Annotated in this window: 44 protein-coding genes, 2 tRNA genes and 1 pseudogene (2 of these 47 cut by a window edge); 16 read left to right on the top strand and 31 right to left on the bottom strand. The window is 38.5% G+C overall.

Going from position 1 to position 57,671, the window contains the following annotated elements; genetic code table 11:
- The 5 genes from GQO80_RS07855 to GQO80_RS07835 all read right to left on the bottom strand — a co-directional run.
- A protein-coding gene (locus tag GQO80_RS07855) for an alginate lyase family protein (RefSeq protein WP_157207797.1) crosses the window boundary here: on the bottom strand, positions 1 to 983 show its 5' portion. 178 nt of this gene lie to the left of the window's left edge; 983 of the gene's 1,161 nt are visible here — the first part of the coding sequence; it begins with the start codon at positions 981 to 983; the stop codon falls past the left edge of the window.
- Between the two features lie 54 nt (positions 984 to 1,037).
- Positions 1,038 to 3,473, bottom strand: coding sequence for a glycoside hydrolase family 2 protein (locus GQO80_RS07850; RefSeq protein WP_232333134.1), 2,436 nt, complete (start codon positions 3,471 to 3,473; stop codon positions 1,038 to 1,040).
- A 4-nt stretch (positions 3,474 to 3,477) separates the two neighbouring features.
- Positions 3,478 to 4,659 (bottom strand): glycoside hydrolase family 88 protein, encoded by a 1,182-nt coding sequence (locus GQO80_RS07845; RefSeq protein ID WP_157207796.1) that lies wholly within the window; start codon positions 4,657 to 4,659, stop codon positions 3,478 to 3,480.
- 225 nt (positions 4,660 to 4,884) lie between these two features.
- Positions 4,885 to 8,982: a hybrid sensor histidine kinase/response regulator transcription factor gene (locus GQO80_RS07840; RefSeq protein WP_157207795.1), complete on the bottom strand. Its 4,098-nt coding sequence runs from the start codon at positions 8,980 to 8,982 to the stop codon at positions 4,885 to 4,887.
- A gap of 225 nt (positions 8,983 to 9,207) precedes the next feature.
- A complete protein-coding gene (locus GQO80_RS07835) occupies positions 9,208 to 10,857 on the bottom strand; it encodes a right-handed parallel beta-helix repeat-containing protein (protein WP_157207794.1) in 1,650 nt (549 codons plus the stop codon).
- A 208-nt stretch (positions 10,858 to 11,065) separates the two neighbouring features.
- Between GQO80_RS07835 and GQO80_RS07830 the strand changes: the two genes are divergently transcribed.
- Positions 11,066 to 11,872, top strand: coding sequence for a heparin lyase I family protein (locus GQO80_RS07830; protein WP_157207793.1), 807 nt, complete (start codon positions 11,066 to 11,068; stop codon positions 11,870 to 11,872).
- Here the strand turns inward: GQO80_RS07830 and GQO80_RS07825 are convergent.
- A complete protein-coding gene (locus GQO80_RS07825) occupies positions 11,869 to 12,714 on the bottom strand; it encodes a universal stress protein (RefSeq protein WP_157207792.1) in 846 nt (281 codons plus the stop codon). The two genes, GQO80_RS07830 and GQO80_RS07825, sit on opposite strands and share 4 nt — an antisense overlap.
- Before the next feature lie 256 nt (positions 12,715 to 12,970).
- Between GQO80_RS07825 and GQO80_RS07820 the strand changes: the two genes are divergently transcribed.
- The 4 genes from GQO80_RS07820 to GQO80_RS07805 all read left to right on the top strand — a co-directional run bounded on the left by GQO80_RS07820 (position 12,971) and on the right by GQO80_RS07805 (position 16,347).
- On the top strand, positions 12,971 to 13,738 hold the full coding sequence (locus tag GQO80_RS07820; protein ID WP_157207791.1) for a DUF3108 domain-containing protein: 768 nt from the start codon (positions 12,971 to 12,973) through the stop codon (positions 13,736 to 13,738).
- Positions 13,739 to 13,750: 12 nt separating this feature from the next.
- Positions 13,751 to 14,110, top strand: a complete 360-nt coding sequence (locus GQO80_RS07815; protein ID WP_157207790.1) for an FUSC family protein — start codon at positions 13,751 to 13,753, stop codon at positions 14,108 to 14,110.
- A gap of 117 nt (positions 14,111 to 14,227) precedes the next feature.
- Positions 14,228 to 15,280 (top strand): M28 family peptidase, encoded by a 1,053-nt coding sequence (locus GQO80_RS07810; protein ID WP_157207789.1) that lies wholly within the window; start codon positions 14,228 to 14,230, stop codon positions 15,278 to 15,280.
- Positions 15,281 to 15,342: 62 nt separating this feature from the next.
- Positions 15,343 to 16,347 carry a M28 family metallopeptidase gene (locus GQO80_RS07805; RefSeq protein ID WP_157207788.1) on the top strand — a complete coding sequence of 335 codons (1,005 nt, stop codon included), beginning with the start codon at positions 15,343 to 15,345 and terminating at the stop codon, positions 16,345 to 16,347.
- A gap of 161 nt (positions 16,348 to 16,508) precedes the next feature.
- Here GQO80_RS07805 and rpsT read toward each other — a convergent pair whose 3' ends face one another.
- The 3 genes from rpsT to proS form a co-directional block, all read right to left on the bottom strand.
- Complete coding sequence (gene rpsT, locus GQO80_RS07800) at positions 16,509 to 16,760, bottom strand: 30S ribosomal protein S20 (RefSeq protein WP_157207787.1); 252 nt, start codon at positions 16,758 to 16,760, stop codon at positions 16,509 to 16,511.
- 27 nt (positions 16,761 to 16,787) lie between these two features.
- A tRNA-Glu gene (locus GQO80_RS07795) sits at positions 16,788 to 16,859 on the bottom strand.
- Between the two features lie 168 nt (positions 16,860 to 17,027).
- Complete coding sequence (proS, locus tag GQO80_RS07790) at positions 17,028 to 18,506, bottom strand: proline--tRNA ligase (protein ID WP_157207786.1); 1,479 nt, start codon at positions 18,504 to 18,506, stop codon at positions 17,028 to 17,030.
- Between the two features lie 99 nt (positions 18,507 to 18,605).
- On the opposite strand from proS, the gene GQO80_RS07785 reads away from it, so the two are divergent.
- The 6 genes from GQO80_RS07785 to yidD all read left to right on the top strand — a co-directional run bounded on the left by GQO80_RS07785 (position 18,606) and on the right by yidD (position 25,062).
- Positions 18,606 to 19,733, top strand: a complete 1,128-nt coding sequence (locus GQO80_RS07785; RefSeq protein WP_157207785.1) for a hypothetical protein — start codon at positions 18,606 to 18,608, stop codon at positions 19,731 to 19,733.
- A gap of 114 nt (positions 19,734 to 19,847) precedes the next feature.
- Positions 19,848 to 21,371 carry an OmpP1/FadL family transporter gene (locus GQO80_RS07780; RefSeq protein WP_157207784.1) on the top strand — a complete coding sequence of 508 codons (1,524 nt, stop codon included), beginning with the start codon at positions 19,848 to 19,850 and terminating at the stop codon, positions 21,369 to 21,371.
- A gap of 189 nt (positions 21,372 to 21,560) precedes the next feature.
- Entirely contained in the window at positions 21,561 to 22,238 is a 678-nt protein-coding gene (folE, locus tag GQO80_RS07775; RefSeq protein WP_157207783.1) for a GTP cyclohydrolase I FolE, read from the top strand.
- 193 nt (positions 22,239 to 22,431) lie between these two features.
- Complete coding sequence (locus GQO80_RS07770; protein ID WP_157207782.1) at positions 22,432 to 22,794, top strand: four helix bundle protein; 363 nt, start codon at positions 22,432 to 22,434, stop codon at positions 22,792 to 22,794.
- 90 nt (positions 22,795 to 22,884) lie between these two features.
- Entirely contained in the window at positions 22,885 to 24,366 is a 1,482-nt protein-coding gene (cysS, locus tag GQO80_RS07765; RefSeq protein WP_157207781.1) for a cysteine--tRNA ligase, read from the top strand.
- A gap of 477 nt (positions 24,367 to 24,843) precedes the next feature.
- Positions 24,844 to 25,062 carry a membrane protein insertion efficiency factor YidD gene (gene yidD / locus GQO80_RS07760; protein WP_157207780.1) on the top strand — a complete coding sequence of 73 codons (219 nt, stop codon included), beginning with the start codon at positions 24,844 to 24,846 and terminating at the stop codon, positions 25,060 to 25,062.
- Between the two features lie 268 nt (positions 25,063 to 25,330).
- On the opposite strand, the gene rhaT is transcribed toward yidD, so the two are convergent.
- Positions 25,331 to 26,383: an L-rhamnose/proton symporter RhaT gene (gene rhaT, locus GQO80_RS07755; protein ID WP_157207779.1), complete on the bottom strand. Its 1,053-nt coding sequence runs from the start codon at positions 26,381 to 26,383 to the stop codon at positions 25,331 to 25,333.
- 118 nt (positions 26,384 to 26,501) lie between these two features.
- On the bottom strand, positions 26,502 to 27,914 hold the full coding sequence (locus GQO80_RS07750) for an arabinose isomerase (RefSeq protein ID WP_157207778.1): 1,413 nt from the start codon (positions 27,912 to 27,914) through the stop codon (positions 26,502 to 26,504).
- Between the two features lie 323 nt (positions 27,915 to 28,237).
- Between GQO80_RS07750 and GQO80_RS07745 the strand changes: the two genes are divergently transcribed.
- Positions 28,238 to 29,122: an AraC family transcriptional regulator gene (locus GQO80_RS07745; RefSeq protein WP_157207777.1), complete on the top strand. Its 885-nt coding sequence runs from the start codon at positions 28,238 to 28,240 to the stop codon at positions 29,120 to 29,122.
- Positions 29,123 to 29,442: 320 nt separating this feature from the next.
- Here the strand turns inward: GQO80_RS07745 and GQO80_RS07740 are convergent, their stop codons facing one another.
- A complete protein-coding gene (locus GQO80_RS07740; RefSeq protein WP_157207776.1) occupies positions 29,443 to 29,667 on the bottom strand; it encodes a hypothetical protein in 225 nt (74 codons plus the stop codon).
- A gap of 141 nt (positions 29,668 to 29,808) precedes the next feature.
- The gene (locus GQO80_RS07735; protein WP_157207775.1) at positions 29,809 to 29,955 is read right to left on the bottom strand and encodes a helix-turn-helix domain-containing protein; all 147 of its coding nucleotides are present in this window, start codon (positions 29,953 to 29,955) and stop codon (positions 29,809 to 29,811) included.
- A gap of 135 nt (positions 29,956 to 30,090) precedes the next feature.
- On the opposite strand from GQO80_RS07735, the gene GQO80_RS07730 reads away from it, so the two are divergent.
- Together GQO80_RS07730 and GQO80_RS15920 are read left to right on the top strand one after the other, a co-directional pair.
- On the top strand, positions 30,091 to 30,309 hold the full coding sequence (locus GQO80_RS07730; protein ID WP_157207774.1) for a hypothetical protein: 219 nt from the start codon (positions 30,091 to 30,093) through the stop codon (positions 30,307 to 30,309).
- 18 nt (positions 30,310 to 30,327) lie between these two features.
- A pseudogene (locus GQO80_RS15920) lies at positions 30,328 to 30,645 on the top strand (SH3 beta-barrel fold-containing protein).
- Positions 30,646 to 30,690: 45 nt separating this feature from the next.
- On the opposite strand, the gene GQO80_RS07720 reads toward GQO80_RS15920, so the two are convergent.
- The 3 genes from GQO80_RS07720 to trxB all read right to left on the bottom strand — a co-directional run bounded on the left by GQO80_RS07720 (position 30,691) and on the right by trxB (position 32,481).
- The gene (locus GQO80_RS07720) at positions 30,691 to 31,050 is read right to left on the bottom strand and encodes an Arm DNA-binding domain-containing protein (protein ID WP_157207773.1); all 360 of its coding nucleotides are present in this window, start codon (positions 31,048 to 31,050) and stop codon (positions 30,691 to 30,693) included.
- Positions 31,051 to 31,310: 260 nt separating this feature from the next.
- Positions 31,311 to 31,384 (bottom strand) — tRNA-Pro (locus GQO80_RS07715).
- Positions 31,385 to 31,500: 116 nt separating this feature from the next.
- Positions 31,501 to 32,481: a thioredoxin-disulfide reductase gene (gene trxB / locus GQO80_RS07710; RefSeq protein ID WP_157207772.1), complete on the bottom strand. Its 981-nt coding sequence runs from the start codon at positions 32,479 to 32,481 to the stop codon at positions 31,501 to 31,503.
- 158 nt (positions 32,482 to 32,639) lie between these two features.
- On the opposite strand from trxB, the gene GQO80_RS07705 reads away from it, so the two are divergent.
- A complete protein-coding gene (locus tag GQO80_RS07705) occupies positions 32,640 to 33,095 on the top strand; it encodes a hypothetical protein (protein ID WP_157207771.1) in 456 nt (151 codons plus the stop codon).
- 60 nt (positions 33,096 to 33,155) lie between these two features.
- Here the strand turns inward: GQO80_RS07705 and GQO80_RS07700 are convergent, their stop codons facing one another.
- The 3 genes from GQO80_RS07700 to GQO80_RS07690 all read right to left on the bottom strand — a co-directional run bounded on the left by GQO80_RS07700 (position 33,156) and on the right by GQO80_RS07690 (position 36,326).
- Entirely contained in the window at positions 33,156 to 33,824 is a 669-nt protein-coding gene (locus GQO80_RS07700; RefSeq protein WP_157207770.1) for a bifunctional 4-hydroxy-2-oxoglutarate aldolase/2-dehydro-3-deoxy-phosphogluconate aldolase, read from the bottom strand.
- A gap of 71 nt (positions 33,825 to 33,895) precedes the next feature.
- Positions 33,896 to 35,113 carry a 6-phosphofructokinase gene (locus GQO80_RS07695; RefSeq protein WP_157207769.1) on the bottom strand — a complete coding sequence of 406 codons (1,218 nt, stop codon included), beginning with the start codon at positions 35,111 to 35,113 and terminating at the stop codon, positions 33,896 to 33,898.
- Positions 35,114 to 35,279: 166 nt separating this feature from the next.
- The gene (locus GQO80_RS07690) at positions 35,280 to 36,326 is read right to left on the bottom strand and encodes a sugar kinase (RefSeq protein WP_157207768.1); all 1,047 of its coding nucleotides are present in this window, start codon (positions 36,324 to 36,326) and stop codon (positions 35,280 to 35,282) included.
- 205 nt (positions 36,327 to 36,531) lie between these two features.
- On the opposite strand from GQO80_RS07690, the gene GQO80_RS07685 reads away from it, so the two are divergent.
- Positions 36,532 to 37,563, top strand: coding sequence for a LacI family DNA-binding transcriptional regulator (locus GQO80_RS07685; RefSeq protein ID WP_157207767.1), 1,032 nt, complete (start codon positions 36,532 to 36,534; stop codon positions 37,561 to 37,563).
- A gap of 53 nt (positions 37,564 to 37,616) precedes the next feature.
- Here GQO80_RS07685 and GQO80_RS07680 read toward each other — a convergent pair whose 3' ends face one another.
- The 12 genes from GQO80_RS07680 to GQO80_RS07625 all read right to left on the bottom strand — a co-directional run.
- Positions 37,617 to 39,308: a sulfatase family protein gene (locus GQO80_RS07680; protein ID WP_157207766.1), complete on the bottom strand. Its 1,692-nt coding sequence runs from the start codon at positions 39,306 to 39,308 to the stop codon at positions 37,617 to 37,619.
- Positions 39,305 to 40,192: an alpha/beta hydrolase gene (locus GQO80_RS07675; protein WP_157207765.1), complete on the bottom strand. Its 888-nt coding sequence runs from the start codon at positions 40,190 to 40,192 to the stop codon at positions 39,305 to 39,307. The genes GQO80_RS07680 and GQO80_RS07675 overlap by 4 nt, the downstream gene beginning before the upstream one ends.
- A 99-nt stretch (positions 40,193 to 40,291) precedes the next feature.
- The gene (locus GQO80_RS07670; RefSeq protein WP_157207764.1) at positions 40,292 to 42,049 is read right to left on the bottom strand and encodes a discoidin domain-containing protein; all 1,758 of its coding nucleotides are present in this window, start codon (positions 42,047 to 42,049) and stop codon (positions 40,292 to 40,294) included.
- 6 nt (positions 42,050 to 42,055) lie between these two features.
- Positions 42,056 to 44,374: a beta-glucosidase BglX gene (gene bglX, locus GQO80_RS07665; RefSeq protein ID WP_157207763.1), complete on the bottom strand. Its 2,319-nt coding sequence runs from the start codon at positions 44,372 to 44,374 to the stop codon at positions 42,056 to 42,058.
- A 3-nt stretch (positions 44,375 to 44,377) separates the two neighbouring features.
- Positions 44,378 to 45,181, bottom strand: coding sequence for a carboxylesterase family protein (locus tag GQO80_RS07660; RefSeq protein ID WP_157207762.1), 804 nt, complete (start codon positions 45,179 to 45,181; stop codon positions 44,378 to 44,380).
- Between the two features lie 9 nt (positions 45,182 to 45,190).
- Positions 45,191 to 46,558, bottom strand: coding sequence for a glucoamylase family protein (locus GQO80_RS07655; protein ID WP_157207761.1), 1,368 nt, complete (start codon positions 46,556 to 46,558; stop codon positions 45,191 to 45,193).
- Between the two features lie 4 nt (positions 46,559 to 46,562).
- Positions 46,563 to 47,834, bottom strand: coding sequence for a glucoamylase family protein (locus GQO80_RS07650; protein WP_232333133.1), 1,272 nt, complete (start codon positions 47,832 to 47,834; stop codon positions 46,563 to 46,565).
- Positions 47,835 to 48,059: 225 nt separating this feature from the next.
- A complete protein-coding gene (locus GQO80_RS07645) occupies positions 48,060 to 49,817 on the bottom strand; it encodes a LamG-like jellyroll fold domain-containing protein (RefSeq protein WP_157207759.1) in 1,758 nt (585 codons plus the stop codon).
- A gap of 19 nt (positions 49,818 to 49,836) precedes the next feature.
- Positions 49,837 to 51,372 (bottom strand): RagB/SusD family nutrient uptake outer membrane protein, encoded by a 1,536-nt coding sequence (locus GQO80_RS07640; protein ID WP_157207758.1) that lies wholly within the window; start codon positions 51,370 to 51,372, stop codon positions 49,837 to 49,839.
- A 13-nt stretch (positions 51,373 to 51,385) separates the two neighbouring features.
- The gene (locus GQO80_RS07635) at positions 51,386 to 54,412 is read right to left on the bottom strand and encodes a SusC/RagA family TonB-linked outer membrane protein (RefSeq protein WP_157207757.1); all 3,027 of its coding nucleotides are present in this window, start codon (positions 54,410 to 54,412) and stop codon (positions 51,386 to 51,388) included.
- A 225-nt stretch (positions 54,413 to 54,637) separates the two neighbouring features.
- Positions 54,638 to 57,337, bottom strand: coding sequence for a helix-turn-helix and ligand-binding sensor domain-containing protein (locus GQO80_RS07630; RefSeq protein WP_232333132.1), 2,700 nt, complete (start codon positions 57,335 to 57,337; stop codon positions 54,638 to 54,640).
- Positions 57,338 to 57,597: 260 nt separating this feature from the next.
- A protein-coding gene (locus tag GQO80_RS07625) for a bifunctional 5,10-methylenetetrahydrofolate dehydrogenase/5,10-methenyltetrahydrofolate cyclohydrolase (RefSeq protein WP_157207755.1) crosses the window boundary here: on the bottom strand, positions 57,598 to 57,671 show its 3' end. Its footprint extends 802 nt past the window's final position; only the last 74 of its 876 coding nucleotides appear in the window; the start codon falls outside the window, past its right edge; its stop codon occupies positions 57,598 to 57,600.

The raw sequence follows: 57,671 nt of genomic DNA, 5'->3' as shown, positions 1-57,671 counted from the left end.
TGATAAGGCCACTCGTTTTTGTTTTTCAAATATGGAAACAAAAATGCCAAACCCAAAGCGAGACTTCTACCATCACTTGTTTGAAAAGCAAACATGTTTTCTTCTTTTGATGACAGTATTTGGCAAAGTGTTGCCATAGCATCTAAATTGAATATGGAATAACCATAGGGTTTGGTGCGTGCCAGTTCCAACGGAAACGAACCATTGGCAGCCATTTGATTGGGCAACAAAGTGTTTTTATAAAACGTGCTACAATACGCCAATAACTCTTGGTTGTTGACCAGTTTTGCAAAAACGGCGACTTGCATAGCCCAACAAACGCTGTGGTTATTGCCGTTATCCCGTTCGGCAATACCAAAAGGATGCGTGGTTAACCATTCCAAATAACTACTGAACCAACTTTTAATGGCCGCGATATCGGTTTGCGATACCGATTTGGATGTTTCAATGGTTTTTACAGCCAAAGCCACTTCCATTAGATGAATGGTGTCTATAATACCAATACCCCTTCCCGTTGCCACCCCTTTTATGGCTTGGGCATACAACAGGTTTTGGTTCATTCTGGTTTTAGGATTTACAAACCATGCCTTTAAATGGGGCATTAATTGTTTTACATAGCGTTCGTTTTTTGTAATGACATATGCCGAAGCCATGGCTCCTGAAATTTGGCTGAAACGTACCATGAGCTCGCGATGCTTCGTGAAATTTTCAGGATTGGTTAATCCGTCTTTCCGAAGGTATGGCCCCGATGGATTTTCAGGATCGGGCCACCAATAATCGCCTTCGGAGTAAAAATCGTGAGCAGTTCCCGCGCTTCTTTCGCACAAAAAACGGGTTATGGTTATGGGTTTTTCGTTTTTATAGTGAAGCGCATCGTTTAAAACACGTTCCTTTTCAATTGAAACAAGGTTAAAACTAATTTGAGCGTTTGCACTGAAACCCTGAAAAACGATGTAAAAAAATAGGCTAATGGCGAATTTCATCTGATTACCTTATTTTTTTTAGAATACATGTGCAAACTATGGTTTCCAAGATTGTTATTTTTCAATGGTTAAATAAGTACCCTTAAAACTTTGGTTTAGCACCATCATGGTTATTTTTTTGCTGTTAGCATCAGGTATCACTTCTATACTTGCTTTACCGTTTGCCATGGCTATCACTTCACTTCCTGTTGGTGTACCTTGGTTTTTTAAGGTTTTTCCGCCTTCCAAACATTGAAAATAAACTTTCTTTTCATAATCCAAACAACGTAAACCGCTATCATCAACTGCCGTAGCGGTAACCAAATAATGACCATTCTCTAATTTTTCGTAGGACAGGTTTAGGGCTGAAGCCGTATTGTTTTTTTCAAATCTATAATTAACAACCAAGGTATCGGACACTTTTTTACCATCTTTTCCAAAACCTATGGCGACTAATTTGTTGCTTCCAGCCTTAAAATTAACATCCCAAGTTAAGCCACTTGCGGGAAATTTAGTGATGTCTTTTTTCTTTTCGCCCAAAAGTACGTTATCGTGATAGAATGCCACTTTTTCGCAATTGCTATAAACACTTATGGTTCTGGGCGTATTTTCAGGGCCTTGACGCTCTGTCCAGGTATGCGATTCTATATAGGTAAACGGGGTATCGCTCCAGTAACTTTTAAAAACATAATAGGCATCTTTAGGCTTTCCGTTTCTGTCGGTAAGTCCTTTTTGGTTCATGTAAGGAATATCGTTTTCAGGACGCAAAGGCGTAGCGAAATCTTTGTAGGCCCACTGTGCGTTTCCAACAAAATTGGGGTCGCTTTCAGAAATACGCAAGTGCCAATCGAATAAATCGACAATGTAATTTTCGCTCCAATCGCCTATTTGGGCTATGTTTGCCACATTGGTTTGCACAATGGCTTCTTCCCAACCTTCAGATTGAATCTGTCCATCGCCAGTTATAGGATTTTCTGAATGACGCCCAATATGGCTCGATCCGCCGTATTCGGTATGCAAAAAATGCTTGTATTCTTTTATGTAAGTATCGAGGGCTTTTTGATAGCTTTTATAGCTGCCCGAATACCAACCCGACCAAATGGAGGGCGAAAACACATCAACAATATCCGAACCTTCATAGTATTTGCGCATGGCGGTTTTTCTTCCCGGATCCAGTTCATGGGCCATAGTGTTCAATTCTTTGAGGAACACGTTTATTTTTTCGGTATTACCACCATCCTCAAAATCGGGCAACCAATACAACTCATTCCCTAACGACCATAAGATGATGCTTGGGTGGTTGTAATTCTGTAAAATCATTTCCTTCAACAGGTTTTTGGTGTTGGTTTTCCACACCTCATTCCCTAGGCCGCCACGGCACCAAGGCAATTCATCCCAAACCAAAATACCAAGCTCATCGCAGGCCCTGTAAATTTCCGGATCCTGCGGATAATGCGCCAAACGCACAAAGTTGGCACCCATTTCCTTAATATCCTCCATATCTTTTCGGTGTTGTGCATTGCTCATCGCTGGCCCTACCCCAGCTTGTTCTTCATGGCGATGCGTACCCCGTAAAAGCAATCGTTTGCCGTTTAGGTAAAACGGGCCGTGGTCTTTAAATTCAAACCAACGAAAACCAATTTTATCTGAAACCACATCAACTTCAACTTTGTTATGGATTAAATAGATGTTGGCAGTGTATAAATTGGGCGTTTGGGTATCCCATAATTCCGGATTTTTTATGGTTTCAAAATTCAGTTCCGTGTCGTTATTGGTTATTAAAACGGTTTTGCTAGCCACTTTTTTCCCGGAAGGATTAAAAATATCTGCCCTTAACTTCAATCCGGAAATATTATCTGGATTTGCAACAGCCGTTTTAATTTTTAAGGTTGCTGCTTTTTGCGACACGCTAGGTGTTGACATTTGAAAAGCAGCGATATGGTTTTTAGGAACGGTGAGCAACCATACATCGCGGGTTATACCACCATAGATGAAAAAATCGCTTTGTTGTGATGGGATTACTTCTGGGTTGAAACTATTGTCCACACGCACCAACACTTCGTTGGTTCCTGTTTTTACAAAATTGGTAATATCTATTTCAAACCCAATATAACCCCCTATATGTTTACCTGCTTCTTTCCCATTTACATATACATTTGTAGTAATATTGGCAGCTTCAAAATACAGTATATAATTTTTATTTTCATCAACGGTTTGCATTGGTATGGTTTTTTTGTACCAACTGGCACTTCGCCGATACCCGGGCTCTGAATCTGTTACATCCTCAATGTTCCAAGAATGTGGCAGGTTAATCTGTGTCCAGTTATTAAAACCTTTTAAATCGTTAACAGCATTCACATTGGTTTCAGCATACATCCAGTTAGCGTTGATATTTACTTTGGTGCGCAGTGTTTTTTCATTTTGAAAATTGGATGCAGAAACCGATTGTAAAAACAATAATACCAAGGAGGCAAGTAAAACATACTGTTTTTTTAGGAAAGAAGTCATCATAATATTAAAGTGCTTTTTTGCGGAGTGTAGCTTCTAGGAAATAATAATCGGCATACACAATGGGTTCATCAATCTCGTCGTTTTTTGGCCAATTGCCGGTACTATGGTCTAAAATAAACGGCCCTTGAACGGTTTCGGGCAGTATATATTTTTCTGAATTCAAGGAAGCCAATACCTTATTTGCATAGTTTAAATACGCTTTGTTTTTGGTAAAACCATAGAGTTCAAATAATGCAGAGGCCGTAACGGTGGCAGCCGATGCATCCCTAGGTGCGTTTGGAATTTTTGGGTCGTTAAAATCCCAATACGGAATACCATCATCGGGCAAATTTTTATGGTTGATAAAGAAATTTGCGGTTGCTTCGGCTTGAGCTAAATAGGCTTTATCTTTTGTGTAACGGTACATTAAGGTGTAACCGTAAATAGCCCATGATTGGCCCCGTGCCCACGACGATTGGTCGTTAAACCCTTGGTGCGTTACTTTGCTTTTTGGGAGACCGGTAATAGTGTCGTAAACCACGACGTGATAAGTACTATGGTCGCTTCTAAAATGGTTTTTTAAAGTAGTATTGGCATGTTTTACCGCCATGTTGTAATAAGTGCTGTCGCCAGAAATTTTGGTAGCCTCAAAAAGCAGTTCCAAATTAAGCATATTATCAATAATTACGGGAAATTCCCAAATATCGCTATTGAAATCCCACGACCTTATAGCACCTACTTTTGCATTGAATCGGGTACTTAGTGTTTGGGCACTTTGTAGGATGACCGCTTTATAATGCTGATTCCCCTCAACTTCCAAACCTTTCCCAAAACTGCAAAACACCTTAAAGCCCATATCGTGGGTTTTACCGTTGTATTTTTCCTTTTCAATAAAAGCCGTCCATTTTTGGGCGCGTTGCTTGTAGGCCTCATTTCCTGTAAGTTGGTACAAAAGCCATAGGTTTCCTGCAAAAAAGCCACTTGTCCAATCTTTTGAAGGCACTTTATTTATGGCACCCGTTTTAACAGACATACTTCGCGGAAACCCCACAGAATCAATAGGATACTCCAACAATTTGGCATATCGAAATTCTAAAAGGGAACTGACACGAGCCGTGTCAGTTCCTTTCGTTTTATCATTGGGCTTACAAGCGCTTAAAAGCACCGCAAGCCCGATGAATACATAACTACTACTAAACTTAATCATATGATTTTTTAATAACCGGGATTATTGGGTTTTAAATTGGTTTATAGACCCAGATAAATTAAATACAAACTTAGGATGACAATAAAGGTCATTAAGAAAATTTGAATGGATTTTATCTTGAATCTGTTTAGTTTCATACTCCAAATTTAGAGGGAATGAAGCAGATAAAAATCCATAATGAGGTGTCCAATTATCCAACCGGCCCCAACTTAACGTGAATATTTGCTAGTCGTTTGAGAATTTATTGGCGTATTGCGTGGGCGTGATGCCGTATTTTTTTTGAAAACACTTGCTAAAGTATTTGGGGTTTTTAAAACCTACCTTATAACTAACTTGCGAAATGTTTATTTTGTGCTGTTCCAAAAGCTGCGCAGCACACTTTAAACGGATTTCATGGATGAATTCATTGGGCGTGAAATTGGTCCATGCCTTTATTTTAGTGAACAATAAGGAACGGCTTACGCCCAACTCTGAACAGAAATAGGGAATATCGAAAAGTTCGTTGGAGATGTTTGCCTCTACAATCTCAAAAGCTTTTTTTAACAATACCTCATCTAGTGAGGAAACTGCAATTTCACTTGCAACAATGGCGTTTTCGTTTGAGAATTTGGTTTTCAAACGGTCTTTTGATTCTAGCAGGTTTTTAATTCTTAGCTTAAACTCCTTTAAATTGAACGGTTTGCTTATATAATCATCGGCACCGCTTTCCAAACCTTCAAATTTATAGATAAGTGAGGTTCTTGATGTCAGCAATATAACGGGAATGTGACTGGTTTTTAAATTCCCTTTTATTAATGAACAAAGTTCGGTACCAACCATTTCGGGCATAATAACATCGCTAATAATTAAATCGGGCAGGTGTTTTAAGGCTTTCTTCATGGCCACCTTGCCATTTTCAGCTTGTAGAATGTTATATTCTTTCTTTAATAAATCCTTCATAAAAGATCGCAACACCTTGTTATCCTCAACCAACAGTATGGTATGGGGTTTTTCTTCCTTAACCAAATCGTCTAAACCCTCATCGAAGGTTTCTGGGTAACTACTAAGCTGTGACACATATTGCGAAACATCATCACTAAGCACAAAATCCTTTAATATTTCCTTTTCCGAAAGGTGGGCGCTACCCAATGGCAATGCTACCTTAAAAATAACCCCTTGGTTGGTTTTGTTTTCAACATGTATGGCGCCGTGGTGCAGTTTTACAATGTTTTTAGCTATGGAAAGTCCGATGCCGGTACCTTTATTGTAGTTTTGTTGGGATTGTTTGTGAATGGAAATCTCGAAAAAACGATCGAAAATCTTATCCATATAAGCTTCGTCAATACCCACGCCGGTATCTTCCACCTCCATAAAAATTTGATGCTCTGTTTTACTTACATTCAATGCAATAGTGCCTCCTTTTGGTGTATATCGGAAAGCGTTGGAAATCAAATTATAAAAAACCCGTTCCAGTTTATAGCGATCGTAATACACCAATATTTCTTCGTGAGTTGTGTTGAAGGTATAGGTGTAACCGCCATCTTTGGCAAACTCGGTAAACGACAAAAATATCTCTCTTAAAAACTTAACAATATTGCCTTCGGCCGCTTCTAGGTTAAATTGGTTGTCTTCTAGTTTTCTAAAATCCATCAACCTATTGATGAGCTGCAAAAGGTGGTTGGCGCTACTTTCAATAACCAACAGTTTTTTGTAGAGGATATTGCTGCCGTTATAACTGGAAAGAATTTGTTGCAACGGGCCTAAAATAAGGGTTAACGGTGTTCTGAACTCGTGGGAAATGTTGGTAAAAAATTGCAATTTGGCCGCATTTATTTCTTTGGTTCGTTGGGCTTCTATATATTCCATTTCAAGCTCGTGCTTTAATTTGGCCTTCGATTTCATGATCCAAACCAGCCCATAAAGTGCCAAACCAATTAACAGCGCGTAAATGGCAAATGCCCAGGCACTTTTCCAGGGTGCGGGTTTTACGACAATTTTCAAGGTGGTTGGGGCAGGGTTCCAAACCCCATCATTATTGGCGCCCTTTACCTCAAATATGTAAGTGCCCGCATTTTGAATGGTGTATGATACCTCGGTGTTTTTTGTGGTGGTCCATTCGTTGTTTAAACCTACCAACCTGTATTTGTATTGGTTATTGCTTGAATTTATAAAGTTTGGAATGGCAAATCCTATTGAGAAATTGGCCCTATCATAACTTAATGTGAGGGCTTGGGTATAGGTGATGGTTTGGTTTAAAATACCTTCATCTGCATTCACTTTAACCGCGTTGTTTTTAATTTTGAAATCGGTTAAAAGCACTTGTGGCGCATAGGTATTGATATCGATATTAAAAGGGTTGAAATAGGATACGCCCGAAGGCCCACCAAAATAAAATTGGTTATCGTTAAATTTTAAACTGGAGTTATCGTTAAATTCATTGCTAACAAGTCCGTCGGTTTGACTATATAAAATGGCTTTTTTAGTGATGGGGCTATAGTTTACGATGCCCGAATTGGAACTTAGCCACAAATTTCCTGTTTTGTCTTCAATAATGGCATGTACCGAGGTAATTTCAGAAATGCCACTATTTATTTTTATTTTTTCAAACTGGCTTCCATTTAAAAAAAACAGCCCCTTGGCTTTTATGCCTACCCAAATGCGCTTTTTACTATCTTCGAAAATGGTTAAAATATCATCGCCCGAGAGGATTTCGCCATCAAAGAAAAAACGTTTGATTCGCGCGCTATTTCCATTGAAGTTAATGAGGCTCAAGCCGCTTTGCGTACCTACCCAAACCTGTTTTTTACTATCGATTAAAAGCGAACGGATTCTATTATTTGAAATTGAATTTGGGTTGCTTTCTTCGTGTTTGAAAACTTTTAAGGTTTTGGCGTTTTGGTTGTACCGAACAAGGCCTTTACCAAAAGTTCCAATCCAAAAAATACTATCATCTTCCTTTTTTATAACGTAAACCCCGCTTTCATCCAACAAATCATGCAAGGCACTGCTTAATTTATTGGTGTTTACCTTGTTTTGTTTCAAATTGTAAACTAAAACCCCATTTGCGAAAGTTCCTATCCATAAATCGGTATCATCTGCCAAAAAAAGTGTTTTTATATTGTCTGTTGGCAATTCTTTAGTGTTATCGGTGGTGATGTAACTTGTTGTATTGGTTTTTTTGTTCAGTACCGTAACACCGCCACCTTCGGTACCAAAATAGATTTGGTCTTTATTATTGGACACAATGGCACCAACAACATTAAAGCTTAGGCCATTTTTGGTATCGGTTAGGTTTGTAAAATTGGTGTTGGTTTCATCCCAAAGGTTTACCCCGTTATAATAAGTACCCACCCAAACAGAGCCTTTTCTATCCGAATAAATAGATTTTATCTTGCTCAAGTTTTTATCGTCAATAATAGTATGCGATTTATTTGACAATGTTTTTTTGGGGTCTTTCAAAACATAAACGCCGTTGTAGGTTCCCAACCATAAACGCCCTGTTTTGTCGATACTTATGGCCCGTATATCGGTATCAAAACCAGGGTGGTTTTTTTTGTTTATATATGAAACCAAGGCATCCGTTTTGGGTTGATACGTGTAAAGACCGCTGGTTTTAGTGGCTATCCAAATGGTATTTGAAGCATCTTCCAACATATCCTGAACATATAGGTTGTGGGCCTTTTTGTGTGATTCATCAAAAAATGTATAGTTTTTAAACGAGAATTGATTACCATGCCGTTTGGTAAGCTTACATAAACCGTTGGAGGTGCCAATCCAGATAGCGCCCGATTTTGATTCTAAAATTTTAAGTATAAAATTATCGGGCAAACTTTCGGGGTTGTTCTTATTGGCAAAAACAGATATAAACTTTTTTGTTTTTTTATTGAATATGGAAAGTCCATTGGCCGTACCAACCCAAATTTCATCCTTTATTTCTTTGATGCACCAAACCGTGTTGTTATTTAACGAATACGAATTATTGGCATGGAAAAAACTTTGGAACGTGTTTGTTTTTGGATTGTAACAATTTAAGCCGTTGTAGGTACCTACCCAAATGTTTCCGGAAGCGTCTTCTTCAATAGCAAGGATATCGTTATTGCTTATCGATAACGAATCGGAAGGGTTGTTTTTGAAAATGGTAAAGTTAGTGCCATCGTATTTATTAAGACCGTCGCGCGTACCAAACCACATGTGCCCCAAAGCATCCTGATGGATGGCTATTACCGTACTTTGCGACAGCCCATTTGTTGTTGAGAGCTTCCTGAATTTATAGTCGGTATCTTGAGCGTTTAAAGAAGCCGAAAAGATGACCAACAAAAAAAACACAAATACGGTACGGTTCATAAAAGAGCTTAAACAGTTTTTTTAATTAGGTATTAAAAATATAACTAATATTTCAATATGCAACTACACGTTTTAGTTACATAACAAATTTAAAAAGCATAGTGGTTTACTTCTAGACTTTGTTAAAGATAAACCAAAAAAAGGCAAAATAGATGCTTCCATGGCTTTATAAAACACTATACGGTTTAAAATTGAAGTGTTTTTTCGATATAAATCATTTAGCCTCTATTTTTTAATCTTGTAATTCAAACGTTTTTTTAACTGATAATCATATAATGACGGTATATTATCAAGGGAAGTATTTACAAGCTCAATGTAAGCGTTTGGTTGATAGTTCACTTCATAATTTCCGTTTCCGTGCACACCTATTATACGGGCATAAGGCCCATCGTTCATACCGTCCAGCTTCAATGGTTTTGGCACATCCAATTTGCTTTCAACCTGTACGTTTAAGTTCCAAAACGTGCTGTAGGCACCATGGCTAGGTTTCCAATAAGGTGCGCCTCCGCCCGCAAACAAAGGATAACTATGGTCTTGTAAAGGATTGAGATGCACTGTAATATTATCGAATAAATTTTGATGGTTGGCTCCCGAATGTTGGTCTAAAACAGGGTTTAGGAACACTTCGCAGTTTTGGTACACATTTTTAGTTGAAAATGTATTAAAACTTAAAGGATGCACCACATTGTTATATACTTTAAGATTGTTGACCAGCACATGGTGTACCGCAGCCATGGCTACCGTATAATGCGCCATATTGTTGCCTTTGGTTACAATATCCTTAATGGTTACGTTTGCAATTTCCTCGGTTAAAATGCCACTTTCAGCATTGTTTATTACCACATCCTGCACCCAACTGTTAAAAACCCGAGTTAAAAAAATACCGTTATAACCTTGTTCTACGTGGTGCGCTACACGAGGAGTATCGGGAAAACGGATACTTAAATGTTCGATACCCACTTCCTTTAAATGCTTCCACGCTACTAATTGCGCCTCATAACTTGGTTTAATACCAATGGTTAGGGGCGTTTTTATGGTTACTTTATTGTTGGTTATGGCCGTAATTTCAACTTGCTGCCTTACTAATGGCAAGTTTGGGAATTGCCAATGGTGGGAACCTGGTTTTACGGGTGTTCCTTTATATAATTCGTTAATGATGTCGCCACGTTCCCCATTTTTGTTAAACAATTGCAACTCGACAACATCTCCTACTTGCAATCCGTTTAAATTGGAAACCTGTAGCACATGTTCACCTCTATTTCCATGCGAAACTTTGGCTAAAACCATTGGCGGCGTGTCGTATTTCCCCAGATACGATTTTACGCGTTCACCCGGAACCTGTGTCCAGATATAGCCACCAGACCAAGCATATTGTGAAAACGGCAAATCGATGTTGTTCTCTTCTTCTATTTGGCGTTTATCAAATTCCAGCAAATACTCCCGAAGTTCGGTTAAAGATTCCGGATTCTCCAAGTACATCATGGGTCGGGGATAAAACAGTTCGGTACCACCTTCTCCTGCACCTGTGCCCCTTAGCACAAAATGCCCGCGTTCTATGTAAAGGATGTCGCTCAATACCAGTTGGCCTGCGGGCAATTGCAAAATAACATCGCCATTTACTTCATTTGCGGCCATCATCGCTTTTTTTAAGGCTTTGGAATCGTCCAGACCATCATTGGGCACAACGCCATAATCTGTGGCCAAAATAATGTTTTTGGTTGTTTTTGGGAGCGGCACTTCCCCGTTATGATACCCTGCATAACTGAAATCGGGCATATAATGTTGCGTCATCGTTTTAGCGTTGCCAATTATTTTCGGTAAATTTTGGGCTTCACCATTCATAAATGGCAACAAAATAAGCCCCCAACAAGCCATAGTTCGATTTATAACATAACAATCCATAAAAAATAATCAATTAATTTTAAAAAAATAAATTTAGGCAGAAACGATGGATTGATTATCCGAATTAGGATATACAATTGTCCAAAACTTAAAAGCTTTTTAGGACAATACACTACCCGATTTTGTATTTTTAGTGCGCAAGACTTTTTTAAATTTGGAAAAAATAAAGTCAACAATTCCTATGAAAAAACTAAACAAAGCCGCCTATCTTTTTGGCACTCTATTTTTTACAACTGCCTTTTTTTGCAATGCACAAACCTTGTTACAGGCAGATGGCCCTGGAAACACCTACGAATTGATAAACACCGTGCTGGCTGTCGGAAAAGAAGCCGTTGAAACGCCCGACTGCGCCCACGACACCTTTGGTAGGCATATTACCGAAGTAATGGATGCCGATTTAAACAAATACGTTTTTGCTTTTTCCATACATGTAATACCCGATAACGATCGCTGCCAGAAAGAAGATAGGCAACGCTTGGAAATTAAGACCTATGAGCCATCGCCCGACCATTTAAAAGGCAGCAACGGTGAGATTGTTACCTACCAATGGAAGTTTAAACTACCTAAAGGATTTCAACCTTCAACCAGTTTTACACACCTGCACCAAATAAAAGCTGTTGGTGGCGATGATGGCATGCCCATTATAACACTTTCGGCAAAAAAAGGAAAAGTAAACAAATTGAACCTCGTTCACGACAACACCAACATAGTGGCAAGTGCCGATTTGGCCGATTTTGAAAACACCTGGGTTGAAGCAACCGAAACCATAAAAGTTGGCGCCCAAGGCAGCTATTCCATGAGCATAAAAAAATTAAGCAATGGCAAGGAACTGCTTTCGTACAGCAACCCCAATATTATGACCATTAGGGCCGATAACACTTTTATAAGACCGAAATGGGGCATTTACAGAAGCCTGAAAAAAATGGAAGACTTACGGGACGAAACCGTATTGTTTGCCGATTTTTCCATTACTGAAGAAACCAATTAAACCATCGTATTTTTCATTACCAAAAACGGTATGTTGATACTAAAGGCAATATCCTCAAAAGTGTGCCTATTAAACAATCTTTCAAAAAAGGAATGTTTGCATACGCACAAGGCAATCATTTTAATATCATTTTTGGTTGAATATTGGTAAATGGTTTTGTAAACATCTTTATCGGCTACATGCAAGTATTGAAACGTTGACTCTTTAAAATTTGATTTGAAAAAATCAATGTTTCGGTTCATTTCTTCGGCAAAATTATTTTCGCCCACGGCATGTAAAATATATAGTTTGCTATTATACTTGTTTAAAAGTTGTGTTAATGGCAGTAAATCCTTGGTTTTGTACAAAGAATCAAAACTCGTGGTAAAGCCAATTTTATCTAAATTTGAAAACACGCAGTTCTCCGGAATTGCCAATACGGGTACATGGCAGCGTTGTATTACCTTTACGGTGTTACTGCCAAAAAACACCTTGGCAAAACCCGATGCGCCTTTGGTGCCCATCACAATTAAATCGATATGGTATTTGGTAGTTACTTCGTTAATGGCATCGATAAAATTATCATAATCTACTATCGATTCAAATTCATGCTTATCGTTATGGTACTGCTTTTTAATTCTTGCCGTGATGTTGTTAATAGATTTTTTTGCAGCATCCACAATGGTAGTGTAAATAGTTGCAGATGAATTGACCACCATCAAATCGGCAGAAATAAATGATGACGCTTTTTGAACGTTCAGCACATAAAAATGGCATGGTTCGTCCTTAAACATTTCCATGGCATAATCAATGGCATTGATAGAATTCTTGGAAAAATCTGTTGGTAATAATATCCTTTTCATGGGTTTGAAATTTTACACTTTACCTTAATACAATCGTTATAATAAGCAACCAATGGCCCAATAGGCTTCCGCACTAACTTTTACATGTACAGCCGAGTAAATGTAACTTTTACATTAAAAACAAACTATGACAATTATCAGCTAAACGTTTAAGCTCTGTACGGTATAAAAAAAATTAGCATAATTTACCAAAGCGTTGTACTTTCGGCACAATAAATGCTAATAGAAGCGTTATACAAAATAATCTTATAGTTATATGTTGCGAACTTCATTTCCTTTCATACTTTCAATCCTATTTAGCCTTGGTATGTTGGCACAGAACAATGCCATTTCAAAAGCTGAAAAACTCACTTATACGGCTTCTTATAATATGTCGGGCATTCTTACCGATATTGCACAAGTAACCATGGAAACCAACGAGGTAAAAACCTCAAAATCGACCCTTTTAAGACTTAAATGTACTGCGGTAACTTACAGCAAATGGGATAATTTCTTTAAAATCAGGGATTTGTATGAGAGTTATGTAAACCCAAACACGCTAACCCCCTACCTGTACAACCGCGATGTTAATGAAGGCAGCTATTTTAAAAACATGAAATATACTTTTAGCAATAACACGGTAAAATCGGTTATGAAAAAAAAGAAAGATTATATTGAAAACAAAACCTTGACCATCCATACCGGTACCAAAGATATTGTATCAACCCTGTATTATATGCGGCTAACGGATTTCAAGAAAATATCTGTTGGCACCCAAAAAACATTTACCATATTGTTTGATAATGAAGAAATTAAAGGCTCATTTACCTATTTGGGCAAAGAAACCATTACAACGGCCATTGGCAAAAAAGAGTGCTATAAATTGGCCATCGGCACCAGTGAAGCCAATGTTTTACAAGGAAAAAACAATAATTTATTATGGCTTACCGCCGATGAGAACAAAATTATTGTGTACGGCAAGTTTAAAATACCGGTAGGCACTGGTGAGTTGAAAATAAAATCGGCCTCCGGACTAAAAAATTAAAGTTTAAAAAAAATGAAAAAGGCACTTACCATTCTAGCCATAATAGCCTCGGTGTTAGCAATTATTTTTGCGGTTTTACCAATTTCAAATTTTGCTGTTTTTCCTGCGGTAATCGCCATTATTTTTGGGTTGGCAGCGTATTACCTTTCAAAAAGAACGGGCGAGGTAAAAAAAATCATCCAATTTTCATTTATACTTACAAGTTTAGCCTTGGCCATTAGTACTTATAAAGCTTATTTCACCAAGACCGAAGTTGCAAATACCGAAGTTTTGGATGCCAAAGAAACCCAATTTGAGGAGGAAGCCATCGATGAATTGGAAAATTTGGACATAGATACTAATGAAAATACCGATGTAAACATTGAACAGTAAGTAATTTCGAGCGTTTTTTTTATATATTTACAAATTAAATAACGTAATTCGCTTTTGAATTTTTTACGATTTAAAAATTAATTGTTGGAATTTACTTTATAAACCGGCAAAATATATATGAAAACCTTTTGCATTCTCTCGGCATTCGCATTAGTGGGCACCTGCGCTACACCAAAATACACCACCAGAATCGAAAATATAAAAAACAGCATCCAATTAATAGATAGCAGTTTGGTGGTACATTATGCCAATACCATTACCGCCAACGAATTAAAAACACACTTATACACTATTGCCTCGAAAAAATTTGAAGGCCGCGGCACGGGCGAAAAAGGCTGTAAACTGGCCGCCGAATTTTTAAAATCCTACTACCAAAATGAAAATATTGCCTCACCTTATGGCCTTTCCAATTACTACCAGCATATTCCAGAAACTTTTTTTTCAAACGGCACCAAAGCCACACAAAATGTTATCGCCTACATAAAAGGCAGTGAAAAACCAGAGGAAATTGTTATTGTATCCTCACATTTCGACCATCTTGGAATTAATGCTAACGGCGAAATAAATTATGGTGCCGATGATAATGGCTCCGGAACGGTGGCCTTAATGGAAATGGCCCAAGCCTTCAATATCGCAAAAAAAGAAGGTTATCCGCCCAAACGCAGCATTCTTTTTCTTCATTTAACCGCGGAAGAAATTGGCAAAAGAGGGTCTGAATTTTATAACCTCCACCCTGTTTTTCCTTTAAAAAACACCTTAATCGACCTAAATATGGACATGATAGGCCGTGTGGATGCCATTCATAAAAACAACAAAAATTATATCTATCTGCTCGGATCCGACCGGTTGAGTAAAGAGCTTCACTTTCTTTCAGAAAAAGTAAATAATGCCTATGCCAATTTGGAGTTGGACTACCGCTATAATGCGGAAAATGACAAAAACGATTTTTATTCCCGATCGGACCATTATAATTTTGCGAACAATAACATTCCCGTTATTTTTTATTTTACTGGCGAACATCCCGATTACCACAAGCCTACCGATACCCCCGATAAAATTGACTACCAACTCTTGGAAAAACGAAGCAAGCTCATATTTGCTACGGCATGGCAAATTGCCAACCAAAAGCACAAACTTGTTTTAGATACTGAAAACGAGTTGTTAAAATAGCCGAAAAGTTGATTTACAAAATCCTTTTTTGTAATATCGTAATATAATTAATGCCTTATTTAATGAAAAAAACAATCCTCATTCTTTGCGCTTCTTTCCTCTCGGTTGTAAGCTGCACATCACAACCTAAAAACACTTCAAAAAAAAATCCTTTAGATTTTGCTTCACTTATTACCGCGGCCAACCTAAAAGAAGCCCTTTACACGTATGCATCCGATGCGTTTGAAGGCCGAAAAACGGGCGAACCAGGGCAAAAAAAAGCTGTTGAATTTATTAAGAACCACTATGTTAATTTAGAAATTCCATCGCCCATGGCAGATGGCGACTATTTTCAAGAGATTCCCGCAAGTTTTTTTAAAGACGGCATCAAAGCTTCTGAAAACGTTTTGGCCTACATAAAAGGCTCTGAAAAACCCGATGAAGTTATCATTATTTCAGCACATCTCGATCATATTGGCATTTCCAAAACCGGTGAAATAAATAACGGTGCCGATGATGATGGTTCAGGAACGGTTGCCATTTTAGAAATAGCAAAAGCCTTTAAAGCCGCAGCCGATAAAGGGCAAGGCCCGAAACGGAGCATTCTGTTTTTACATGTAACTGGAGAAGAAATAGGCCTTTATGGGTCGCGGTATTATACCGATGTTGACCCTGTTTTTCCTTTAAAAAATACCGTTGCCAATTTGAATATTGATATGATAGGGCGCGTTGACGCAAAACACGAAGGCAAAGGAAATTATTTGTATTTAATAGGCTCGGATAAACTTAGCAAAGAATTGCACGCTATTTCTGAAGCCGTTAACACAAAATATTTTAACATGGAGTTTGATTATACCTATAATGACGATAACGACCCCAACCGCTTTTATTACCGGTCGGACCATTATAATTTTGCCAAAAACAACATTCCTGTTATTTTTTACTTTAATGGCACCCACGACGATTACCACAGACCAACCGACACACCTGACAAAATAAACTACGAATATCTGGAAACTCGCGCCCGATTAATATTTTGTACCGCCTGGGAACTTGCCAACAACGCAGAGCGCATTAAACATGATTAGCCAAAGGTTGGTTAAAAACTGTAATGCTAAAAACCCTCAACAAACAAATGTATGTTGAGGGTTTTAAATTTAATCTAAATGAATACGCTTGCCCAACATCATATAAAAAAAAGCCTCCCAAAAAATGAGAGGCTTTCATATATTTTATAAGAATAGTATTTTTACAATGCTGCAATATGTTTAGCCAAACCAGATTTAAGGTTAGCTGCCTTGTTTGCATGAATAACATTTTTCTTCGCCAATCTATCCAACATGGAAACAACAGAAGGAAATAAGGTCTCAGCTTCTTTCTTATCAGTTAACTCACGTAATTTCTTGATAGCATTACGGGTTGTTTTGTGTTGGTATCTGTTAACCAAACGCTTAGCCTCGTTACTTCTAATTCTCTTTAATGCTGACTTATGATTTGCCATTTTGTACTTTTATTTTTTTAAAAATTGTAGCCCGTAGGGGAATCGAACCCCTCTTACCAGGATGAAAACCTGGCGTCCTAACCGATAGACGAACGGGCCATTGGTTTTGAGTGCGCAAAGATAAATTTAATTTTTAAAACTGCAACTTAAATTTACATACTTGCTTCACTTTTTTCAAAAAACTTGCAACGTTTCCAATGCGGATGCAAAAATACAACTATTTTTAAATGTCGCAAGAGCTAAATAGACTTTTTTGAAAAAAATATTTTAATATGCTTTGGCAAACAATACCCTGTTTTTTGAGGGTTTTCCCGAATAGACACAAACGCCTTCTTCTGCCTTCATTTCCAATGGAATACACCTAATTGTTGCTTTTGTAAGTTCTTTAATTTTTGCCTCCGTTTCCATAGTACCGTCCCAATGGGCTGAAATAAAGCCGGTTTTTGTTTCTAAAACATGTTTAAATTCTTCAAACGTATGTACCTCGGTGATGTGGCTATCCCTAAAATCCAACGCTTTTTTAAACAAGGATTCTTGAATTTCCTTTAATAAATGCCGAATGGTTTCTGTTAAACTGTCCATAGCGACTATTTGTTTTGTTAGTGTGTCGCGTCTGGCCAATTCTACCGTAACATTTTCTAGATCTTTGGGGCCAATTGCTATGCGCAAGGGCACGCCTTGCAATTCGTAATGCGCAAATTTGGCTCCAGGACGCAGTGTGTCTCTATCATCAAACTTAACCGATATTCCGTTGGCTCTTAAATCGCTTAAAATGGTATGGGCCACTTTGGTAACAGCGTTTAATTCGTCCTCACCTTTGTAAATAGGTACAATTACTACTTGGTTTGGAGCCAAACTAGGTGGCAATACCAAGCCATTATCATCGGAATGTGTCATAATTAAGGCCCCCATCAAACGGGTAGAAACACCCCAGGATGTTGCCCAAACATAGTCTTGTTTTCCTTCTTTATTGGCAAATTTCACATCGAACGCTTTGGCAAAATTCTGCCCAAGAAAATGCGAGGTTCCTGCTTGCAGTGCCTTTCCGTCTTGCATTAAGGCTTCAATGCAAAACGTTTCCTCGGCACCTGCAAAACGCTCGCTTTCCGTTTTAACACCTTGAATAACAGGTATTGCCATAAATTTTTCCGCAAAGGTAGCATACACGTTGTTCATTAATTTGGCTTCGGCAATGGCTTCGGCTTTGGTTTCGTGGGCTGTATGGCCTTCTTGCCATAAAAACTCGGCGGTACGCAAAAACAATCGGGTACGCATTTCCCAACGCACCACATTGGCCCATTGGTTGATTAAAATTGGTAAATCGCGGTACGATTGTATCCAGTTTCTATATGTATTCCAAATAATCGCTTCGCTGGTTGGGCGTACTATCAATTCTTCCTCCAATTTGGCATCTGGATCAACACGCAACTTCCCGGGGCGGTCAGGATCTGTTTGTAAGCGATAATGGGTTACAATAGCGCACTCTTTGGCAAATCCTTCGGCATTTTTTTCTTCAGCTTCAAATAAACTTTTGGGCACAAATAAAGGAAAATAGGCGTTTTGATGTCCTGTTTCCTTAAACATGCTATCTAATTCTGCCTGCATTTTTTCCCAAATGGCATAGCCATAGGGTTTAATTACCATGCAACCCCTTACTGCCGAATTCTCTGCAAGGTCTGCTTTCACTACCAGTTCATTATACCATTTGGAATAATCTTCTGCTCTATTAGTAAGTTTTTTACTCATCTGTATGTTTTGGCACAAATATTGCGACTATGTTAAATATAAAAATAGTTCAGCAAAACTAACTATTTTTGTTATGTTCAACAATAAAAAACAAGAGATATGCAACTAAAAACCTACTTAACTGAAAAATTGCCATACTTAGCTATTTTTAGCTTGGTACTTGGCTTGTACTCATGTGGTTCTTATCAATATGTTGGCGTGGAAACCGATGGTATTTATAGCGATGCACCACGAACCGTTCAGTATGAAGACGCTGTTGTGGATGCACCCAATAATGCAGCGAGCAACAATTATTATAAAAATTACTTCAAGAATAAAGCATTGGAATCGGAATATATGATGTCGAATAACGATATTTTTACAGATATCGATGCTTATGAAAGCGACAATTATAATGAAAACGATGCCCAGGCCAACGATTACCAAGGTTATGGGGGTTGGGGACAAGATAATAGCAATGTAACCATAAACATTCATTCTGGTTTTGGTTTCGGCTTTAACAATTATTGGTGGAGCCGCCCTTATTATAACCGATGGGGCTATGGTTATGGCTGGAACGATTGGGGTTATGATCCTTTTTGGAATGCGCCTTTTTATGGTGGCATTTACAATAGTTGGTCGTTTTACAGCCCTTGGGGCTATGGGTATTATGGTAATCCTTACGGATACCACGGTTATTATGGCCATAATAATTGGTATTATGGCAACAATGGCTATTATAATAGGCAAAATGTGTCTTACAGCGCTAGCCGAAGAGGCAGTAATTATGGCAGCAACAGTTTAAGCGCTAACAATTACAGCACTTCCAGACGTGGCAATACGGTAAGTAGCGAAAATATATCCAAATACAATGCTTCAAGAAGAAGCAGTGTTGGCACAACATCGCCCACGTACAATGCGCGACAATATAATTCAAGTGTTTCAAGAGACAATAACGCCAACGGCACCTCTGTTTATAGCAATACACCACGAAGAACAACCACCAGTGTAACGCCATCAACGAATTCTACCACACGTTCTTCTTCAACCGTACGAAGAAGTTCAGGAAGCACCTATACGCCCTCAAGAAGCAGCGATAGCAACTCCGGCAACTATTCAAGATCGTCGTCTTCATCAAGCAACTCTACCTATACCCCAAGTAGAAGTTCAAGTTCGTCAAGTAGCGGTTCCAGTTCTGGAAGCAGCAGAAGTTCTGGTTCTTCAAGTGGCGGTGGCAGACGCGGATAAAAAATATGAAAAACGCATGACCGTGCCAACGAGGTGGCATTTAAACCCAATGGAAAGCACCAATAAACACACGCGAATTGCAAATAATTTTTTAAAAACAAATTTTATTTACCTATGAAAAAGATAAACCTACTAATTATAAGCGCCCTCGCTACCTTTGCCGTGCAAGCACAAGACATAACGGATGCTTTGCGCTATTCGCAAGATGAAATTCAAGGTACCGCGCGTTTTAGGGCCTTAAGTGGCGCCTTTGGTGCACTGGGAGGCGATATGAGTGCCGTTAATATTAATCCTGCAAGTTCGGCGGTGTTTAGCCAAAGCCATGCATCGTTTACATTATCGAACGTAGCCACCTCTAATGACACCCAATATTTTAACGGTTTTGCCTCTAGTAGCGATTCAAATTTTGACGTTAACCAAGGAGGCGCCTCTTTTGTATTTGCCAGCAGAAACGATTCGCCTTGGCGGAAATTTTCGGTGGGAGTTGCTTACGACAGAACCAATAATTATGATGATAATTGGAATGCAAGAGGCGTTAATACCAACAATCAATCCATCGACCTTTATTTTCTAAATTACGCTGATGGCAAAAGATTGGATCAAATTTCGGCCTTACCGGGTGAATCGTTAGCAGATGCCTATCAAGATATAGGAAATGTTTACGGATTTGCAAACCAACAAGCATTTTTGGGCTTTGAATCATTTATAGTTGAAGCAGACGACATTAACAATGATGCCAATACTACTTATTTTTCAAATTTAGCCGATGGTACGTTTAACCATAATTATTCGTATGCTTCCACAGGTTACAACGGAAAAATAGCATTCAACTTGGCCACACAATACGAAGATAATTTGTATTTGGGCATGAACTTGAATTCCCACTTTATTAATTACGACCGCTCTACCCTTTTATTTGAAAATAATAACAATGCAGGTTCCATAGTGAAAAGCATCGAGTTTGAAAACATACTTTCTACAACGGGCAGCGGATTTTCATTTCAATTAGGAGGCATCTTAAAGTTGAGTCCAGAGTTTAGGCTGGGTGTTGCTTTCGATTCCCCTACATGGTACACAATAAAAGAAGAAACCTCACAATATTTATCAACCGTAAGAGATGATGGCGGCTCCAATGCTACACAAGTTATCAATCCGCAAACGGTAAATGTATATCCCGATTACAAACTGCAAACGCCATCAAAAATAACAGGTAGTTTAGCTTATATATTTGGAACACAAGGCTTATTGAGTTTCGATTATTCCAGAAAAGATTACAGCAAAACCAAATTCAAACCTACCACGGATGCCTTTTTTGCCGACCAAAACGACATTATTGGCAATACGCTTACTGCAGCCTCGACTTACCGGCTTGGTGGCGAGTACAAAGTAAAACAGTTTAGCTTTAGGGGCGGTTACCGTTTTGAGGAAAGCCCTTATAAAAATGGTGTAACCGTTGGCGATTTGAACGGATACTCGTTAGGCATAGGCTATAACTTTGGAAACACCAAACTAGATGTAACCTTCGACCAATTTAACCGCACCAACGAAACACCACTATACAACGTGGGTTTAACCGATGCTGCCATTATAGACAAAACAAATTCAAATGTAACGCTTTCATTAAGTTTCAATATTTAAACAGCCTATCTTTAATAACACAAAAAGCTTGAACCTTCACGTTCAGGCTTTTGTTTTATAGAAAACTTTTATCCAAATACGTTACACTTAGTTTTATAAATCAAAAAAATACAATTCATAAATCAAAAAAGCGTAAAACGTAAATCAAAAACGTATCTTTGCAGCCTAAAATCGCGACTTAATTGACAGATGAAAATTGAAAATAACATAGAAGAATTCGATTCTTTAGGAGACGACCACATAGGCACCTCTTCAGACACCCCATTAAGAAATGATGCCTTTAAGCTTTCCGTAGAAGAAAAAATGGACATTATCAAGGATGATGTGCGCCATATTATGGAAACCTTAGGGCTCGATTTAACCGATGATAGTTTAAGAGGCACCCCAAACCGTGTGGCGAAAATGTTTGTTAAGGAAATTTTTAGCGGTCTCGACCCTAAAAGAAAACCAAGCGCTTCTACTTTTGAGAACAAATATAAATATGGCGAAATGCTGGTTGAAAAAAACATTACGGTTTACTCAACCTGCGAGCACCATTTACTGCCCATTGTGGGAAAAGCCCATGTGGCATACATTTCAAACGGCTCGGTGATTGGTTTATCAAAAATGAACCGTATTGTCGATTATTTTGCAAAACGCCCACAAGTTCAAGAGCGTTTAACCATCCAAATTGTTAGAGAATTGCAGCAGGCGCTCAACACCCAAGATGTGGCATGCGTTATAGATGCGAAACATTTATGCGTAAATTCCAGAGGCATCCGCGATATTGAAAGCAGCACCGTAACCTCAGAATTTGGGGGGAAATTCAAAGAAGAATCTACTAGAAGGGAATTTTTAGATTATATCAAACTAGATACTAAGTTCTGAATTTGGCGAGTTGTTTAGTCGTGAGCTGTTAAGTCGAAACACATCATCAACTTTACAACTCAACAACCAAATTATGATATAGGTGTTTGGAAATTAAGTTGTTTAGTCGTGAGCTGTTAAGTCGAAACACATTATCAACTTTACAACTCAACAACACACGACTTAAAAACATACAAATCAACAACATACAACCATGCATGCATATTCATTTGAAAAGTTAGATGTTTGGAAAGAAGCTATAAAACTTAGTGTAGATATTTACAAAATCACTCAAACATTTCCTGATAATGAAAAATTTGGGTTAATTTCCCAGATGCGTCGATGCTCTGTTTCTATTTCATCAAATGTTGCTGAAGGTACAGCTAGACTAACCAATAAAGATAAAGCACACTTTATGACTTTATCTTATAGTTCTGCCCTAGAGCATTTAAACCAAGCTATTATTGCAAAAGAACTTGAATTTATTTCAGAAGAAAACTATAAAATCATTAGATTTGATATTGAATCTATATCAAACAAAATTAACGCTTTACGAAATCATTTTCTCAAATCATAGCATCAAAAACCTAACAACCAACGACTTAACAACATACAACTCAACAACAAACGACTTAACAACTCAACAACAAAAAACGCACCATTTAACATGCAGTTATTTAAACACCAACCCATAAAAATATACAATTCGCTTTCCGGCACCAAAGAAACATTCAAACCAATTAACGAAGGTTATGTGGGCATGTATGTTTGTGGACCAACCGTTTACAGCAATGTGCATTTAGGCAATGTGAGAACGTTTATGTCGTTTGATATGATTTTTCGTTACCTAAAACATGTAGGCTACAAAGTGCGCTATGTGAGGAATATTACCGATGCAGGCCATTTGGAAAATGATGCCGATGCAGGCGAAGATAAAATAACCAAAAAAGCACGATTGGAACAAATTGAACCCATGGAAATCGTGCAACGCTATACCGTAGATTTTCATAATATACTAAACACGTTCAACTTTTTACCACCTAGCATCGAACCAACCGCTACGGGCCATATTATTGAACAAATTGAACTTATTAAAGACATTTTAAACAACGGATTTGCTTACCAAGTAAACGGCTCGGTGTATTTTGATGTCCATAAATTTAACGAAACCCACGATTACGGCATTTTAAGCAAGCGTAAATTGGAAGATTTAATCCATAACACCCGTGAGTTGGACGGACAAGGCGACAAGAAAAACCCGCAAGATTTTGCCCTTTGGAAAAAAGCCGAACCCCAACACATTATGCGTTGGCCATCGCCTTGGGGCGATGGGTTTCCTGGTTGGCACTTAGAGTGTACCGCCATGAGCACCAAATATTTGGGCGATCAATTTGACATTCACGGTGGTGGTATGGATTTAAAATTTCCGCACCACGAATGTGAAATTGCACAAAATGAAGCCGCCAAAGGCCAATCGCCCGTAAATTATTGGATGCACGCCAACATGTTGGAATTGAACGGACAACGCATGTCCAAATCTACCGGAAACACGGTAAATCCCGATGAGTTGCTATCTGGTAACAACAAATTTTTCAGTAAAGCGTTTGCGCCAAGCGTTATTCGGTTTTTTATGGCACAAGCCCATTACCGAAGTGTTCTCGATTTAACAGATGATGGCCTAATTGCTAGTGAAAAAGGCTTCTTTAGGCTCATGGATGCCATCAACTTATTGGATGGTTTGAAAGCATCGGAGACGTCGTCTGTTGATATAAACACATGGAAACAGAAATGTTACGATGCCATGAACGACGATTTTAATTCCCCTATTTTAATTGCAAATTTATTTGAAGCGGCCAAATACATCAACCAAGTTAAAGAAGGTTCTGAAACCTTAACCAAAGAAGATGCGGCTCTTTTAAAAACCACCTTACACGCGTTTTTGTTCGATGTTTTAGGATTGGAAAACGTTACCAAAAAAGAATCAGGACAAGATAAATTATCGGGAGCTGTGAATGTTTTAATTAAATTAAGACAAGAAGCTAGGGCGAACAAAGATTTCGCCATGTCTGATAAAATCCGTGATGAATTGGCTGAAGCTGGTATTTTGTTGAAAGACGGAAAAGAGGGCACAACTTTTAGTTTGTTGTAAAGTCGTAGGTTGTTAAGTCGTAGGTCGTTAAGCTGATTGGTTTACCTCGACTTAACAACTAAACGACTAAACAACTAAACAACTAACATACAAATAGATGTCCGTCGTAAAGTCGTAGGTCGTTAAGCTGATTGGTTTACCTCGACTTAACAACTAAACGACTTAACAACTAAACAACTAACATACAAATAGATGTCCGTCGTAAAGTCGTAGGTCGTTAAGCTGATTGTTTTACCTCGACTTAACGACTTAACAACTAAACAACTAACATACAAATAGATGTCCGTCGTAAAGTCGTAGGTCGTTAAGCTGATTGGTTTACCTCGACTTAACGACTTAACAACTAAACAACTAACATACAAATAGATGTCCGTCGTAAAGTCGTAGGTCGTTAAGTTGATTGGTTTACTTCGACTTAACAACTTAACAACTCACAACTAAACAACTCACGACTAAACAACTAAACAACTAACAACAATGAAGCTACTCATAGCACCATTCATATTCCTGATAAAAGTATATCAAACACTTATATCGCCATTAACGCCTGCAACCTGTAGATACCAACCCACTTGCTCGCATTACACCAAGGAAGCTTTACAAAAACATGGCTTATTTAAAGGTGGCTGGTTGGCCCTAAAGCGAATTTTTAGTTGCCATCCATGGGGTGGCTCTGGGTACGACCCGGTACCTTAATTTGCACTGCATTTTAATATTTCATGTTATTTGTCTAAATATTCCACTTAATTTAAAAGAGTGGCGAATAAATGTGCCCTAAACACAAGTTTGTTTAATTTGAAAAAGTAAACTTGAAGAATTATATGGTTTTTATATGATATACCGATTGCGATTTATTAAAACCTTTGGCATTTATAAATACACATTAAATAAATTTTAGTACATTAAATAATTACCCTGCTTTGTCAGGCACATGGAAATTTTAAAAAAACAACAAACCAAACGATTAAATTGAATTTCCTATACCAACCAAAACCACCGAAAACAAAATAACGGCAATACCCGTGGCAATAGTCCATTTTGTTTTTTTGGCAACACCATGCCATTCTTTGCGGTAAACACCCCAAAAATTGGCAGTAAGAATAATTGTTGACATGTGCAAAATCCATGAACTGGCGCCATTGCCCAATTTGCTTTCGCCCATGCCATAAAAAAAGAATTGCAAAAACCAGATGGTGCCAGCCAATGCGGAAAACATGATGTTTTTTGAGATTGGCGTGTTTTTATTTGTTATATCATTATAAGACTTATTTTTGATACTCAAGATGGTAGTCCACACTAAATTAGTTACTAAACCACCCCAAAGAATCACCACAAACGTTACATTATTTGAAAACAAATGATCGTAACCGGCACTAACAGCAGCATCGGCCAAGGGTTTTCCTGCTTCAATTCCAAAGTTGAAAAAAGAACTTAAAATACCTGAAAGAATGGCAACAATCAATCCTTTGGTTAAATCAAATTCTGTCACACTCTTTTTCTTGTCTTCATCGGATAACTCAGCTTCTTTCATCATACCTGCCTTACCAGAAATACCAATCCCTAATAAGCAAACAGCTACTCCTAGAAACACAATTTGACCACCTGTTGAAGAAATCATCTCTGTAAACGACACTTTTCCTTCGGTTGGAACCATATCATAATACACTGAAGGCACAATCGCTCCAAAAGCCGCACAAAAACCCAGCACCACCGAATTGCCCAACGACATACCTAAGTAACGAACACCAAGACCATAAGAGAGTCCGCCAACGCCCCAAAGCAAGCCCATTAAAAAAGTGAAAAATAAAATAGTACTTGAACTTTCAAAAATAATATCCAAAAACCCAGGTATCGTTAACCACGCAGCTATTGGTGGCACAATAAGCCAAGACATAAGACCGCCAATCATCCAATACGTTTCCCAAGACCAGCCTTTTACCTTGTTAAATGGCATGTAAAAACTTCCCGAAGCAACACCCCCAAGGGAATGAAACAAAACACCTAATATTGCTTGCATATATGTTTTTATTATAATTAATTGATTAAAATATCTTTAAAACCTGAAATTTACTTCATGGATTCTTAATCGTTATCCTGCTCTGTGCGCTTATTTAAAAACAACCGATCAGTATTAATTAACAGATTTTAACCACTTTTAAATTTAATAATTTACCTAACTTTTCAATTTTATTGGCAATATGCCCAACACCAATAGCGCAGTGGTGTGCGGGCCCTTGTTTAGACCACTCGTTTATAAAAGCACGCGCACCAATTGAAAAACGGTAACGGCTATTTGTATTCCCAATTTGAAGTGTTGGCCCAACGACCGATTCGCCCTCGGCTACCAGTAAAAACACCTCATCTTTACCTTCTACAACAGACAGTAAAGTTACCGGGCCGTGTTTTACGGTCATTTGTATGGACAAGCCCTTACCGGGTTTTCCGTGGTAAACTGGCAATGGTACTAGTTGCACTTTTCCTTGTGCAATGGCAAAATGGGCAGGTCCATCATGGCCTAACATCACAATATCATCGTTAAAATCCATGGCGTAAAACTCAGAGAAAGAACCACCTACGCCAAAAGCGTCCATGATTTTCATGGCTTGGGCGTTTTTAACTTCGTATTCGCCCGCCACGGGTACGTTTTTGCCTGTAAGCAAGGTATTTCCCGCGATGACCGAAGTAACTATATTTTCGTATTCGTTGCCCGATTCACCTTCATAATAATAGGCTAAAGACCCTAAATTATGCACTTCAACTAATTTATCCAAGGCAACAGAAGTTTTGGCTGCACGTTTAAGTTCATCATCTTCACAGGCATCGAGAACATCAAAAGTTGTATGAAATTCTTTAATTTTTTCTTCTATGGCTTCAAATGAAGCTTCATCCCTATATTTTTTAAATTCGCACATTTCAACAATTTCAATATGCGTTCCAAAAGCAGCCGATTGTTTTGTTAAATCGGAATACACATCGAGCATACCACAGTAATAATGGCCTAAAACACCCAATCTGTTTTTGTTCATAACCGATGCAACGTGGGCCGCATCAATCCATGCTTGCATTTCATCCCAAACCCATTGTTCGCCCAAATAACCCGTAATAAATTCATGACCGATGCCCGAACGGTTAAACACGTTGGCCAACTCGGGCACTGAACAGGCTTGACAATGTGCCAACCATTCGCCCGTCATCAAACCCCTGTCGCCCAAGTTGTTGAATTTTTCATAGTCAATAGCCGCTACCGGTTGAATGTTCAAAATAATCATTGGGCATTTTAACTTTTGAACCACGGGCAATACAGTAGAAGAAAGCGCGTATGTTGAAACATACAGAAACACCATATCTACATCGTTTTTTTTCAATTCATCGGCCGCTTCTCGTGCTTTTACGGGCGAATCTATCAAACCAACGTTAATAACCTCTGCACCAAATGTTTGCATTTTATCGGCAATTTGTTTTTGATAGCCTTCCAAACGTTGTAATAAGCCATCAAACTGGCTCCAATAGGTATCTAAACCAATACCAAATAGTCCTACTTTTATCATATTTTATAATTCAAAAATGTTCTTGATTAGCTTGGGTGAAATTGCATTACATTTTGAAACCGTTAGCATGGAGAACAGTAGCGTCCATTGTATATCCAGCCCTAACTTATGGGAATGTTTTTGTTGGTGCTTCATATCAAAAAAAAATATTTTTATTGTTTCACCCATGAACAATTCCGCATATAACGATACACCTTTTAACCACATCTTTATTGCCTAATTTGCCATTCATTTTTTAAGTCATCTAAAACTTAAAAGTAAATTTGCATAATTAAAATGAAATAATCAATTAACATTTTGATATATTAGTTGCACAAAATGACATGAAAAATAGATATCGAAATTACCTTATTATTACAGAACAGGACAAGGCCTGGGGCTTCTACATTAATAATTTAGGGCGAACTGTAATCGAGAAAAATACAGATTACCCATCGAGCGACCATCCCGATAATTATGTCTTTACATGGAAGAAGGGGCGTGTTTTAGATGAATTCCATTTGGTATTGATTACCAAGGGGGAAGGTGTTTTTGAGAGTAAAGAAACGGGCGAAATAAAGATCACCGACGGCGATGTGTTTTTACTGTTTCCGGGCATGTGGCACCGTTATAAACCTTTAAAAAAAACAGGATGGACAGAACGATGGGTAGGTTTTTCGGGCAAAATCGCCAATCAATTTCTGTTAAATGGATTTTTCACCCCCAATGCTCCCATAATATCAAACTGTAATAAGGAGCCTATTTTAAACTATTTCAATAGCCTATTTCGGCTATATGATGAAGAACCTTTTGGTTTCCAACGCATAGCTTCGGGACTATGTATCCAACTTATGGGAGAACTTTATAACATAAACCATGGAGGCACCCATTTGGACTATTTGAATTCGATGGTTTCGCGAGCCAAGAAATTGATGTATGAGAGCATTAACAAATCTATTAATTTAAAAGCAATCGCCTCAACGCTGGATGTAAGCTATTCAAAATTTAGAATGGATTTTAAAAAGCAAACAGGCCTATCGCCCTTGCAATATTATTTATTGCTGAAAATTGAAAAATCGAAAGAATTGCTATTAAGCTCACAAAAGAACCAAAAAGAAATTGCTTTTGAGCTTGGTTTCGAGTCCGATTATTATTTTAATAGGCTATTTAAGCAAAAAACAGGTTTATCGCCAGGGAAGTTTAGAAATTTTAATAAAAAGAAGTTATAATAACCCGTTGGGTGTAATTATTTGAAGTAAAAAATATTGGCCAGATATTGGTCAAGATACTGAAAATCAGTATTTTGAAGTCGTCAAACAAACCAATATCCATGTCAAATATGGTAAAAATTATTTTAAAATTTTAGAAGTTATAAGTTCTTTGAATTGTGTTTCAGAATTAAAGAAGGGAGCTGGAATAAAGAGTAAAATACCTGATTTAGAGGTTGTTGCTTTAAGTTTGACGGCTGAATTCATGTCAATTCAAATTGGAAACGCCAAAACGAACAAATAAAAAGAATTATAAACCACAGGCTTATGCTATTAGGAAATCAAAACTTTTTATTCACTTCCTTGTCCTGGCCTGTCTTTTTTAACCACTCGTTATATTCTTGATAAGCCTTGTCATTTGCTTTTTTATTTAGATGCTCGCGTATGTAAGGATTTTGTAATTCGGTTTTAGGCTTCTTGAAAAGCAACCGAAAAGCAAAAAGAACGATAGCACCAATTATAAAGCAGATGAACAGCAAAAACAATATAACTAAAATTGTATCCATAACTAAAAGTTTATTGTTTGAGTTTTAACTTACCAAAAGGCACAAACTCGTTAGAAGCCGTTTTAAAATAAAGTTCAAACTCCTTGTCTGTGTTCTTGGTTGGGTTAAATAAATCCCTTACATCAACATCTAAGGTTTCGGCTATTTGTAAAAGTAGGTCGGGTTTTGGGAAACTATTGCCTTGGAAATATTAGAAATACTTGCAGGCGTAACGTTTACTTTTTCGGCTAATTCTTTTCCGCTTACACATTTTTCTTTTAATAACTCTTTTAATCTTAAAACTTCCATTTTATTCTATTTTATTACAAAGATAATTAAAATTATAGTAAAACTAAATAAACAATAAAATAATTATAGTAATACTTGTATTGAATTATAATTATACTTATATTTTCATTATAATAATTATAGCAATACTAAATTATGAAAACAATATCAACCAAAAGAGCTGAAAAAATAGCAAGAAACATAAACGCAATGGACTTGTATTACCAGTACAGCGATGACATGAAAGTATGGAAGTTTTGGAACAAGTTAAGAGGCAAGTTGTTTAAAATATTAGGCACGCTGGAAAATGCAGATAAAGAATTTATAAAAACGCTTTGCGATGAAAACAGGGCAAAGTATTTTGGATTAGAATAAACTTAAAATCGAACAGATATGAAAACAAATTTTAGAAGCAGGGTATTTACAAGAGCCTACGAGATTATAAAAGCAACGGGCAAAGCCTTTGCGGTGTGTATATCAAAAGCATGGGCATTGTACAGGCTAACAAAACAGATGAAAGCAAACGATGAGGTAAGTTTTGCCTACGAGAAAAAAGACGGTAGTTTAAGACATGCATACGGTACACTTAAAAACGTGAGCCAATTTGTATAAGGCACAGGCAAGACCTCGACAGGCGTATTACATTACTGGGATTTACAAGCTGCTGCATTTAGGAGTTTTAGAGTAGAGAATTTAGTAACTGTTTATTAACCAATAAAAAGATAAATAATGTTTGATACTGTAATTGATGAACAATTAAGGAGTGATATAAAAGAATATTTCGGGTGTTTTGATAAGCAAATAGAAATTTTGGGAGTTCCTTTTATTAATGGACTGTGAAGTTACAAGTTTCTTTTCTGCTGTTAGTTCTTGATAGCATTCGAAAATGCGACTGTGAATTTGGTCAAGATATTTATTAAGTAACCTAGATTCGTGTTTGGTGCATCTAGCCCTGTTTTTATTTGCATCCCAATCCTCAATTATAACCTTACGTTTTAAGCTGATTACAACGCGTTTGCTATTTACTGTTACCCTAGCATAGATGGATGCTTTTTCATGCTTTACTCTGGATAAATCTACCCAAAACAAAATACTGAATGTCGATGTTGCTTTCATTTGTGTCGTCTTTTTGTTGACCGAATTATTCGGTTTTTCGCCAGACGAAGTCAAAATCACATATAAAGCTTTTTGTTTAATAAACTGTTTGCCAACCAATTAAATCGTTTTTCGTCAACACTTTTGAAAAATGAAAGTGTTGACCGATTTGTTGACATTTTTAATCAAATTTTATCAATTCTTATGATAGCCCAAAAACAACAAAACACTGATAACCATAAGATTAACAGCGTTTTGATATGCATTAATATACTAAATTGTCGGGATGACAGGATTTGAACCTGCGACCACACGACCCCCAGCCGTGTACGCTACCGGACTGCGCTACATCCCGAGTTAATTACATTTTATACCGAATGTAATTTTACTGGTGCAAAAGTAAAAAAGTGGAACTAATTATCCCACTTTTTTTTGAAACTTAATTTTATTTTTTTCTTGCACGTATTTTCCTTAATTATAGGTTGGTGTCGATACTTCAAAAGTGGAATCTTTGGCGGCCAAATAACGCTCAGCGTCCAAAGCGGCCATACAGCCCGTACCTGCAGCGGTTACAGCTTGTCGGTACACGTGGTCTGCTGCATCACCCGATACAAAAACACCTTCTATATTTGTTTTAGAGCTTCCCGGAACATTAATGATGTATCCTGTTTCATCCAAATTTAAAAACCCTTTAAAAATATCGGTATTGGGCTTGTGCCCAATTGCTACAAAAAAACCAGTTGCTGCAATTTCGTGTTTTTCGTTGGTTTTATTGTTGTAAACCCTAACGCCCGTTACAACCTGCCCGTCGCCCAAAACCTCATCGGTTTCGGTATTGAACAAAATTTCAATATTAGGGGTTTTCTTCACGCGCTCAGCCATAATTTTTGATGCTCTAAACTCATCCTTTCTAACTAGCATGGTTACTTTTTTACAAAGTTTTGATAAATAATGTGCTTCTTCACATGCCGAATCGCCCGCACCAACAATAACAACTTCCTGGTTTCTGTAAAAGAAGCCATCGCAAACGGCGCATGCCGAAACACCTCCACCAAGTTTTAAATATTTTTGTTCGGACTCTAAACCTAAATATTTTGCGGAAGCCCCTGTTGAAATGATAACGGTATCGCAATGGATTTCCTTGGTATCATTTACCCAAACCTTGTGTGTTTCGCCTGAAAAATCAACTTTTGTAATCCAACCATCACGAACATCGGTTTCAAAACGTTCGGCTTGCTTTTGTAACTCTATCATCATTTCCGGCCCTGTAATGCCATTGGGATATCCCGGAAAATTTTCAACTTCATTAGTGGTTGTTAATTGGCCTCCCGGTTGTGTCCCTTGGTACAAAACAGGCTTCATATTTGCCCGTGCCGCATAAATGGCAGCAGTATAACCCGCTGGCCCTGAACCTATTATTAAGCATTTTACTTTTTCAATTGTATCAGACATAATTACTATTAATTTTTATCATAACAAAAATAGGTTTTTTTGAAATAAAACGGCACTTACAAGCATCAAAAGATGGTATCAACTTATAATTAATGCTTATTAAATTTCAGCACGTGTTTTTTGTATCTTTAACGCAACAAAGTAAACTTCTGTTCATTATGAAAAAAATGCTAATACTTGCTTGTTTTCTAGCGATTTGCTCTTGCAACAATAAAAACAATAGCACCGAGGGTTTTAATGACGATGAACACGCTTCGTTGGAAGGTGCTTGGGAACTGATTAGCTATTTTAACTATAAAAGCGATGGGCAAGTTGACACCATTCTTTGTTCTAAAAAAAATAAGCAGATAAAAATGTACTCAAACACCAAAGTTATGTGGAGCAGAAAACGTGTCTCGGACAGTTTGGATTGGTTTGGTTATGGCAGCTATACCGTGAAGGATACTTTATTAACAGAGGTTTTAATGTATGGTTCTAAAACCATGGACGCCATTATTAAAGAAAACAAAGCATTCACCTATAAAATTGTTATTGGTGAAGATACGTTTAGCCAAATTGAAATGGATAGTTTGGGTGCGCCCATTTATGCCGAAAATTACATGAGAATTGAATAAAAAAAAATGCTAAACAATATACTTGCCTAGCATTTTTAAAACAGAAAGGTATCTGTTAAATTACTTTCTAACCGTTTTTATAATGGCTAGGGCCGCTTTTACATCTTGCTCTAACTTGGCATAATCTTTATTTTTGATAATGTCCTTAGAAATTAATTGCGAACCCATGCCAACACAGGTTACGCCCGCATCAAACCACCCTTTAAGGTTTTCTTCAGTTGGCGCTACGCCACCGGTGGGCATTATGCTGGTCCATGGTTGTGGGCCTTTAATGCCTTTTACAAAATTTGGGCCGTAAATATCGCCGGGGAATAGTTTTACTATTTCGCAACCCAACTCTTCGGCTCTTGCAATTTCGGTTAAGGTGCCACACCCTGGCGACCATAATACTTTTTTACGGTTGCAGGCAATAGCAATATCTTCTCTTAAAACAGGGGTAACTATAAAGTTGGCGCCCAATGCCATGTATAACGACGCTGCAGCACCATCGGTAACCGAGCCAACGCCCATGATCATGCCCGGTAATTCCTTAATGGCGTATTTTGTTAATTCGCCAAAAACCTCGTGAGCAAAATCGCCACGGGCGGTAAATTCCATTAAGCGCGCGCCACCATCGTAGCAAGCTTTTAATACATTTTTGCTTAGCTCGATATCGCTATGGAAAAACAAAGGAATCATACCCGTATCTTTCATGGCTTGAGCTACTTCTAATCTTGAAAATTGTGCCATTTTTAAATTTTTTATTGTTTATTTTTATTATTTATTCCTTCAGATGCTTTTATTATTTGGAATTTGTTTTCTCAGTTCCAATTTAATATTTTCTTAAAATCATACGCTTCAGGATTTGGCAGATATTGTTTTGCTTTCACATAATCTTTCTCCTGAATGAAAAAGAGATTATTGATGAACAATTGTGCCATATCCGAATTTATGTCAACCAATCGCGGTGGGATTTTCCCATTTTCATCTTCAAAATCCTTTAAATACAAAGGGGTAATATCGCCTCTTGAATTGGCGCTTACAATACAGCCCGAAACACCTTCATCGTATAGTTTTTTAACACCTATGCCCAGTAATGTGCATAGGGTTAAATCGAAAGCTATTGGGTTACAGCATCGCAATTCGTAACCAAGTTCAACAGGTCGTGTTTTAATATCCAGCCCCAGTTCCTTCAATTTAACTTGTAGTAAATAATTGAAAATGTGCGACTTACTCACATTGCCCAATTCTGGGTGCCCATGGGCGTCATACGTGAAGTTTATGCCCGAATTGATAATTTCGGTTTCTTCCATAAAATGAAAAACGCCTTCGCTTACCAATGCAACCCCATATTCAACACCAATAAGTTTGCACTTTACGATGGAAGAAATAATCATGTTAATTATCTTTTCGAAGGTAACAGTGGTTTTGTTGAACATTTCAGGTATAATCATCATTTGAAAATGACACGCCGAAGCAATGCCAAAAGCCAAATGCCCTGCGGAGCGCCCCATGGCAGCCAAAACAAACCAATTTTCGCTGGTGCGGGCATCTTCATAAACCGTATTTCCTATGCGAACGCCTTCATCCTTGGCGGTATGAAACCCAAACGTAGGGTTTCTATCGGGCAAGGGCAAATCGTTATCGATGGTTTTGGGCACATGGATGTGTGCTACGTTAAGGTTTTGTGTTCCAAGATATTTGGTGAGTCGGTTAGCAGTTGAAGCGGTATCATCGCCCCCAATGGTAACCAATAGCTTAACATGGTTTTTTTTGAAAAAATCGGCTTTAAAATCGCTATCTTTAGGTTTGAACCTACTCATTATTAAGGTAGAGCCACCGCGACTAAAAATACGGTCGGCGTGATGGAAATCGAAAATCTTAACTTCCGGATTGTCGGACAGCAGCCCTTTATATCCATGATGTACCCCTATAACCTCGTAACCGTCCTTCATAAATGTTTTGGCAACGGTACTAATAACAGTATTGATTCCCGGAGCGGGCCCACCGCCACAAATAATGGCTATCGATTTTTTCATAAGCTATTGTTTAAATGACATGCAATGAATCCTAAAAGTGTTTCTCTAAAATGGAAAGTTGCTATTTAAAACCTATAAGTTTTTAAAACTTCAACAGTTACAACCTAAACCTACAAGGTTTTTGAAACCTTGCAGGTTGTTTTTATATTGCAGCTATTTGCATTAATTATCTGGCAACTCTACCAGAAGCATCACCACCCATAAGTTTGGTTACCTCTTCTACCGTTACTAAGTTGGCATCGCCTTTAATGGTGTGTTTTAAGCACGATGCAGCCACCGCAAAATCAAGGGCGTTTTGGTCGTTGTCAGGATACGTTAACAATCCGTAAATCAAACCACCCATAAATGAGTCGCCACCACCAACGCGGTCAACGATATCGGTAATTTGGTACTGACGGGTTTCCAACATTTTGTTGCCATCATATAAAACCCCAGCCCACGTGTTGTGTGAAGCAGAAATAGATCCTCTTAAAGTTGTTATGACTTTTTTAGCCCTTGGGAATTTTTTCATCATTTGCTGACAAACAGATAAGAAAGCTTCAGCTTTCACATCGTGACCATGTGTTTGAACCGCAGCACCCGCTGGTTTGATACCAAAGTGCATTTCAGCATCTTCCTCGTTTCCTAAAACCACATCGCAGTAAGAAGTTAACTCGGTCATGATTTGTTCTCTTTTAGCGGCATCGCAATACTTCCAAAGTTTCGCACGGTAATTTAAGTCGGTTGAAATAGTAACACCCAGTTTACTGGCTGCTTTCACGGCTTCCAAGCACACATCGGCAGAACTTTGTGAAATTGCAGGTGTAATACCGGTCCAGTGGAACCATTCTACGCCTTTAAACACCTCGTCCCAGTTAATCATACCCGATTCTATGGTTGCCATAGAAGAGTGTGCACGGTCGTAAACCACTTTACTGCCCCTGGAAACGGCACCAGTTTCAAGAAAATAGATGCCTAAACGTTCGCCACCCCACACAATTTTATCAACGCCAACGCCTCTTTTGCGCATTTCCATCATTGCACATTGCCCAATATCATTTTTAGGCAAACGTGTTACGAAATCCACAGAAATACCATAATTAGCCAATGAAACGGCCACGTTCGATTCGCCACCGCCATACACAACATCAAAATTGTCGGCTTGTGAAAATCTTAAAAATCCTTGTGGAGCTAATCTTAACATGATTTCTCCAAATGTTACTACTCTACTCATTTAAAAAAGATATTTAATTAATGTTTAATTTTTGGTTAATCGATTGAACAAATTATTCAATAAAAAACGAATGATTAATATACTGATTTTTTTTGTTATTCGTGCATATTGAATTAAAAATCACCGATATAAATTCAAAATAGGCCTTATTTTAACGAAAAAAAACTTATTTTTGTTCAAACGTTGGAACAAATATATATAAAAATTGGCTAATAAAAAAAAAACAACCATAAAAGATATTGCTAATGTGTTAGGCATCACCCCTTCGGCCGTTTCAAAAGCCCTAAACGACCATCCCCGCATTAGTGAAAAAACAAAATCTGCGGTTTTGCAAATTGCCAGAAACCTAGATTACCAACCTAACCATTTGGCAAGTGCCTTGCGCAAGGGTAAAAGCAATTTGGTTGGGGTTATTGTACCCCGAACCAACAGTCATTTTTTTTCATCGGTAATTGAAAATATCGAAAAAGTGTTGAATAAGGAAGGTTACCATATCATTATTACCCAATCGAACGAATCGTACAAAAAAGAGTGTAGCAACATCGATACCTTATTGTTTACGCAAGTGGATGGCATCATTGCTTCCATGGCGAACGAAACCGTGAAATTGGATTATTTTGAAAAAATAAAATCGAAAGGCATCCCGTTAATTTTATTCGACCGTGGCGAAAACGATTTAAACGTTGATTATATAGGCATTAACGATTATGAAAGTAGCCACATGATAGTGGAACACTTAATCAATCAAGGTTGCAAACGCATTGCGCACATTGGCGGCTACAAGCACACACGTATTTTTAACAATAGGATTAGGGGCTATGTGGATGCCATAAAAAAACACGAACTGCCTTTAGATAACGAACTACTTATTGAAAGTAGCCTTACTACCGAAGATGGCAGGGAAAAAATGACACAACTGTTGGCACTAAAAAACAGGCCCGATGCCGTTTACGTGGCCGGTGATTATGCTGCTTTGGGCGCTTTACAGGTTTTAAACGAACACCATATTTCTGTGCCATTAGACATTGCGCTGGTTGGTTTTGGCAATGAACCCTTTACGGCCATGGTAACGCCTACGCTATCGAGTGTTAACCAACATAGCGCTGAAATTGGCAAACAAGCGGCATTAACTTTTTTGGAACGCATAAAAACCCCAACGGTAAAACAAAGCTTGAACAAGATTATTTTGGATGCCGAATTGATTGTTAGAAGTTCTTCCCGTATTAAGGAAACTTAAATACGTGAAGAAATTTAATACTAACCATTAGAAATTTTAAATCGCTGAAGCAACTATAATTTCTTATCTGTATCGGTTATTGGGTCGTAGGAAGTACCCGTGTAACCCCGCAATTTTTCAAACTGTTTGTAATGGTTCTCGATGCTCTTTTTAGAAACCTTTTCCATTTCCTTGTCTGTTACCAGATACGCTGCTTGCAATTGGTTTAACGTTTTGTGAAGTTGGGCTTTAATGGCATCGTATTTTGGGTTATCAATTTGGTTATGGATTTCTTGGGGGTCTTCTTCCAAATCGTACAGTTCCCAAGTGTCTATATCATCATAAAAATGAATCAATTTATAGCGTTTTGTTCTTACGCCATAATGCTTTTTTACCATGTGGAACGCCGGATAATCATAATAATGGTAATAAATAGCATCTCGAAAATTGGCATCCGCTATTTTTTTCTCAAGCAACGGACGTAACGATTTTCCCTGCATATCCTTTGGAATGTCCACTTGGGCATAATCCAAAAACGTTTCGGCAAAGTCAATATTTTGGGTTAGGGCATTCACTACGGTTCCTGGTTTAATGTGGTTTGGGTACTTCATCAACAAAGGCATTGCCAACGATTCTTCGTACATATAGCGTTTATCAAACCAGCCTTTTTCACCTAGATAAAATCCTTGGTCGGTGGTATAGATAACAATGGTGTTTTCTGCTAAACCGTTTTTTTCTAAATAATCCAAAACTTTTCCAACGCCTTCGTCAACCGCTGCAATAGTGGCCAGATAATCTTGCAGATACCGTTGCCCTTTCCATTTAGCCAAGGCTTTACCCGAGAGGTTCGCCTCATGGAAAGCATCATTTTTTGGTTGATAGGCGGCGTTCCAGATGGAGCGTTGTTGGGGTGTCATTCTATCAAAATCGGTTGTCCATGGGTTGTACGCCAACTCACTGCTGCCTTTTTCTTTAGTCATTTTCAAATCATGTCCTTCATACATATCCTTATAAATGGTCTGCAACTGGTTTTTGGAGCCCAAAGACCCTTCATGTGTTGTAAAATAAGTGTCGGGCAAAGGAAATTGAACCGCATCATATTTGTTTAAGTGGCGAAGTGCGGGCATCCAATTGCGATGTGGTGCTTTGTGATGAAGCATCAACATAAACGGTTTATCACTATGCTTGTTTTGTTCGAGATAGTTTAAGGCATCTTCCGTAATAATATCGGTGGCATAACCTTCAATTCGGGTAGTATCAATATGTTGCGTTTTTTCATTGATAGCAATAAAATCGGGATTGTAATAATTACCTTGATCGGTTAAAATATGCCAATAATCAAACCCTTGCGGAAACCCGTCCAAATGCCATTTCCCTATCATAGCGGTATGGTATCCTGCTTTTTGAAGCAGTTTTGGAAAGGTTTGCTGACTGCCATCAAACTTGTTGCCATTCATTCGGAACCCGTTTGTATGACTGAATTTGCCGGTTAGTACCACGGCTCTACTGGGGCCACAAATAGAATTGGTGCAGAAATTATTTTGGAACAAAGCCCCTTCCTTTGCTATTCTATCAATGTTTGGTGTGGGTGCCAATTTGCTAATAGGATGCCCATAGGCACTAATGGCCTGTTCAGCATGGTCATCGGCCATAATATAAATGATATTGGGCCGCTTATCTACTTGATTATATGTGGTTTGCACTGGTTTTTGTCCGCAAGAAAGCAACAAAAACAAAACACCAGCGAAAGGTATTGATAGTTTCATAACCCTTTGGTTTTTATAACTTTGGTTTGGATATTTTCACTGTTTAAAACCGTTTTATCGAAAAATTCAAAAATAGCATCCAGTTCCTTGAAGGGAATGGCAGAAACCTCGTGCCCGCCTCCTTTTACTATATGGAAATAGTATGGTGTTTCTAATTCTGAAAATTTATCTACAATGGTTGCTGAACCGTCCAGCATCAAATAGCCTGGTTTTGATGGCTCACAAAAATGATGAGGAGCCGAAGAGAATGGCACCAACTGGTCGTCTGTTCCATGAAATAGCACCGAAGGAACGGCATTACTTTTAGTGATGTAATTGGCGTTTACAACCGCTCCGCCACACGAAAATACGCCGGCAAACGCTACCTTTTGGTAGTTTTCCAAATCATCTACAAAAAATTCACGCATAAAAACAGCGTTTAAAATACTTTCGGCACCAGCACTACTTCCTCCCGCAATGATTTTTGATGGATCTATTTGTAAAACATCGGCGTTTTCAACTATAAATACCGCTGCATCAAGATAATCTATTGCCGCTTGTTTAAAGGTTTCCATTTTTTCTTCTTTGGAACATAAACAACCAAACTGTGTTGGTGTATCTTTACGCAACAACCGGTATGAAATAGAAACACCTATATAGCCATATTTGGTTACATCGCTGCAAAGTTTGGCATCTTCTACATAATCTCTTGAGCTTATTGAAAAACCGCCTCCATGCATCCATAATAAAACGGGCAATTTTTCATCTTTCTGTAAACTATCCGGATAATAAACATCCAGTTTCAAGGTATCCTTTTCCTTTATGGTATAGGTGTGCGTCGCTTTGTTTTGAGCGGATAACTGTACCACCAAGCATAAAAAAACAAGTATAAAGGTGTGTTTCATTTGGATATCAAATTACAAGTTCAAGTTCAATGAGCACAGCGTTTGGACGTGAGTTTAAAACAGCATGCCCAAGCTGGCACTAAGCCCTTGAATTGAATACTATTCAGATATTTTTATGTCGCTACGTTCGCTCATCCCATTGGCATTAAACGCCTCAATTTGAAAATAGTAGGCGTCGGCTTTGTCGGCACCCGTAAAAAAGTATTCGTTTTTACCGTAAACCATGATGCTTCCGTATAATTTCTCGGGCGATTTTCCCCAATAAATCACATAGCCATCAGCCAAGGCATTTTGTTGCCATTTAAACCAGATACTTCGGCGTTCGCCATATTTTTTGGGGCTGGATCGCAAAACCGTAAAATTTTCAACTTTGTTTGGCTTGGTGCCATTTCCTTTGCCAAAAACCCGAAAACCACTTAACGCAAATTTCCCTGTGGGCATGTGCAGGTTTTCCATTTTTAAATACCGGTACTTCGCAGGTATGGCCAGTTCCACATAATCGTGGGGCACATCGGTTTGGTTGTTGCTTTTATCAACAACTACTTGCCATTTTTTGCCGTCAGTGGAGCCATAAATTTTATATTGATGAAATTTGCCCAAGGTTTTTCCCATGAATTCCGCATCTTGGTCGGCATAATTAATTTGAATTGCGTTGATGGTGGACACCGCGCCCAAATCGGTTTGGAACCATTCGCCTTTATTGCCAGTTTGGGCACTCCAATAGGTTTTAATATCTTCATCAACCGCGAAATTAGGATGATAGCCACCCAAATTGGAAGAAGTTTGCACAGGCTTTTGGTAGTTTAAAAGCATCCAACCCGTAAATAAGCCTTTTGAAAAATCCTTTCCTTCGGCAAAGCCTGGTAACAAGGTTGGGTAATCGCCATACGCCGTGTTGCAATACATCACATCATCGGCATCAAACCCTGCGGGCCATATTCCTAAGCGCCTTTCAAAATTATTTTTTGTTGAAATAAAGATGGTGGACACATGCCAATAATTATTAAAATTATCCTGAAAGGTAGCCCCATGGCCTGCACCACGCGCAAAACCACCCGGTTTATACGAAAACGGGTTGTGCTGTTGGTATTGAAACCCGTGCAGAGGGTCTTTGCTAACATAAACCCCATCGGCATAGCCACTAAACTCGGTAGCCGGTGCGCCATACTGCATGTAATATTTATCGTTGTGTTTGGTCATCCACGCACCTTCAATAAAGGGCTGTAAAAACACATTATCGTTATATTCGCCAAAACGCTCCCAACCATGATCTTCAGGATGCAATTTTACAATGGGAACCGTATAGCCTTCCGACTGCATGGTTTCCGTATTGATTTCGGTGCCTAAAAGGGGCCATTCATTACTGGAACCCCAATATAAATACAGTTTATCCTTCTCTTCGTCATAATGAAATGCAGGATCCCAAGCGCCCACTTTTAAGGTATCGACAGCAATTTGCCAATCGTCAACCGTTGGATTGGTGCTTTTGTAAATGGGAAAATCTTGTTTCCAAGTGGAACCATACACATAAAGCGCATCTTTCATGGCCCAAACCGCAGGGGCGTTTAAGTCGTGGGTATAAGTATCATCGCGCAAAAATTTTCTATAAACGAATTTCCAGTGCAACATATCCTCGCTCCACCAATAGCCTTCCTGATTTGTAGAAAACAGAAAGTATTTATTTTTGAAATTCACGATTACGGGGTCGGCCGTTGCCCGATGCTTGCCTTGGTCGGAAAATCGTTTAAAGGGTGTGTAGCCATAATCGATATTAATAGGGTTGCAATAGGTTTTTTGCTGCGCCAATAGCCAGGGCGACGTAACGCATAGAAGCAATAAAAAGAGCGTTTGTTTCATGGAAAACTATTTTGTTAATTCAAACGATTTCATAAGTTTTGCATTGGAATCGGTTCCAACAAACACTTGAAACATGCCGGGTTCTGCAACAAAATCGAGGTTGGAATTGTAGAATTTCAAATCGGTTTCAGTTAACGTGAAGGTTACGGTTTTTGTTTCGCCCTTTTTAAGTTCAATTTTTTGAAACCCTTTAAGTTCCTTAACCGGACGCGTTACCGAACCTACCAAATCGCGCACGTACAATTGCACCACTTCCTTCCCATCAAAATTTCCTGAATTTGTAACCTCAACAGAAACTTTCATACTGCCTTTTGCATCCATTTTTGGACTACTTAATTGCAAATTACCATAATGGAATGTGGTATAACTTAAACCAAAACCAAAAGGAAATAAGGGCTCGTTGCGAACATCTAAATAATTGCTTCGGAATTTTTCAAACTTACCTTCGGTATTTGCTAAAGGCCTTCCTGTGTTTTTATGACTGTAAAAAATAGGGATCTGCCCTACATTCATTGGGAAGGTTGCCGTTAGTTTTCCGGAAGGGTTAACATCGCCAAACAGCACATCGGAAATGGCCAAACCAGCTTCACTGCCCGGAAACCAAACATTTAAAATAGCTGGAACGTTGGCGTTTTCTTCAACAATTACCAAGGGTCGGCCAGTGAACAACACCAAAACTACCGGTTTTCCTGTTTTAAGTAAGGCATTTAATAAATCTTTCTGTGCCTGTGGAATTTGAATGTTGCTTCGGCTGCTGCTTTCCCCGCTCATTTCGGAAGATTCGCCCAAAGCCGCCACAACTACATCGGCTTTTGATGCGATGCCCAAAGCTTCATCTATGAGCTGTTTATCGGTTCTACCATCCCTTTTAATTTCTCTCCCAAACATGGTTGCGTGCTTTTCAAACTCCAAATCATAGTCTAAATTGCTTCCTTTGGCATATAAAATGGTCGCCTGATTGCCAATAACCGATGTCATGCCATCAAGAACAGAAATGGCCTTGTCTAGTTTTGTGGCTACACTCCAGGTACCGGGCATGTTCTGTTTTGAATTTGCCAATGGCCCAATAAGTGCGATGGTGCCCGATTTTTTTAAAGGCAATAATTGATTGTCATTTTTTAAAAGCACCATCGATTCTGCAGCAACAGTTCTTGCAAAAGTTCTGTTCTCTTTTGTAAAAATATCTGTTTTGGCGCGGTTATCATCACAATATTTAAAAGGGTCGTTGAACAAGCCCAATTTATATTTGGCGGTTAACATGCGCTTTACGGCTGCATCGATGTCGGCTATTTTAACGGTACCTTCTTCCACCGATTTTTTAAGGGTTGAAAGAAAACCTTCGCCCACCATGTCCATATCGACCCCTGCATTAAGTGCCAGTGCAGACACCTGTTGCAAATCGCCCATGCCGTGGTCGGTCATTTCATTAATTCCTGTATAATCGGTTACAACAAAGCCCTTAAAGCCCCAGTCGTTGCGAAGTAAACTGGTTAGCAACCAACGGTTTCCTGTGGCCGGAATGCCATCAATTTCATTAAATGAGGCCATAACCGAACCCACACCGGCATCGACCGCCGCCTTGTAGGGAGGCAAATACTCGTTGTACATTCTAATTTTGCTCATGTCAACGGTATTGTAATCGCGCCCAGCATCTGGTGCACCGTAAAGCGCAAAATGCTTTACACAGGCCATAATGGTTTTGTTGCTTGTTAAATCATCGCCTTGGTACCCTTTTACCATGGCTTTGGCTATTTGGCTTCCCAGAAAGGCGTCTTCACCCGAACCTTCTGAAACACGCCCCCATCGCGGGTCGCGAGAAATATCGACCATGGGCGAAAAGGTCCAGTTAATACCATCGGCACTTGCTTCTGTGGCAGCAATTCTTGCGGTTTTTTCAATCATTTCCATATCCCATGAGCAGGACAACCCCAGGGGAATTGGGAATGTGGTTTCGTAGCCATGAATAACATCCATACCAAACAGCAATGGAATTTTTAATCGGCTTTTTTCAACAGCTATTTTTTGGACTTCTTTTATTTTTTCAACCGTCTTTATATTAAAAAGACCGCCAACCAATCCCTTTTCAATTTTTCCGCCTATATCCGAATTGGTGGCTTGACCGGTTGTAAATTGCCCAACGCTTGGTAAATTTAATTGACCTATTTTTTCTTCTAAAGTCATTAATTTTAAAATAGAATCTACTTTTGCTTCAAAAGGATTGTTGGTTGCTGCATTTTTTGTATTTGCATTTTCTGAAACACACGATTGCAACACCATAACAATGAGTGAATACGCAATAAATTTGATTTTGGATAGGTTCTTCATTTTTTAATTTTTTGATTTTGAAAATAGCCAAGGTAAAAGTTGTGGTTCGGCAAAAGCGGAATCCCAACTGTTATGATTGTCGTTTGCAAACAAGCTAAAATTAGGTTTCCCTCCAGCTTTTAGATATGCTGACACCATGCTAACCGATAATTGCGGATCGACCACATCATCCTTTGCACCATGAAATACCCAAAGCTCTGTTTTGATGGCATAAGCCTTAACGCCCTCGGGGTTTCCGCCACCACAAATAGTGAAGGCAGCGGCGAACATATCGGGTTTTCTATTAAGGATTTCAAAGGTTCCCATACCGCCCATTGATAGACCTGCAACATAAACCTTTTGCTTGTTTGTAAAAGGTTTGCTTAAATAATCGTCCATTAAAAGCATCACTAAATTTAGTGCTTTTGTTGGTGCAGCATCTGTGGGAAAGCTAAGTGTAAGTGGCTTGGTGCTTCTATCAACTGCCACATTAGCCCAATAATCATCTTGTGGACACTGTGGAAAAATAACAATGGCAGGAAAGGCACCACGGTTTATTTCGCTTGCAAATAATTTACTGCCGTGGGTGAGCTGTTTGGTGTTATCAGAACCACGTTCGCCTGCGCCATGGAGAAATAACAAAACGGGGTATTGTTTGCTTTCTGAAAAATCTTTAGGTAGCAATAACCGGTATTTTAGGGTATCCTTTCCTTGGATAAACAATTCTTTTGAAAAAACATCCTGTTGTGCGAACGCAACATTTGCAATTAAAATGAACACAAGCCAAAAGCTGTTCTTTATAAGGAATTTTCTAAATATAGTTTCCATTTTCGTTATTTAAAAATTAAACCCAAGTTTATTTAATCCGTTTTTCACATCGGTGTTTTGCATGAACAAATTCCATAGTAAACCCGTTCTGTGATTTTCAATCATTACAATTTGAGGCCCTTGGTCGATTGCCAAATACGCATTGGCCACCCAATAATTGTATTGCGGACTAAACGCATCGTAAAACCCTGCAGGCCCTAACAATTTATCTTTCTTTGAATAGAAAAAATGCATGGCCTTTAAAGATTCGGTAGGTGTGAAAGCAATGGAACTGATAGCTGCCGTTGGGGAAATGATACCCAAATCGTTTGAAGGGCTGTGTGCCGAATAACCAATAGACCCATCGGCATTTCTTGAATAACTTGCCGTTAAACCCCAACAATCTGCCCCATAGCCAACAAAGTTTTTCGGATTTGAAATACAGTACTGACGGTTAATTTTTGTGTGGTTAACAACCAAATTCCAGTAATTACCATATTGATCGGACAAGTTTTTTGGATTTAAGCCCAAGAATGAATAATGGCTAAAAAACAAAGGGCCACCAAAACTGGAGCCACCCGCATGCTTTAACACTAATGGAAAACCGTATTGGGAAGCAGATGAAACAATGGCGCCCGAACTTGCCCATCCTTTTTCGTAAACCGATTTACTGATGCTATAATTTGGAGAAGCCGCTGCCAACACGTAAGCAATTAAGGTTTCGTTGTACCCAGTTAATTTCAAGTTAATATCAAAACCGTAGTTGGGGCTCCAATGCCAGTACAAAGCGTCTTGATTTTGGGTGTACCAGTTCCATTCAACACCTTTCCAAAGGGCGTCGGCCTTGGTTGCCAGGGCTTTTTCGGTATCGGTTCCATTTTTAAAATATTCTTTAACACATAGCAATCCCTGAACTAAAAAGGCGGTTTCAACTAAATCGCCCCCATCATCTTTGGTGCTAAATGGCAATACCTTACCAGTACCACCATCCAGCCAATGTGGCCATGCACCATGAAAGCGGTCGGCGGTTTCTAAAAAAGCCATTATTTTTGTTAAACGTGTTACGGCTTCATTTCTGGTAACATACCCTCTTTCTATTCCTACTAATATGGCCATAAGCCCAAAACCTGTGCCTCCGGTTGTAACAACATTTTGGTTTAAAGTGGGATTTGTAGGATGGTAGCGTTCTTTGGCTGCTCCTGTAGCGGAATTGGCAAAATCCCAAAAATACTTAAAGGTTTCTTTTTGGGTTAAGTCCATGAGTTCGGTATCGGTTAATGGCGTAACAATTGGTTCGTTAGGTGTTGGTATATAGGGTTCTTGATACCCGGGGCCATCATCAGACCCGCAGGAAAACAATACAAATGCAAACACCGCAAAACAATAAACTCTGTACATTTTTTTATTTTTTAATTGTGAATCCCAATTTATGCAATCCGTTTTTAACATCGGTGTTTTGCATAAACAATTTCCAAAGCAAACCCGTTCTATAATTTTCGATCATGACTGGAATGGGGCCTTGGTCGATAGCCAAATAGCGGGGTGTAAACCAATTATCCTGCAAGCTAAACGCATCATAAGGGCCATATTTACCTATTAAAGAATCGTGGTTTTTATACAAATTACGAAGCATTTTCATGCTTTCCTTTGGGGTATATGGAAAGGACGACAATGCTGCTGTTGGCGAAATAACCCCTAAATCGTGTCCGGGTCGATGGCCAGCATACCCTTTTATGGAATAACTTGAGGTTAAGCCCCATAAACTATCGCCATAGCCTTTAAAGTTTTTAGGATTATCCAAAGCGTATTTATAATGAATTTTGGCATGATTTTGAACGAGTTTCCAATAATCGGCATATTGGTCGGATAAGCCCTTGGGGTTCAACCCTAAATAAGAATAATGAGCCCAAAATAGGGGGCCAATGGGCGCATCATCATGTTCGTAATAATTTAGTACCAAGTCTTCGCCATAAAATTTTTCTGTTGAAACAATCGCTCCATCTTTTGCCCAACCTTTATGATAAACGGATGGTTTTATGGGATATGTTGGCGATGAAGCCGCTAAAACATACATGATTAAACATTCGTTGTAACCACCAACTGGAAAATTCATGTCCCACCCATCGGTAGGCGACCAATGCCAATACAGCACATCTTGCCCGTTTTTTGTGTACCAATTCCATTCTACAGTTTTCCAGAGCGTATCGATTTTTTCTACCAGTTGTTGTTCCTTTTCATTTCCGTTTTTAAAATATTCTGAAACCGTTAACAAACCTTGAACCAAGAATGCAGTTTCAACCAAATCGCCACCTGTATCTTTTTTGCTGAAAGGAACCACTTTTCCTGTTTCTCCGTTTAACCAATGGGGCCATGCGCCGTGAAACCGGTCGGCTTTTTCAAGAAAATCGATTATTCTCAAATAGCGGTTTAGGGCATCTTCCCTCGAAACAAAACCGCGTTCTATACCCACTAAAATAGCCATAAGCCCGAAGCCACTGCCACCCGTGGTTACTGTGTTCATTGGCGAGGTTGGATAAACGTTGTCCATGTGCAAACGCTCGCGCGCCAACCCGGAATTGGGTTCGGCACCTTCCCAGAAATAGTTGAAGGTTTCTTTTTGGATGCGCGTAAGCAGCTCATCATCAGACCATTTACCCTTTTCGGTATTGAGCATTTCAGTGTTCTTATTGACTATTTTATTGTTACAATTAAAAAGGAATAAGACCGAAACAACGATACAAAATGATATATGTTGATGTGAAATTTTCATAAAAAATAAATTAAATTTTAGCTGCACTTAAAAAACAAGTGCAGCTAAAAAATTAACAAACAAACTAAACAAACTAACTATTGTTTTTCTAAATGTATAGCATCCAATAAAATGGAGCCGTTACGTTAGTTACATCAAGGCCTGAATTTCTGCCTGAGTTAAGGTTTTGTTATATAAATGAAGCTCGTCCAAATAACTTAAATCTGATTTATGGTTCCATCCTGTAAAACGTGGCGCACCCGACATAATGGATAATATATTACAACCAGTCCAGTCTATCCCTGTAATTGGGCTTTCCTTTACTGGCAAACCATTTATATATACAATGGCTTTTGTTGGTGATATGGTGAATGCCAAATGCACCCATCCAGCAGTGTTTGCTACATCGGCCGCTACACCGCCATCAACCCAAACATCGGCAGTACCATTGCCTACATTTAATTTGAAACGTTGGAAACCTGCCGCACCTGCTTCCCTAAAAAACCTGAAACCGTTTTTTCGATTGTTTTGAGCGGTTGGGTTTGCCGTATCTTCAGGACCAGCCACCAAAATACCAGCGCGATCTGGAGTTGCATTTAATTTATACCACATAACAGCACTAAAGGATTCGCCCGTTAAGCCTGTTGTTGGTAACGTTAAATACGCATCGGTAGCACCGGCATAGGCATTGGTGCCTTTTTTAGGTTCGCCAGAAAAAATAGGAGACCCCACTTTGGTTGCCGTAACATTGCCTACTACGTTAACATAATTATTGTTGAAAGGCATGTACAGAGTTTCGCCCGATACTGGCACATAAGGATTTGTAACATCTATAATGTTTTGAATTTCCGATTGTGTTAATGCTTTATTGAACAGGCGTAAATCGTCCATATAACTATTATCGGATTTATGGTCCCAACCCGTAAAACGAGGCGCTCCCGACATGATGGACAACAAATCGCAACCCGTCCAGCTAACCCCCGTAATCGGGCTGTTTTTTACGAGTTGCCCGTTGATGTATAAAATGGCTTCGGTAGCTGAAATTGTAAATGCCATGTGTACCCAATCTGAACCGGGGGCAACATCGGCAGCAGCTCCGCCATCAACCCATGCATCGGCGGTACCATTCCCAACATTCAATTTAAAACGTTGTTTACCTCCCGCATTTTCCCTTAGCAACCTAAATCCTTTGGTCCTATCGTTTTGGGCTGTTGGATTTGCAGCATCTGTTGGCCCTATTACTAAAACACCAGCACGATCTGGAACGGCGTTTAATTTATACCAAAAAGAGCCTGATAATTCTGATCCTAAATTTAAACCTGCCGTTGGAAAGGTTAAATAAGAATCTGTTGCGCCTTTGTAGGCATTGTCGCCTACTACGGAGGTACCCGCAAAAACAGGAGCACCTACTTTGGTTGCTGGTTTTACGCTAATAAGCTCTACATAATCATTATCAAAAGCCATGTACAAAATTTCGTTGGCAAATAATGGAATGTATGGAGGTTCTTTCTCAAAATTAACAACAGACGAGGTCGATTTTCCATCCAAATCGGTGGCCGTAATTTTTAGTTGATGAACACCCGTTGTAATGTTTTCAGCCCTTAAAGATTGAAGAACCCGACGGTAGTCTTTAAAATCGCCCGAGTAAGTTGCTATTTGCGAACCATCTATAAATACACCTATTGTTCCTACTTCAATATCATCGGTAACCTCAAATTCAATATCGATAGAAATCAAAGGGTCGTTAACTTTAAACTTAGCGCCGTTTAAGGGGGCTTTTATGGTTACAACCGGCGCCGTTGCATCGGCACCTGGAGCAACTTCGGTAATAGCATCAATGCCATCATTACATGATACTACGGGTAGCATCACAAAAAAAGCAATTATATATTTTATGAATGTTTTCATACGTTCTAATTTTATGTTATTAATTTCCTCCTAATGGCAAGGCATCGACTTGAGCCTGTGGATATGGCAATAAGGCCTTTTCGGGCGTAAATGTTCTACCATCGTAGCTTAACTCGCTGTTATTGCCCAAACGGATCATGTCGTAATAACGAGTACCCCATTCCATGGCCATTTCAGCAAATTTCTCGTCCATTACCTGTTGCGAGGTAACACCAGACAGGATGCCTAAACCTGCACGTTGCCTAACGGCATTAACCGCTTGATCTGCGGTCATGGCAGAACTTGTGGCACCTCTTGTTAGGGCTTCGGCATGCATTAACAAAATTTCGGCGTAACGAATACAAATCATGTTTTTGCCTGCACCATAATCATTTCTTCCGGCCGTTAATTGATTTGAAGGCAAATAGTGTTTTCCGCTGGCAAATAGCGCACGCGCATAATCGTTTACTCTATCGCCGTCTTTTGTTGTATTAGTAATCCAACTGGGCAAGGTTGCATAGGCAGGATCTGCTTTAATGGCTGTAATACCACGGTTTGTAAACAGTACGCTGGTTTCCAAACGCACTCTTTCGCCCCTGTTCAACATGAATTTAATATATTTTAAGCTAGGTTCGTAAAAACCCCAGCCACTTGAAGCATTAGCTCTGGCGGGTGTCCAGTTTTGGGGTCCAAAAGGTGCGAATAAATGATAAAATGTATCGCCAGTTCCAGAGCCAAAATCGGAATATTGCATTTCTAGCAAGTTTTCGTTACTCAACTCACCTGGTTTTTTAAATTCGTTATAAAAATCTGGGAAAAGCGAAAACTTTCCTGAGGCAATAATGGCTCCTGTTGCATCGGCTACCCCTTGATAGTTTTTAAGCTCTAAATTAGCTAATGCTTTCATTGCCAATGCAGTATATTTTGTTACGCCACCTTTTATATCGGTACGTTCGTTAGGGCGCACGTCTGGAAGTAACGGAATAACCTCGTCCATTTGGTCTGAAATATATTGCATAACCTGCTCTTTGGTAGCTACGCCATTTTCAATTTCAGTATCTGGAATGGCTGTGTTAATAATAAATATACTGCCCCAAACCCTAGACAAATTAAAATGCAACCATGCCCGTAACACTTTAGTTTCCGCAATGTAACTATCGGCTTTGGCGGCATCATTGGCGTTTGCAAATGCCTTGTAATTTTCAATTAAATTAGCAGCGTTATTAACACTAACAATATCGGCGTAGTGTAAATTCCAAAGTGAATTGTACATCCAATAGTCTTTATTGTAGTTAAACATATCGGTATTGGCAAAGTCTTGTTGGTCGCCAAGTCCACCCGCATTCACATCGTCTCCACGAACGGAAAGTAAAAGATACTCTTCCCACCCTCTGGTTGCAAAGGCATTGTAGGCACCAATTAAAGGGAGAATCATATCATCTGAATTGGAATAATCAACATCACCTGTGTTAACCTGTCCTTCTATTAAATCTAGTTTATCATTACAAGCTAGAAAACTAAGCATAGCCAAAAGTGCTAGTACGCCAGTTTTGAATGTGTTCTTTAAATTTTTCATATTCAATTTTTTTTTAGATTTTAATATTAACACCAAATGTATAGACACCGGGAACGGGGTATGTTTGTCTATCTACACCATCGGAAACCTCTGGGTTAAAACCATTATAGTTGAAAAATGTGAACGGACGATCGGCAGTTAAGGTAAGCCTAGTTTCGGGCATATTTTTACCAAATAATTTTTCACCTTTTATGGTATAGGCCAACTGAATATTTTGAATCCTGAAAAAGTCGCCATCTTCAACCCAGAAATTACTTAGTTTTTGGTTCCAGCCTTTGCGCAAACCAGCAGATGAAGGATAGGAATTGCTAGTGCCTTCGCCATGCCAACGGTTAATTGCCAAATCGGCATCCATATTGGTATCGTTGGTAAAAATAATCTCACCACGTTTTCTGTTCAATATTTTACTGCCGCTTTGGCCATAGAAATTAACAGAGAAATCGAAATCTTTATAAGATATTCCCACGTTGCCGCCATACATTACTTTTGGCAAATACGAGCCTAAAATTTTCCTGTCATTATCATCAATTTTACCATCCGGAATCCCATCAGGACCACTAATGTCTTTATAAATTAAATCTCCGGGCACCAAATTATTGGCCACTGCAATAGGATCGGCCGCTATTTGTGCCGCATTTTGATATACCCCTATTGTTTGGTAGCCATAAAATGCTTTAATGGGCTGTCCAAGAATGGTGCGTTGACGGAACTCTGCACTTCCAGCATCGATATACCCTTTAGGATCTTTTATACTTAAGGTTTTGTTCTTTAAGGTTGTAAAATTGGTACCTATGGAATAACTAAAATCGCTTGTAACGGTTTTGTTCCAATTAATGCCTACCTCAAGACCTTGGTTTCTAATTTCGCCCGAGTTTCTTTCAACGGTCACATTTATAATAGGTACAAATACCGGCATAATGGCGTTTTTTGTATCACGCATGTAGTAATCGGCTTCGATCGTTAAATCATTGTTCAAGAACCCTAGGTTTAAGCCAAAGTTCTTTTCCTCAATCACTTCCCAGGTATTGTTGGTAAAGGTACTTGAGGAGGTAATTCCGGGCGTTTGTACATCGCCAAGATCGATAGTAACGTTGGTAATGGTATTAGAACCAGAACTGGCCGCCACATTATCATTACCTAATTTACCCCAACTGCCCCTTAATTTTAAATAATCGACGATGCCATTGTTTTTCATGAAAGCTTCTTCAGAAACTACCCAACCAGCGCCAACAGAGGGGAAATAGCCCCAAGGATCTTTGGTGAATTTTGAAGAACCATCGGCTCGAATAGTTCCATACAATAAGTATTTGTCTTTATAATTATAGGTAGCCCTACTAAAATAGGAAACCCCATATTTTCTTCCAATATCACCACCACCAACGCGCGATGTTACATCGGTTGCATTTACAAACCAAGATGTTTCATAATCAACACCCCGAATATTTTCTCCAGAGATGTTTAAATTATCGTTAGCTTCATCTCTATACGATGTTCCGGCCATAAGCGACACGTTATGATTACCGAAGCTATCACTAAAGGTTAAAACATTGTCCCATATTTGGTTGGAATAGGTATTGTCAACTCTTCTTATGCTGGAAATACGATCGACGTTATTACCCAAATTATAAGGTAAATTAACATATCGTTCGTTTAATGCAGAAAAGTCGTGGTTGTAGGTTGTTTTAAATGTTAACTTATCAGGAATCAAATCCACTTCAACAAATATACTCGACAATAACTTTCTTATTTTCAATTGGTTATTATTGTATCTCATGGAAGGAAATGGGTTTTGTGTGCCCCTATAACCCAAAAATTGCGCATTTGAAAACTTATAAGGTGATGCTTCGGTATTCAATTCGTCGAACACCGGCATAATGGGCACTGCAAAATAGGCCTGAAACCAAGCGCCATTTTCGGCATTATATTTTGTAGCATTACTAAACACGTTATTAATGCCTATTTTAAACCTATCGGAAAGTTTGACATCCACCTTAGAACGTATGTTGAAACGTTCGTACTCATTTTTCATATCTAAGATACCTTCTTGAGCAAAATAGTTGGCGCCCACCGAATACGACACGTTTTCCGCACCGCCTGTAGCCCCTATACTGTGACTTTGGATAATGCCCGGTCTTAAAATTTCCTTAAACCAATCGGTGTTAGCATTGGGCACGTTGGGGTTTACCCTACTTCTACCATAACGTTGCATGGCATTTAGCACAAAGTTTATATCGGCTTGCGAACCAGATTCATAAGCCATGGTTGTAAACTGTTCTGCATTTGCTAATTTTAAGACGTTTTGGGCGTATTGTACACCTGTGTAACCATCATATTCAAAAACAGGTTTTCTTTCCAGATTACCGGTTTTTGTTTTAACAATTACCACCCCGTTTGCTGCTCTTACCCCATATATTGCGGATGATGAAGCATCTTTAAGCACCGTAACCGATTCAATATCCTTAGTGTTCAAGAAATCGATATTGGTGTAAAACATTCCATCAACCACAAACAATGGTTTGGTATTATTGTCGCTGTATGAACCGATACCCCGTAGCCTAACAGTAGGCGAATCACCGGGCGAACCGTTGCTTACCACCTGTACACCGGGTACTTTGCCTTGCAATGACTGCATAACGTTTGCTGTGGGGGTTTTTTCGATGTCCTGCGATTGAATAGTAACAATAGAGCCCGTTAAATCGGCCTTTCTTTGCGTACCATAACCAACAAGAACAATTTCATCCAACGATTCCACATCGGTATTCATGGTTACGTTGATGGTTTTTTGGGCTCCAACAGTAATAGCTACTGTTTTAAGACCAATAGAGCTAAACTCTAAAACCTCACCAGTACTTACCTGTATGGTATATTTACCGTCAAAATCGGTACTTACCCCTCTGGTAGTCCCTTTAACAATAACGTTTACACCGGGTACCGGCATGCCATCCTCAGCACTTGTGACCACACCAGAGACGGTTAAATTCTGTGCAAAGCCACTAACTGAAAATAGAAAAAATAATAATAAAATAATTTTTGCTTTCATATAGTTTAAGTTTAATTTTTAGTTACCCACAATATAAGACCAATTTTTTGGCTTAAAAAAAGAGTGGCTACACTTTAATTACGCCATTTCAAAAAAATCATCAAAAAATAGCTTATTGACGTATGGCAGGAAGCCAAAAAAGTGAGCAAAAAGCAACAATAAAACGTTATATGACGTAGTAATGACGTATAAAACTATAACGAATAACGTATTTTTTCAGAGCACCTATTCCAGATTTTGCAGATAATGGGACACAGAAATATCATTTTCTAAATTCAGTTTCTTTTTTAGTCGGTACCGATGGGTTTCCAAACCTCTTACAGAAACATTCAATAAAGGGGCTATTTCCTTATTGGATAAATTCATTTTAATGTATGCACAAATTTTTAAATCTTTTGAAGTTAAATTTTCATGTTTCGCTTTAAGGCTCATAAAAAAATCTTCATGCACCTGGTTAAAATTATATTCAAACACTTTCCATTCATCTTTGTGCGCAATGGAACTATCCACTTTTTTAAGAATCTTTTTAAAAGCATATTGGTTACCAAAGCCCTCTTTGTTCATGGCCAATTCCTTTTTAATGTCCTGTAATGTTTCATTTTTCTTAACCAAAGCCAACGCCGTATTAGCCAATTGTTTGCTTTTTAATTTTACCTCGTTCCGTAACGATTCATTTTTTAATTGAACAATACGTTTTTCGTTCTCCAAATTCTTCTCCCTTACAATTTCCTGCTGTTCCTTGGCATACTTAATTTTTAACAAACGTTGTTCTAAGGCTATTTTACGTTTATTGACGTAGTAAAAAATCCATATACCAAGAATAATTAGCACCGAATAAAGAAGCATCCCCAAGGTATCCTTATACCAAGGAGGTAAAACTTTTAGTTGAATTTTGGCCGATTCCGAGTGTTTCCCCAAATAATCACTGGCACGGAATAAAATGGTATAAGTGCCGTCCTTTAAACTGGATAGTTCTAGTTTGTTCTTGTCCAATTTCTTCCATTTTGAAGCATCAAGTTCCATGATGGCGTATTCAAAATAATGATTGCGCGACTTAGGTGAAGAAACCGAAACCCCAAAACTACTCTTAAGTTTTAGTTTTATGGTTTCGTTTGGAACGACATCAATGAAGGTTTTATCAATTTCAATATGATCGATATTTGGTTTGTAAAGTGCTGTTTTAGCTTTGGATTTGCTATCAATAAGCATAAAGCCATTATTCAAGTTTAGGGCGAAGGTTGAATCGTCAATTTTTGAAACATTCTCGTTGCCAACAATCAATCGGTTTTCAAAATAATTATTGGAAAGTGATACCTCCTTTTCATCTGTTAGCAACGTTTTAAAACTGATAACATCATTAGAACTTTTTAGAACGATTTGATCCAGATCATCTTCAGAAATCATATAGGAATCCGTACCAAAATGGTCATTAAGCAATTGGTAAGGCACAATGCTGTCTTGTATGGGCTCGTATTTTAGCCAACCATCATTGGTTTTAAAACAGATGTTGTTCTTTATTTTATAAGCGCTCACGTTAAAATCGGAAAAAAGCCCTTTAGCCTTATAATTTTCGATGCTTAAAATGGTGTCGTAGGTTTTATCAAACTTAATCCTATATAGTCCTTTGTAGGCGTGTGCCGCCCAAACCGTAGTTGGATCTTCAAAAACAAGATGCTTAATAGGCATGGTGGTTTTGCCCAAATGTTTGGCTTTCCATCCGGTTGGTTCCTTTTTAAACCGAACCAAACCCGTATAGGTGCCTTCAATATAAACATTGGCCTGCTCTGGCACTTTTTTTATGACCCAGCCACCAGTAACCGACGATACTTGTTTGAGCGCAAAGTTTTCGACCAGAAAAGTTCCCTCATTGTGACCACAAAACAGTTCGCCATCAATAGCTTGTAAATTCCATACCTGCCCTTGCGATCCCTTAATAAATTGCAGATTATTTTCCTGGTCTAGGTAAAACAAGCCCGTGTTGCTTCCTAAATAGACGATGCCCTTAAACTTAATTACATCGTAAACAGCGCCCAATCGTCCGGAAACATCATTAAAAAAAAGGTTGTGATTATCCAAATCAATGGACGCAATGCCATTATCCAAACCCAGCCATAGTTTATTTTCCCAATCCAGTACCTGACATAAAACGGTATTATTTATCAGGCCGTTTTCTTTATTGATATGATGCAAAACCTTACCGTCGGCATTTGTAAAATAGATACCATCTTTAATGGTCCCAAAAGCCATTTGACCGTTTTTAAATAAGGAAAAACCATTCAGTAAATGCTGTTTTATCAAGCTATTGATTTCGAATTCGGCTGGTTGAAGCAGACCATTTTGATAAATGAAACAACCTTTTAACGATGTGGTTATAAGCAACTTGCCCTTATAATCAACAATAGAGACTACTTTGGTGTTTTCAATGCTCTTATCCATAATTTTGAGCACCAATTGATTGTTTTTATACTCAAAAATACCATGCTGAAGTGTTGCAACATACAATTTGTTGTTAATAACACTACAGGAAATTACCACCGATTTTGGTTTTATTTTTTGGATGGTACCGTTTGATTTATATATGTAAATATTTAGAAAAGACCTAAAAACGATGCCTTCGTTGCACGGTAAAATTTGCCAAAATTCTTCGTTGGGCGATATTTTTTCTTTTACCAAATCGCTTAAAGAAGTATAAACCAAAACCCCTTTTCGGTTTCGCTTCCAATAACCAAACTCTTCATAAGAACCCGTAAAAACCAAATTGTTGTGGGCCAAAACAGAGCGCATCGTTGTTTTGTTGGGAAGCTCGTAAAAATCCCATTTTAAGCCGTCATACTGCAATAGTCCATTATTGTTTGCGGCGTAGAGCATACCGTTATCAGCTCTTGAAACACCCCAATTTTGATTTCCCGCATTGTATTCAGACAACGAAAAATTTTGAAAATAAGGGGTGTATTGAGCTAATGCCGTTTGTGTTGTTAAACACAGCAAAAGAAAAAGGAAAAAACATTTTTTTTGCATAATCTTGAAGTATCTAAAAACAGTTTGATAGCAAAACAGGATGCTGTTACACACAAAACTAATCAAATAAAAAAGAACTTAATGCAGAAAGAATGAGTTTGCCAAAAAGCTATGTAAAAATATTTTGTGTTGAAGATACGGAAGCCTGGGCACTAAAAATTAGCTTTTCAGTTGTTTTTATCCCGGGCCAACAAGGTGTTTTTAAGAAGCATGGCAATGGTCATGGGGCCTACACCTCCGG

The organism is Mariniflexile maritimum (assembly GCF_009746565.1).
GTDB classification, from domain to species: domain Bacteria; phylum Bacteroidota; class Bacteroidia; order Flavobacteriales; family Flavobacteriaceae; genus Mariniflexile; species Mariniflexile maritimum.
This window is presented reverse-complemented; position numbering and strand designations above follow the sequence as displayed.

Excerpts from the sequence above, each read along its gene's own strand:
- GQO80_RS07745 (WP_157207777.1), top strand. The coding sequence starts at position 28,238 with ATGAAAAATAGATATCGAAATTACCTTATTATTACAGAACAGGACAAG.
- GQO80_RS07655 (WP_157207761.1), bottom strand. The coding sequence starts at position 46,558 with ATGTACAGAGTTTATTGTTTTGCGGTGTTTGCATTTGTATTGTTTTCC.
- yidD (WP_157207780.1), top strand. The coding sequence starts at position 24,844 with ATGAAGCTACTCATAGCACCATTCATATTCCTGATAAAAGTATATCAA.
- GQO80_RS07785 (WP_157207785.1), top strand. The coding sequence starts at position 18,606 with ATGCAACTAAAAACCTACTTAACTGAAAAATTGCCATACTTAGCTATT.
- GQO80_RS07640 (WP_157207758.1), bottom strand. The coding sequence starts at position 51,372 with ATGAAAAATTTAAAGAACACATTCAAAACTGGCGTACTAGCACTTTTG.
- cysS (WP_157207781.1), top strand. The coding sequence starts at position 22,885 with ATGCAGTTATTTAAACACCAACCCATAAAAATATACAATTCGCTTTCC.
- GQO80_RS07680 (WP_157207766.1), bottom strand. The coding sequence starts at position 39,308 with ATGAAACTATCAATACCTTTCGCTGGTGTTTTGTTTTTGTTGCTTTCT.
- folE (WP_157207783.1), top strand. The coding sequence starts at position 21,561 with ATGAAAATTGAAAATAACATAGAAGAATTCGATTCTTTAGGAGACGAC.
- GQO80_RS07695 (WP_157207769.1), bottom strand. The coding sequence starts at position 35,113 with ATGAAAAAATCGATAGCCATTATTTGTGGCGGTGGGCCCGCTCCGGGA.
- proS (WP_157207786.1), bottom strand. The coding sequence starts at position 18,506 with ATGAGTAAAAAACTTACTAATAGAGCAGAAGATTATTCCAAATGGTAT.
- GQO80_RS07740 (WP_157207776.1), bottom strand. The coding sequence starts at position 29,667 with ATGGATACAATTTTAGTTATATTGTTTTTGCTGTTCATCTGCTTTATA.
- GQO80_RS07645 (WP_157207759.1), bottom strand. The coding sequence starts at position 49,817 with ATGAAAACATTCATAAAATATATAATTGCTTTTTTTGTGATGCTACCC.
- GQO80_RS07840 (WP_157207795.1), bottom strand. The coding sequence starts at position 8,982 with ATGAACCGTACCGTATTTGTGTTTTTTTTGTTGGTCATCTTTTCGGCT.
- GQO80_RS07690 (WP_157207768.1), bottom strand. The coding sequence starts at position 36,326 with ATGAGTAGAGTAGTAACATTTGGAGAAATCATGTTAAGATTAGCTCCA.
- GQO80_RS07815 (WP_157207790.1), top strand. The coding sequence starts at position 13,751 with ATGAAAAAGGCACTTACCATTCTAGCCATAATAGCCTCGGTGTTAGCA.
- GQO80_RS07845 (WP_157207796.1), bottom strand. The coding sequence starts at position 4,659 with ATGATTAAGTTTAGTAGTAGTTATGTATTCATCGGGCTTGCGGTGCTT.
- GQO80_RS07825 (WP_157207792.1), bottom strand. The coding sequence starts at position 12,714 with ATGAAAAGGATATTATTACCAACAGATTTTTCCAAGAATTCTATCAAT.
- GQO80_RS07770 (WP_157207782.1), top strand. The coding sequence starts at position 22,432 with ATGCATGCATATTCATTTGAAAAGTTAGATGTTTGGAAAGAAGCTATA.
- GQO80_RS07805 (WP_157207788.1), top strand. The coding sequence starts at position 15,343 with ATGAAAAAAACAATCCTCATTCTTTGCGCTTCTTTCCTCTCGGTTGTA.
- GQO80_RS07675 (WP_157207765.1), bottom strand. The coding sequence starts at position 40,192 with ATGAAACACACCTTTATACTTGTTTTTTTATGCTTGGTGGTACAGTTA.
- GQO80_RS07650 (WP_232333133.1), bottom strand. The coding sequence starts at position 47,834 with ATGCTCAATACCGAAAAGGGTAAATGGTCTGATGATGAGCTGCTTACG.
- GQO80_RS07835 (WP_157207794.1), bottom strand. The coding sequence starts at position 10,857 with ATGGCTTGTTGGGGGCTTATTTTGTTGCCATTTATGAATGGTGAAGCC.
- GQO80_RS07810 (WP_157207789.1), top strand. The coding sequence starts at position 14,228 with ATGAAAACCTTTTGCATTCTCTCGGCATTCGCATTAGTGGGCACCTGC.
- GQO80_RS07750 (WP_157207778.1), bottom strand. The coding sequence starts at position 27,914 with ATGATAAAAGTAGGACTATTTGGTATTGGTTTAGATACCTATTGGAGC.
- GQO80_RS07730 (WP_157207774.1), top strand. The coding sequence starts at position 30,091 with ATGAAAACAATATCAACCAAAAGAGCTGAAAAAATAGCAAGAAACATA.
- bglX (WP_157207763.1), bottom strand. The coding sequence starts at position 44,374 with ATGAAGAACCTATCCAAAATCAAATTTATTGCGTATTCACTCATTGTT.
- trxB (WP_157207772.1), bottom strand. The coding sequence starts at position 32,481 with ATGTCTGATACAATTGAAAAAGTAAAATGCTTAATAATAGGTTCAGGG.
- GQO80_RS07720 (WP_157207773.1), bottom strand. The coding sequence starts at position 31,050 with ATGAAAGCAACATCGACATTCAGTATTTTGTTTTGGGTAGATTTATCC.
- rpsT (WP_157207787.1), bottom strand. The coding sequence starts at position 16,760 with ATGGCAAATCATAAGTCAGCATTAAAGAGAATTAGAAGTAACGAGGCT.
- GQO80_RS07850 (WP_232333134.1), bottom strand. The coding sequence starts at position 3,473 with ATGATGACTTCTTTCCTAAAAAAACAGTATGTTTTACTTGCCTCCTTG.
- GQO80_RS07700 (WP_157207770.1), bottom strand. The coding sequence starts at position 33,824 with ATGGCACAATTTTCAAGATTAGAAGTAGCTCAAGCCATGAAAGATACG.
- rhaT (WP_157207779.1), bottom strand. The coding sequence starts at position 26,383 with ATGCAAGCAATATTAGGTGTTTTGTTTCATTCCCTTGGGGGTGTTGCT.
- GQO80_RS07830 (WP_157207793.1), top strand. The coding sequence starts at position 11,066 with ATGAAAAAACTAAACAAAGCCGCCTATCTTTTTGGCACTCTATTTTTT.
- GQO80_RS07820 (WP_157207791.1), top strand. The coding sequence starts at position 12,971 with ATGTTGCGAACTTCATTTCCTTTCATACTTTCAATCCTATTTAGCCTT.
- GQO80_RS07705 (WP_157207771.1), top strand. The coding sequence starts at position 32,640 with ATGAAAAAAATGCTAATACTTGCTTGTTTTCTAGCGATTTGCTCTTGC.
- GQO80_RS07735 (WP_157207775.1), bottom strand. The coding sequence starts at position 29,955 with ATGGAAGTTTTAAGATTAAAAGAGTTATTAAAAGAAAAATGTGTAAGC.
- GQO80_RS07635 (WP_157207757.1), bottom strand. The coding sequence starts at position 54,412 with ATGAAAGCAAAAATTATTTTATTATTATTTTTTCTATTTTCAGTTAGT.
- GQO80_RS07780 (WP_157207784.1), top strand. The coding sequence starts at position 19,848 with ATGAAAAAGATAAACCTACTAATTATAAGCGCCCTCGCTACCTTTGCC.
- GQO80_RS07660 (WP_157207762.1), bottom strand. The coding sequence starts at position 45,181 with ATGGAAACTATATTTAGAAAATTCCTTATAAAGAACAGCTTTTGGCTT.
- GQO80_RS07670 (WP_157207764.1), bottom strand. The coding sequence starts at position 42,049 with ATGAAACAAACGCTCTTTTTATTGCTTCTATGCGTTACGTCGCCCTGG.